The 57671-nt window shown below is 70.5% G+C and carries 51 protein-coding genes and 1 tRNA gene (1 of these 52 running past the window's edge); 26 read left to right on the top strand and 26 right to left on the bottom strand.

Annotated elements, in window-relative coordinates; all coding sequences use genetic code 11:
* Window positions 1-113: 113 nt before the first annotated feature.
* A complete protein-coding gene (locus DFJ64_RS05780) occupies window positions 114-947 on the top strand; it encodes an S-methyl-5'-thioadenosine phosphorylase (RefSeq protein ID WP_115849514.1) in 834 nt (277 codons plus the stop codon).
* A gap of 6 nt (window positions 948-953) precedes the next feature.
* Window positions 954-1700 (top strand): SAF domain-containing protein, encoded by a 747-nt coding sequence (locus DFJ64_RS05785; RefSeq protein ID WP_245940962.1) that lies wholly within the window; start codon window positions 954-956, stop codon window positions 1698-1700.
* A gap of 32 nt (window positions 1701-1732) precedes the next feature.
* Here the strand turns inward: DFJ64_RS05785 and DFJ64_RS05790 are convergent, their stop codons facing one another.
* On the bottom strand, window positions 1733-2140 hold the full coding sequence (locus tag DFJ64_RS05790; protein ID WP_147304610.1) for a hypothetical protein: 408 nt from the start codon (window positions 2138-2140) through the stop codon (window positions 1733-1735).
* 69 nt (window positions 2141-2209) lie between these two features.
* On the opposite strand from DFJ64_RS05790, the gene DFJ64_RS05795 reads away from it, so the two are divergent.
* From DFJ64_RS05795 to DFJ64_RS05810, 4 genes are all read left to right on the top strand, one after another.
* Window positions 2210-4969, top strand: a complete 2760-nt coding sequence (locus tag DFJ64_RS05795; protein ID WP_211310508.1) for an exo-rhamnogalacturonan lyase family protein — start codon at window positions 2210-2212, stop codon at window positions 4967-4969.
* A gap of 91 nt (window positions 4970-5060) precedes the next feature.
* Entirely contained in the window at window positions 5061-5891 is an 831-nt protein-coding gene (modA, locus tag DFJ64_RS05800) for a molybdate ABC transporter substrate-binding protein (RefSeq protein ID WP_115851854.1), read from the top strand.
* Window positions 5888-6697: an ABC transporter permease gene (locus DFJ64_RS05805; protein ID WP_115849516.1), complete on the top strand. Its 810-nt coding sequence runs from the start codon at window positions 5888-5890 to the stop codon at window positions 6695-6697. The genes modA and DFJ64_RS05805 overlap by 4 nt, the downstream gene beginning before the upstream one ends.
* Entirely contained in the window at window positions 6694-7746 is a 1053-nt protein-coding gene (locus tag DFJ64_RS05810) for a sulfate/molybdate ABC transporter ATP-binding protein (RefSeq protein WP_115849517.1), read from the top strand. The genes DFJ64_RS05805 and DFJ64_RS05810 overlap by 4 nt, the downstream gene beginning before the upstream one ends.
* Before the next feature lie 8 nt (window positions 7747-7754).
* On the opposite strand, the gene DFJ64_RS05815 is transcribed toward DFJ64_RS05810, so the two are convergent.
* The gene (locus DFJ64_RS05815) at window positions 7755-8396 is read right to left on the bottom strand and encodes an endonuclease (protein WP_115849518.1); all 642 of its coding nucleotides are present in this window, start codon (window positions 8394-8396) and stop codon (window positions 7755-7757) included.
* A gap of 280 nt (window positions 8397-8676) precedes the next feature.
* Entirely contained in the window at window positions 8677-9690 is a 1014-nt protein-coding gene (locus DFJ64_RS05820) for an LLM class flavin-dependent oxidoreductase (RefSeq protein ID WP_115849519.1), read from the bottom strand.
* Window positions 9691-9871: 181 nt separating this feature from the next.
* Here DFJ64_RS05820 and DFJ64_RS05825 point away from each other — a divergent pair, with 181 nt between their 5' ends.
* The 5 genes from DFJ64_RS05825 (at window position 9872) to DFJ64_RS05845 (ending at window position 14893) form a co-directional block, all read left to right on the top strand.
* A complete protein-coding gene (locus DFJ64_RS05825) occupies window positions 9872-10666 on the top strand; it encodes an aldo/keto reductase (protein WP_115849520.1) in 795 nt (264 codons plus the stop codon).
* Between the two features lie 141 nt (window positions 10667-10807).
* On the top strand, window positions 10808-12265 hold the full coding sequence (locus DFJ64_RS05830; protein WP_147304611.1) for a hypothetical protein: 1458 nt from the start codon (window positions 10808-10810) through the stop codon (window positions 12263-12265).
* A gap of 204 nt (window positions 12266-12469) precedes the next feature.
* Complete coding sequence (locus tag DFJ64_RS05835; protein WP_115849522.1) at window positions 12470-13390, top strand: D-isomer specific 2-hydroxyacid dehydrogenase family protein; 921 nt, start codon at window positions 12470-12472, stop codon at window positions 13388-13390.
* A 195-nt stretch (window positions 13391-13585) separates the two neighbouring features.
* Window positions 13586-14701 carry a mechanosensitive ion channel family protein gene (locus DFJ64_RS05840; RefSeq protein WP_115849523.1) on the top strand — a complete coding sequence of 372 codons (1116 nt, stop codon included), beginning with the start codon at window positions 13586-13588 and terminating at the stop codon, window positions 14699-14701.
* Window positions 14702-14817: 116 nt separating this feature from the next.
* Window positions 14818-14893 (top strand) — tRNA-Arg (locus tag DFJ64_RS05845).
* A 110-nt stretch (window positions 14894-15003) separates the two neighbouring features.
* Here the strand turns inward: DFJ64_RS05845 and DFJ64_RS05850 are convergent.
* On the bottom strand, window positions 15004-15609 hold the full coding sequence (locus DFJ64_RS05850) for a dihydrofolate reductase family protein (RefSeq protein ID WP_115849524.1): 606 nt from the start codon (window positions 15607-15609) through the stop codon (window positions 15004-15006).
* A gap of 416 nt (window positions 15610-16025) precedes the next feature.
* Window positions 16026-16850, bottom strand: a complete 825-nt coding sequence (locus tag DFJ64_RS05855) for an EI24 domain-containing protein (RefSeq protein WP_115849525.1) — start codon at window positions 16848-16850, stop codon at window positions 16026-16028.
* Between the two features lie 214 nt (window positions 16851-17064).
* On the opposite strand from DFJ64_RS05855, the gene DFJ64_RS05860 reads away from it, so the two are divergent.
* Window positions 17065-18576 carry a glycosyltransferase family 39 protein gene (locus DFJ64_RS05860; RefSeq protein ID WP_170152510.1) on the top strand — a complete coding sequence of 504 codons (1512 nt, stop codon included), beginning with the start codon at window positions 17065-17067 and terminating at the stop codon, window positions 18574-18576.
* Window positions 18577-18627: 51 nt separating this feature from the next.
* On the opposite strand, the gene DFJ64_RS05865 is transcribed toward DFJ64_RS05860, so the two are convergent.
* On the bottom strand, window positions 18628-19251 hold the full coding sequence (locus DFJ64_RS05865; protein WP_115849527.1) for an NADPH-dependent FMN reductase: 624 nt from the start codon (window positions 19249-19251) through the stop codon (window positions 18628-18630).
* Between the two features lie 316 nt (window positions 19252-19567).
* Between DFJ64_RS05865 and DFJ64_RS05870 the strand changes: the two genes are divergently transcribed.
* Window positions 19568-21541, top strand: a complete 1974-nt coding sequence (locus DFJ64_RS05870; protein WP_115849528.1) for an ABC transporter substrate-binding protein — start codon at window positions 19568-19570, stop codon at window positions 21539-21541.
* Window positions 21542-21595: 54 nt separating this feature from the next.
* Here DFJ64_RS05870 and aroD read toward each other — a convergent pair whose 3' ends face one another.
* The 3 genes from aroD to DFJ64_RS05885 are packed head-to-tail and all read right to left on the bottom strand — an operon-like array spanning window position 21596 to window position 24565.
* Window positions 21596-22384 carry a type I 3-dehydroquinate dehydratase gene (aroD, locus tag DFJ64_RS05875; protein ID WP_115851855.1) on the bottom strand — a complete coding sequence of 263 codons (789 nt, stop codon included), beginning with the start codon at window positions 22382-22384 and terminating at the stop codon, window positions 21596-21598.
* A 28-nt stretch (window positions 22385-22412) separates the two neighbouring features.
* Window positions 22413-23501 (bottom strand): magnesium/cobalt transporter CorA, encoded by a 1089-nt coding sequence (corA, locus tag DFJ64_RS05880; RefSeq protein WP_245940963.1) that lies wholly within the window; start codon window positions 23499-23501, stop codon window positions 22413-22415.
* 20 nt (window positions 23502-23521) lie between these two features.
* Window positions 23522-24565, bottom strand: coding sequence for a Gfo/Idh/MocA family protein (locus tag DFJ64_RS05885; RefSeq protein ID WP_115849529.1), 1044 nt, complete (start codon window positions 24563-24565; stop codon window positions 23522-23524).
* A 194-nt stretch (window positions 24566-24759) separates the two neighbouring features.
* Here DFJ64_RS05885 and DFJ64_RS05890 point away from each other — a divergent pair, with 194 nt between their 5' ends.
* Entirely contained in the window at window positions 24760-25509 is a 750-nt protein-coding gene (locus DFJ64_RS05890; protein WP_115851857.1) for a GntR family transcriptional regulator, read from the top strand.
* A gap of 42 nt (window positions 25510-25551) precedes the next feature.
* Here the strand turns inward: DFJ64_RS05890 and DFJ64_RS05895 are convergent, their stop codons facing one another.
* The 3 genes from DFJ64_RS05895 to DFJ64_RS05905 are packed head-to-tail and all read right to left on the bottom strand — an operon-like array spanning window position 25552 to window position 28679.
* Complete coding sequence (locus tag DFJ64_RS05895; protein WP_115849530.1) at window positions 25552-26436, bottom strand: carbohydrate ABC transporter permease; 885 nt, start codon at window positions 26434-26436, stop codon at window positions 25552-25554.
* Window positions 26437-26438: 2 nt separating this feature from the next.
* A complete protein-coding gene (locus DFJ64_RS05900; RefSeq protein ID WP_115849531.1) occupies window positions 26439-27395 on the bottom strand; it encodes a carbohydrate ABC transporter permease in 957 nt (318 codons plus the stop codon).
* A 24-nt stretch (window positions 27396-27419) separates the two neighbouring features.
* Window positions 27420-28679 (bottom strand): ABC transporter substrate-binding protein, encoded by a 1260-nt coding sequence (locus tag DFJ64_RS05905; RefSeq protein WP_147304612.1) that lies wholly within the window; start codon window positions 28677-28679, stop codon window positions 27420-27422.
* A 231-nt stretch (window positions 28680-28910) separates the two neighbouring features.
* On the opposite strand from DFJ64_RS05905, the gene DFJ64_RS05910 reads away from it, so the two are divergent.
* The 3 genes from DFJ64_RS05910 to DFJ64_RS05920 are packed head-to-tail and all read left to right on the top strand — an operon-like array spanning window position 28911 to window position 32221.
* Entirely contained in the window at window positions 28911-29711 is an 801-nt protein-coding gene (locus DFJ64_RS05910) for an N-acetylmannosamine-6-phosphate 2-epimerase (RefSeq protein ID WP_115849533.1), read from the top strand.
* Window positions 29712-29754: 43 nt separating this feature from the next.
* Window positions 29755-31257, top strand: a complete 1503-nt coding sequence (locus tag DFJ64_RS05915; RefSeq protein WP_170152511.1) for a DUF4127 family protein — start codon at window positions 29755-29757, stop codon at window positions 31255-31257.
* Window positions 31258-31297: 40 nt separating this feature from the next.
* Complete coding sequence (locus tag DFJ64_RS05920) at window positions 31298-32221, top strand: ROK family protein (RefSeq protein WP_115849535.1); 924 nt, start codon at window positions 31298-31300, stop codon at window positions 32219-32221.
* Window positions 32222-32231: 10 nt separating this feature from the next.
* Here the strand turns inward: DFJ64_RS05920 and DFJ64_RS05925 are convergent, their stop codons facing one another.
* The 3 genes from DFJ64_RS05925 to DFJ64_RS05935 all read right to left on the bottom strand — a co-directional run bounded on the left by DFJ64_RS05925 (window position 32232) and on the right by DFJ64_RS05935 (window position 34153).
* Window positions 32232-32690, bottom strand: a complete 459-nt coding sequence (locus tag DFJ64_RS05925; RefSeq protein WP_211310509.1) for a DoxX family protein — start codon at window positions 32688-32690, stop codon at window positions 32232-32234.
* On the bottom strand, window positions 32677-33096 hold the full coding sequence (locus tag DFJ64_RS05930) for a CBS domain-containing protein (protein ID WP_115849537.1): 420 nt from the start codon (window positions 33094-33096) through the stop codon (window positions 32677-32679). Before DFJ64_RS05930 ends, DFJ64_RS05925 begins: the two co-directional genes overlap by 14 nt.
* A gap of 157 nt (window positions 33097-33253) precedes the next feature.
* Complete coding sequence (locus DFJ64_RS05935) at window positions 33254-34153, bottom strand: SigB/SigF/SigG family RNA polymerase sigma factor (RefSeq protein ID WP_115849538.1); 900 nt, start codon at window positions 34151-34153, stop codon at window positions 33254-33256.
* 632 nt (window positions 34154-34785) lie between these two features.
* Here DFJ64_RS05935 and DFJ64_RS05945 point away from each other — a divergent pair.
* Both DFJ64_RS05945 and DFJ64_RS05950 read left to right on the top strand, forming a co-directional pair.
* Window positions 34786-36024, top strand: a complete 1239-nt coding sequence (locus DFJ64_RS05945) for an NAD(P)/FAD-dependent oxidoreductase (protein ID WP_115851858.1) — start codon at window positions 34786-34788, stop codon at window positions 36022-36024.
* Between the two features lie 404 nt (window positions 36025-36428).
* Window positions 36429-39413 (top strand): PASTA domain-containing protein, encoded by a 2985-nt coding sequence (locus DFJ64_RS05950; protein WP_211310510.1) that lies wholly within the window; start codon window positions 36429-36431, stop codon window positions 39411-39413.
* A 24-nt stretch (window positions 39414-39437) separates the two neighbouring features.
* Here the strand turns inward: DFJ64_RS05950 and DFJ64_RS05955 are convergent, their stop codons facing one another.
* Window positions 39438-40718: a sialidase family protein gene (locus DFJ64_RS05955; protein WP_115849541.1), complete on the bottom strand. Its 1281-nt coding sequence runs from the start codon at window positions 40716-40718 to the stop codon at window positions 39438-39440.
* A gap of 208 nt (window positions 40719-40926) precedes the next feature.
* Between DFJ64_RS05955 and DFJ64_RS05960 the strand changes: the two genes are divergently transcribed.
* From DFJ64_RS05960 to DFJ64_RS05970, 3 genes are all read left to right on the top strand, one after another.
* A complete protein-coding gene (locus DFJ64_RS05960) occupies window positions 40927-41163 on the top strand; it encodes a DUF6343 family protein (protein ID WP_115849542.1) in 237 nt (78 codons plus the stop codon).
* A gap of 143 nt (window positions 41164-41306) precedes the next feature.
* On the top strand, window positions 41307-42272 hold the full coding sequence (locus tag DFJ64_RS05965; protein ID WP_115849543.1) for an LLM class F420-dependent oxidoreductase: 966 nt from the start codon (window positions 41307-41309) through the stop codon (window positions 42270-42272).
* Window positions 42273-42341: 69 nt separating this feature from the next.
* Window positions 42342-42773, top strand: coding sequence for a DUF2267 domain-containing protein (locus tag DFJ64_RS05970; RefSeq protein ID WP_115851859.1), 432 nt, complete (start codon window positions 42342-42344; stop codon window positions 42771-42773).
* Window positions 42774-42789: 16 nt separating this feature from the next.
* Here the strand turns inward: DFJ64_RS05970 and DFJ64_RS05975 are convergent, their stop codons facing one another.
* Both DFJ64_RS05975 and DFJ64_RS05980 read right to left on the bottom strand, forming a co-directional pair.
* Complete coding sequence (locus DFJ64_RS05975; protein ID WP_115849544.1) at window positions 42790-43641, bottom strand: metallophosphoesterase family protein; 852 nt, start codon at window positions 43639-43641, stop codon at window positions 42790-42792.
* 61 nt (window positions 43642-43702) lie between these two features.
* Window positions 43703-44104, bottom strand: coding sequence for a hypothetical protein (locus tag DFJ64_RS05980; protein ID WP_115849545.1), 402 nt, complete (start codon window positions 44102-44104; stop codon window positions 43703-43705).
* A gap of 338 nt (window positions 44105-44442) precedes the next feature.
* On the opposite strand from DFJ64_RS05980, the gene DFJ64_RS05985 reads away from it, so the two are divergent.
* From DFJ64_RS05985 to DFJ64_RS06000, 4 genes are all read left to right on the top strand, one after another.
* A complete protein-coding gene (locus DFJ64_RS05985; RefSeq protein ID WP_115849546.1) occupies window positions 44443-44976 on the top strand; it encodes a DUF2231 domain-containing protein in 534 nt (177 codons plus the stop codon).
* Window positions 44977-45112: 136 nt separating this feature from the next.
* The gene (locus tag DFJ64_RS05990) at window positions 45113-45577 is read left to right on the top strand and encodes a hypothetical protein (protein WP_115849547.1); all 465 of its coding nucleotides are present in this window, start codon (window positions 45113-45115) and stop codon (window positions 45575-45577) included.
* Window positions 45578-45744: 167 nt separating this feature from the next.
* Entirely contained in the window at window positions 45745-48180 is a 2436-nt protein-coding gene (locus DFJ64_RS05995; RefSeq protein WP_281268489.1) for a Tex family protein, read from the top strand.
* Window positions 48181-48336: 156 nt separating this feature from the next.
* Window positions 48337-49245, top strand: coding sequence for an aldose 1-epimerase family protein (locus tag DFJ64_RS06000; RefSeq protein WP_115849548.1), 909 nt, complete (start codon window positions 48337-48339; stop codon window positions 49243-49245).
* A gap of 63 nt (window positions 49246-49308) precedes the next feature.
* Here DFJ64_RS06000 and DFJ64_RS06005 read toward each other — a convergent pair whose 3' ends face one another.
* The 8 genes from DFJ64_RS06005 to DFJ64_RS06040 form a co-directional block, all read right to left on the bottom strand.
* Window positions 49309-50112: an alpha/beta hydrolase gene (locus DFJ64_RS06005; RefSeq protein WP_115849549.1), complete on the bottom strand. Its 804-nt coding sequence runs from the start codon at window positions 50110-50112 to the stop codon at window positions 49309-49311.
* Between the two features lie 84 nt (window positions 50113-50196).
* On the bottom strand, window positions 50197-52272 hold the full coding sequence (locus tag DFJ64_RS06010) for a prolyl oligopeptidase family serine peptidase (protein WP_115851861.1): 2076 nt from the start codon (window positions 52270-52272) through the stop codon (window positions 50197-50199).
* A gap of 119 nt (window positions 52273-52391) precedes the next feature.
* Window positions 52392-53156, bottom strand: coding sequence for a VOC family protein (locus DFJ64_RS06015; RefSeq protein WP_115849550.1), 765 nt, complete (start codon window positions 53154-53156; stop codon window positions 52392-52394).
* A 110-nt stretch (window positions 53157-53266) separates the two neighbouring features.
* Entirely contained in the window at window positions 53267-54292 is a 1026-nt protein-coding gene (locus DFJ64_RS06020; protein ID WP_115849551.1) for an aspartate-semialdehyde dehydrogenase, read from the bottom strand.
* 37 nt (window positions 54293-54329) lie between these two features.
* Window positions 54330-54953: a hypothetical protein gene (locus DFJ64_RS06025; RefSeq protein ID WP_115849552.1), complete on the bottom strand. Its 624-nt coding sequence runs from the start codon at window positions 54951-54953 to the stop codon at window positions 54330-54332.
* A 109-nt stretch (window positions 54954-55062) separates the two neighbouring features.
* Complete coding sequence (locus DFJ64_RS06030) at window positions 55063-56388, bottom strand: DUF58 domain-containing protein (RefSeq protein ID WP_245940964.1); 1326 nt, start codon at window positions 56386-56388, stop codon at window positions 55063-55065.
* A 4-nt stretch (window positions 56389-56392) separates the two neighbouring features.
* A complete protein-coding gene (locus DFJ64_RS06035) occupies window positions 56393-57379 on the bottom strand; it encodes an AAA family ATPase (RefSeq protein ID WP_115849554.1) in 987 nt (328 codons plus the stop codon).
* A protein-coding gene (locus DFJ64_RS06040) for a hypothetical protein (protein WP_115849555.1) crosses the window boundary here: on the bottom strand, window positions 57361-57671 show its 3' portion. 271 nt of this gene lie beyond the right edge of the window; only the last 311 of its 582 coding nucleotides appear in the window; its start codon lies off the right edge, out of view; the stop codon is at window positions 57361-57363. The genes DFJ64_RS06035 and DFJ64_RS06040 overlap by 19 nt, the downstream gene beginning before the upstream one ends.

Genomic DNA, 57671 nt, shown 5'->3' on the forward strand with positions numbered 1-57671 from the left:
GCCCAGGTGGCGCGTATGCGGCAGGCCATCGAGCCGTCGTCCACAGATCCTCGAGCGGCGTCTCCCTGTGGACGACGCCGTTGACGGCGCGCTCGTTCTCTACGCTGTGGCGCATGACTGCGCCCCCAGCCTCCTCACCGAGCCCTCCCCGCGCGGAGATCGGGATCATCGGCGGCTCCGGCTTCTACGCGTTCTTCGACGACGCCACCGAGGTCTCGGTGACCACGCCGTTCGGCGAGCCATCCGATCCGCTCACGATGGGCGTCGTCAACGGTCGGCACGTCGCGTTCGTCCCCCGGCACGGGCGTGACCACCGCTTCCCGCCGCACCGCATCAACTACCGCGCCAACCTCTGGGCGCTGCGGTCCTGCGGCGTGCGGCAGGTCCTCGCCCCCTGTGCCGTCGGCTCGCTGCGTCCCGAGCTCAAGCCCGGCAGCCTCGTCGTCCCCGACCAGCTCGTCGATCGCACCTCGGGACGCCCGCAGACCTTCTACGACGACGCCGCGGTCCACGTCAGCTTCGCCGATCCCTACTGCCCTCGCGGACGCCGAACCGTCGTCGAGGTGGCCGCCCGGTCGGGCTGGCCGGCCCAGGACGGCGGGACGATGGTCGTCGTCGAAGGACCGCGCTTCTCCACCCGCGCGGAGTCGCGGTGGTACGCCGACCTCGGCTGGACCGTCGTGAACATGACGGGGCATCCCGAGGCCGTGCTGGCCCGGGAGCTCGGCCTGTGCTACACCGCGATCGCTCTCGTCACCGACCTCGACGCCGGTCTCGCCGAGGGCGAGGGCGTGTCACAGGAGGAGGTCTTCGCGGTCTTCCGCGAGCACGTCAGCCGACTCAGGGATCTGCTCCGCCTCGTCGTGGCCGAGCTCCCGGTCGAGCGAGACTGCCCGTGCGCGTTCGCGCTCGACGGCCTGTCCCTGCCCTTCGAGCTGCCCGGGTGAGCGGTCGTGACGGCTGGTCGTGGTGCTCTGCGACGTGTCGCCAGAGCGGTCTCCTGGCACCGCCGTCTCGTCGCCGCCGCACTCGCGGCAGCGGGCGTGGCATTGGCACTGCACGGACTCGAACCCGAGCCGGCAAGCACGACCGAGGTGCTGGTGGCGGCGCGCGACCTACCTGGCGGGAAACGTCTCGAGCCCTCCGACCTCCGCGTGGTGGCGCTGCCGACGGACACCGTGCCGGCCGGCGCGCTGCGTCCTGGTGACCCCCGCGCCGCTCGCGTGCTGGCAACGCCCGTCCGCGCGGGTGAACCCCTCACCGACGTCCGGGTGCTCGGTCCCAGCTTGCTCGACGCCTATGCCAACGGTCAGGAGTTGGTCGCCGCGACGGTCCGGCTGGCCGACCCCGGTGACCTGGCCGCGGTCCAGGTCGGTGATCGGATCGACGTCTTGGCCGTGCCCACCGACCCAGCCACGACTGACCCAGCCACGACCGACCCAGCCGCCACGAACCCAGCGCCAGCCAGAGTCGAGCTCGTGGCTCGCGCCGCACCGGTCATCGCCCTGCCGAGCACGGACCGGACGGGCGCCACCGGGCGCGCGGCGGAGACCTCTGCCGATCTCAGCGCGGTCGAGACGACCGTGGCCCAGAGCCCCGGCGACCTGGTCGTCCTCGCCGTCCCCGCCGACGTCGCGGCCGACCTCGCGCGAGCGGCGGTCACCGCACGGCTCTCGGCCGTGGTACGCGGCCGGTCCTGACCCGGCCCCGCCGCCGGTCCCGTCTGAACCGCTCACGTCCCGTGGTGCGGCGGCACCTCCCTGAGCAGACGCTCGTCGTCGTCGCCCGACCAGTCACCCCAGGCCTCGAGTCGGTCCTCGGTAGTGTGGCTCGGCAACAACGACCCGAGCCGCTGGACGCGCCACCGCGGCGACGTCGCGGATCCGTGAGCGTCGCGCGGGCTCGGCCGGCTTGCCGCGCCTGTCCAGCGCTCGTGCTCGGGGTCCCTCGTGGGCCGGTCGGGTGAGCGCTGCGTTCCGTCCTGCACACCCCGATCCTGCCCGGCGCCGTCCATGCGCACCACCTCGGTGGCCGTCTCGTCCGCACACCGGCTCGCGGCCCGCCCCGGCTGACCAGGCGGCCCGAGCTCGCCGCGAGTGCCGCCTCCGGTCAATGCGTTCGCCTTGACGGGAAGATCCACGCCCCTAGCATCCGAGAAAGCGCTTACCGAACGCGACGCTCCGCTCACTCGACGCCTTGGAGGTTCGCCGTGCCCAGGTACTCCCGACGGGGCTTCCTCAAGCAGGCCGTCATGGTGGGTGCCTCCGCTCACCTCGGAGCTGCCACCCAGGCCCGCGCGTCGACGCCCGCGGGCGTGCACCGAACCGACGCGCGCGGCCAGAGCACCACCCTGCACTGGCTGGAGGGCGACCCACCGCCTGAGCTGAGCGGGACGACGTGGGGAGTGCCTTGGCCCCGCGGCGCCTTCCCCGCGGACCAGCAGTTCACGCTGCGGACGGACACCGGCGTCGACGTGCCCATCCAGACGTGGCCGATCGGCTACTGGCCGGATGGGTCCTTGAAGTGGAGCGCCCACGCCATCGGGGCGACCCTGCCAGCCGCGAAGTCCTACGTCCTGAGCCCGGGCACCCCGACGGAGTCCTCGACGAAGGTCACCGTCCGCGACACCCGTGGCTACGTCGAGGTGGACACCGGGGTGATCGTCTGTCGGGTGATGAAGAGGGGCTCCACCCTCGTCCATTCGCTCACCCGGGACGGACGTGAGATCGCCCGGGCGGGCCAACTGGTGTGCGTTGCTCAGGACAGCGTGGTGGACGGGGACGAGGGCACCGAGCGTCGGCGACGGTACGTCGGTGTGAACGAGCGCGTCGAGGTCGAACAGGCCGGGCCGGTCCGCGCCGTCGTGCGGATCGAGGGGAAGCACCGCGGGCCGAACGGTGCGGCGTGGCTGCCGTTCACGGTCCGGCTGTACTTCTACGCCGGCGCGGAGAGCGTGCGAATGATGCACACGTTCATCGTCGACACCGAGCCCGAGGACCGGTTCATCCGCGGTCTCGGGGTGCGCTTCACAGTGCCGATGCGCGACGCGCTCCACGACCGACACATCCGGCTCGCCGGCGAGCAGCCGCCAGGCAAGCGCGTGGGCATGCTGGCCGAGGCGGTCAAGGGTCTCACCGGCCTGCGTCGCGACCCAGGCGCGGCGGTTCGCGCCGCCCAGGTCGCCGGCCAGCCGACCCCGCCCATGAGCGAGTGGGACACCCGGGTGAGCAGCCGGGTGCAGTACATCCCCGCCTGGGGCGACTACACGCTCAGCCAGCTCACCGCCGACGGCTTCCACATTCGCAAGCGCACCAAGGCCGGCCACGGCTGGATCGACGTCGGTGGGGGGCGACGAGCGCTCGGCTTCGGCTACGTCGGAGGCGTCAGCGGTGGTCTGGCCTTCGGGATGCGGCACTTCTGGCAGCTGTACCCCACGCAGCTCGACATCCGGCACGCCGCCAGCGACGAAGCCGAGGCGACGGTGTGGCTGTGGGCCCCGGAAGCGCCGCCCATGGACCTGCGCTTCTACCACGACGGGATGGGGCAGGACACGTACGCCGAGCAGCTCGAAGGCCTGGAGATCACCTACGAGGACTACGAGCCCGAGTTCGGGACGCCGGTCGGCATCGCCCGCACGACCGAGCTGACCTTCTGGGCGCTCGACGCGACACCCTCCACCGAGCGCCTGGCGGATCTCGCCGCCGCCGCGGCCGTCCCGCCGCTCCTCGCCGCGCCGCCCGCCCACCTGCGCGGCGCCGAGGTCTTCGGCGACTGGAGCCTGCCGGACCGATCGACTCCCGCCAAGGCCGAGATCGAGGACCGCCTGGACTTCCTCATCGACTACTACCAGAAGCAGATCGAGCAGCACCGCTGGTACGGCTTCTGGAACTTCGGGGACGTCATGCACGCCTACGACCCCGATCGTCACTGCTGGCGGTACGACGTGGGCGGCTACGCCTGGGACAACTCCGAGCTCTCCCCCGACCTGTGGCTGTGGTACAGCTACCTGCGCACCGGCCGCGCCGACATCTTCCGGATGGCCGAGGCGATGACGCGCCACACCGGGGAGGTGGACGTCTACCACCTCGGTCGGTTCGCCAAGCTCGGCACCCGGCACGGCGTCCAACACTGGGCGGACAGCGCGAAGCAGGTCCGGGTCAGTACGGCGGCGTACCGGCGGTTCTACTACTTCCTGACCGCCGACGAGCGGACCGGCGATCTGCTGCACGAGCTGATCGACGCTGACGAGACGTTCCTGACGCTGGATCCGATCCGCAAGATCCGCACCGAACCGTACGAGCCCGATCCGCACGCCCTGGCCATCGGCCTGGGAACCGACTGGGGGTCGCTGGCCGCGGCGTGGCTCACCGAGTGGGAGCGCAACGGCGACCCGATCGCCAAGACCAAGTTGCTCAACGGGATGGAGAGCATCGGGCGCCTGCGGTACGGGCACTTCACCGACGACGTCCTCTACGACATCGACACCGGACGATACGTGTCGCCCGGCGACAAGATCGGCGTCTCCCACCTGTCCGCCGTGTTCGGCAAGGTGGAGATCTGCAGCGAGCTCATCCAGCTCGTCGACGACCCGGCGTTCGAACGAGCGTGGCTGCAGTACTGCCGGCTCTACAACGCGCCCGCGGAGGAGCAGATCGCCGAGCTCGGCCAGTCCCTTGGCAACCTGAACCTGCGCCAAGCCCACTGCCGGCTCACCGCCTACGCGGCGGCGAAGACCGGCGACCCGGCCCTCGCCCGCCGCGCGTGGGAGGAGTTCTACCGCGGTGACGCCGGCTACGGTCCCGACATCGTCTGGGAGACCCAGCGGGTCGAGGGCCCGGACGCGCTCAACCCGTTGGACGAGGCGACCTGGGTGTCGACCAACGCGACGGCGCAGTACGCGCTGGCGGCCATCCAGACCCTCGCGCTCGTCGGCGATCACCTGCCGCCGAACGGCATCGAGGTGCGCTGAGGCCTCACCGGCGTCGCGGCGGCCGGGTCGAGAGCGGGTGACCCTGGCTCGACGGTGCCGGAGACCGGAGCCACGCCGTACGATCGGCGGCGTGCGCCCCCGTCTTCCCACCACGCGGCGGCCTTCTCGTTGGCGTCCGCTCCTGTTGGTAGCGGTGACGCTCGTCCTCGCGGGCTGCGGATCCGCCAGTCCCGCGGACGCACCGTCGAACCGTGCGGACGGCAGCACAGCACGACCGAACGGGACGGTCACCGTCCTGGCGGCCGCGTCCCTCACCGAGGCGTTCGACAAGATCGCCCGGGACTTCGAGCGATCCCACCCGGGCACCACGGTTCGCCTCAGCTTCGGCGGCAGCTCCGCCCTCGCCACGCAGGTGATCAACGGGGCCCCCGCCGACGTCCTGGCCACGGCCGACCTCGCGACGATGCGACGGGTGGCGGAGGCCGACGGTGGGACGAGGCTCGCCCAGCAGCCCACGATCTTCGCCACCAACCGACTGCAGATCGCCGTCCCACCCGACAACCCGGGGCGGGTCGCCGGTCTCGCGCACTTCGCTCGACCGGAGCTGCGGCTCGCGGTCTGTGCCCCGCAGGTGCCGTGTGGCAGAGCGGCGGCGGAGGCGTTCCGGCGGGCAGGCGTCATCCCCCGACCCGACACCTACGGGCCTGACGTCAAGGCCGTCCTGACATTGGTCCGCACCGGCGAGGTGGACGCCGGACTCGTCTACCTCACGGACGTGTGCGCGGCCGGCGACGCCGTCCGAGGGCTGGACCTCCCCGAGGCCACGAGCCCAGTGCACGACTACCCCATCGCCGTGCTCGCCGACGCGCCCAACCCGACCGCGGCGCGCGCGTTCGTCGACCACGTCCACTCCGCCGCCGGCCGACAGCGACTCACCGAGGCCTGCTTCGAGGTGCCATGACCCGGTTCACCGTGGCACACGGTCGCGTCACCCGCCCACCGCTCGCGCTCGCCACACCAGCCCTCCTCGGCCTGGCGTTCCTCGTCGTCCCCCTGGTCGGCCTCCTCCTTCGCGCGCCCTGGGGGAGCTTCCTCGCCGAGCTGCGGGCACCGGCCGTGTGGGCGGCGCTTCGGCTGTCCCTCGTCTGTGCGACGCTCGCCACCGGTCTGTCTCTCGTCGTCGGAGTGCCGCTCGCCTGGCTGCTCGCTCGCGCCGCCGTCCCCGGCAAGGCTTTGGTGCGAGCCTTGGTCACCGTGCCCCTCGTCCTCCCCCCGGTCGTCGGCGGCGTCGCCCTGCTGCTCGTGTTGGGGCGCCGGGGTCTGGTGGGTCAGTGGCTGGACCAGTGGTTCGGCATCTCCCTGCCGTTCACCACATCCGCGGTCGTGCTCGCCGAGACGTTCGTCGCGATGCCGTTCCTGGTGCTGAGCGTCGAGGGAGCGCTGCGCGCCGTGGACCGCCGCTACGAGGAGGCCGCGGCGACGCTCGGCGCCTCGGCCTGGACGACCTTCCGCCGCGTGACGTTCCCGATGGTGGCCCCCAGTGTCGGCGCCGGGGCGGTGCTGGCCTGGGCCCGAGCCATCGGCGAGTTCGGAGCCACGATCACGTTCGCGGGGAACTTCCCAGGGACGACCCAGACCATGCCGCTCGCCGTCTACATCGCGCTCGAGACGAACCCGGACGCGGCGATCGTGCTCAGCCTGCTGCTGCTCGCCGTGTCGGTCGCCGTCCTCGTCGGCCTGCGAGACCGTTGGATGCTCGCACCATGAGCCTGCGCGCGCACCTCGTCGTCACCCGGGCACGGTTCACCCTCGACGTCCGCCTCGACATCGAGCCCGGTGAGGTGGTGGCGCTTCTCGGCCCGAACGGAGCGGGAAAGTCGACCGCCCTGCGGGCCCTGGCGGGTCTCGAGCCGCTCGCGGCCGGCTCGGTCCACCTCGACGGTGCTCCGCTCGACGACGTCGCGGCCGGCGTCCACGTCCCGCCTCAGCAGCGAGCGCTGGGCGTGGTGTTCCAGGACTACCTGCTCTTCCCGCACCTCTCCGCGCTCGACAACGTGGCGTTCGGGCTGCGCGCTCGCGGCATCGACAAGGCGGCCGCTCGCGCCCACGCCCTCGACCTGCTGCGCCGCATGGGTCTGGCCGACCTGGCCGACGTTCGACCGAGACAGCTCTCCGGCGGCCAGGCCCAGCGCGTGGCGCTCGCCCGAGCGCTCGCGGTCGCCCCGCGTCTGCTGCTCCTCGACGAGCCGCTCGCCGCCCTCGACGCCGCCACTCGCGTGAACGTCCGCGCGGACTTGCGCCACCACCTGTCCGCGTACGGCGGGTGCTGCCTCCTGGTCACGCACGACCCGCTCGACGCGATGGTGCTCGCCGACCGGCTCGTCATCCTCGAGAACGGTCGCGTCACCCAGGAGGGCACCCCGGTCGAGGTCGCGCGGACGCCGCGCACCGACTACGTCGCCCGACTGGTCGGGCTCAACCTGTACCGGGGAGTGGCGGACGGCACACGCGTCCGTCTGCCCGGCGGCCACGAGATCACGCTCGCCCACGCCGGCGAGGGCGAGGTGTTCGTCGCGTTTCCGCCGACCGCCGTCGCGCTCTATCGAACCCGACCCGACGGCAGCCCGCGCAACTGTTGGGAGGTCGGGGTGGCGAGTGTCGAACGGCACGGCGACCTCGTGCGAATCCGGCTCGAGGGCGATCCAGCGCTCCTGGCGGACGTCACCCCAAGCGCGGTCGCCGAGCTGGGACTGACGCCCGGCGTGCGTGTGTGGGCGGCGGTCAAGGCCACCGAGATTCGCTCGTATCCGGCTTGAGGGTCCGGTCACACCCCAGTTTGGACGTCCTCCACGACGTCCTTGGACAACGAGGCGCGCACGCAGCCCGCGACGAGGCGAGGGAGGTCCTCCGTGGGCACGAGCCGAGCCAGCGCGGTGGGTGAGGCGGGCAAGCCGAGCCGCTCAGCGCCACGCGCGGCCCGAGTGTCGACGTAGGGAGCGAGATCTGGCCAGACGCCTTGCACCTCGCGGCAGAAGATCGCGGCACCGGTGGGGCCGATACCGGGAACGCTCTGGAGGAGCCTGCTCACGCCGTCGACGTCTCCCCCTTCGGCGTGGAGACGACGCAGATCTCCCCTCCACTGCTCGAGGACCACCTCCGCGGCTCTGCCGAGCATCGTGGCGGTGCGTTCGTCGTAACGGCGGTAGTGCCCCCGACCCAGCGTGTCAACGCGGTCCTGCCAGCTGGCGTCGCGCATCGTGGCCGCCGAGCGATACCCGGCGCGGAACAGCTCGCGCGCGGCGGCGACAGCGATGCCGGCGCTGATCCGAGCCGACAGCAACGTCGCCAGGACCAGCAGCTGGTAGAGCGGGCCTGGCGTGTCCCTGAGCCGGATGTCGGCCTCGTCGGCGTAAGTTCGGCCGTGGCGGTCGAGCAGGGCGTGCGCGGTTCGCGTGGCGGTCGCCATACCTCACGCCCTACCCAGCTGCACCGTGACCTGCCCCCGCCACCGTCCGCACGCCGGACCCTGCCGACGTTCGGCCCAGGTGGGGCGTGCCTTCCGCACGGCCGCCCCGGGGGCAGAGGTCGCACTCGTCCCACGGCGCGCTCGAGTGGTCCCACATGTGGCTGGGATCAGTGGCTGGAAGGGCCGTCCCCCACGCCCCGCAGTGCGTCTGCACCCGCCATGGGCCCCCGCCATGGGCCCCCGCAATGAGCCCACGCCTGGACCCTGCGCCGACGAAGACCTACGTCCACGCCTTCGCCAGCAGTTCGTAGCTGTACAGGCGTTCCTCGATGCCGTGGACCTGGGTGGTGACCATGAGCTCGTCAGCACCCGTGGACTCGACCAGCTCGATCAGTTCGGCGCGGACCTTCTCCGGCGTCCCGATCGCCGGCCGGCTCGGCCAGCTGGCCACCAGCTCCCGTTCGGCGTCGGTCCACGGGTACCTCGCCGCCTCCTCGGGTGTGGGGAGAGCCCTCGGACGACCGGTCCGGAGCGAGAGCTGGACCAGGCGACCCGGCAGCGCCTGTCTCTCCGCCTCCTCCTGGGTGTCGGCGACGATGACCGACTGCGCCACCATCGTGTACGGCCGGTCGAGCACCGCGGACGGCCGGAAGTGACTCCGGTACAGCTCGAGGGCGCCCACGGTGTTGTGCGCGCTGAAGTGGTGGGCGAACGAGAACGGCAGCCCCAGCATGCCGGCGAGCTGGGCACTGTAGCCGCTCGAGCCGAGCAGCCAGATCTGAGGCGTCGACGTCGCGGCGGGCGTGGCGCGCAGCTTGACCGGCCTCGGCTCGTGCCGCGTCGGATCACCGAGCATGGCGAGCACGGCGTCCAGGTCACGCGGGAAGTCCTCGGCGGCATGGTTGTGTCCGCGACGGAGCGCGGCCGCCGTCACCGGATCCGTTCCAGGCGCACGGCCGATCCCGAGATCGACTCGACCTGGTGCGAGCGCCTCCAGCATGGCGAACTGCTCGGCGACGACAAGGGGCGGGTGGTTGGGCAGCATGACGCCGCCGGAGCCGACCCGAATGGTGGAGGTCCGTGCGAGCAGGTGGGCGATGAGGACCGGCGGACTCGTGGACGCCACCCCTGGCATGTTGTGGTGTTCGGCGACCCAGAACCGGTGGTACCCCCACTCCTCGGCACGGATCGCGAGCGTGATGGTCGCCTGGAGGGCTTGCGCACTGGTCTGACCCTCGCCGACCCAAGCCAGGTCGAGGATGGACAGCGGGACTCTCGTCGTTGCGTTGGGCACGCTTCCTTCAACCCCACGCGCATGGCTGGCCTTCCCGTCGGGCGATTTCCCGGTCGGCGGTCATGTCTCGCCCGGTCCGTTCGGCCCTCACGTGCCGCCGTAGCGCCGTTCGTCCTGCTGCGCATCCGGCGCAATCGCCTCACGGGCTGGCATCGCTCGTCGACCCGGGTAGGACGGTCCCATGACGAGCATCGGCCTCCGCTCTGACCTCGTGGTACCGCTCGGTGACGGCGGACGCATTCCCCTGCTCGGCTTCGGGACCTGGCAGCTGCGCGGTCGCGAGGCGTACGAAGCCACGCGCTGGGCTCTCGAGGCCGGGTACCGACACATCGACACGGCGACCGGGTACGGCAACGAGGCCGAGGTCGGCGCGGCCCTCCGAGACAGCGGCGTCCCGCGCGAGGAGGTCTTCATCACCACGAAGATGCCGCCGGACCATGTCGGTCGGGAGCGGCGCACGCTGGAGGAGAGCCTCGCCAAGCTCGGAACTGACGACGTGGACTTGTGGCTCGTCCACTGGCCACCCGGCGGCACGGCCGGCGTGGACTCATGGCGGGCGTTCATCGAGATGCGGGAGCGAGGGCTGGCCCGCGCCATCGGGGTGAGCAACTACTCGCTGGCGCAGATCGACGAGCTCACCCAGGCCACAGGCGCCACACCCGCCGTCAACCAGATCAAGTGGAGTCCGTTCCAGTTCGACCGAGCCATGCTCGACGGCTGTCGGAGCCGCGGGGTCGTGGTCGAGGGCTACAGCCCGTTCCGCGCCGCCCGACTCGACCATCCCGTGCTCCGACGGATCGCTGAGGAGCACGGGAAGACGCCGGCGCAGATCATCGTGCGCTGGCACATCCAGCACCGCGTCGTGGTCATCCCCAAGTCGGCCCGCCGTGACCGCATCGTCGCCAACATCGACGTTCTCGACTTCGCGTTGGCACCCGACGAGATGGCCGCGCTCGACGACCTCGGCCACGGTTAGATTTCTCCCATTTCGCACTCTTCGCCCTAAGGGCGTAACTCGTCCGTTCTCTGGTTCGTTCTGCCCGGCGACGCGGGTAACGCCGAGGCCACAGGAGCGCCTTTCGGGGGGCGACGCGTTTCCGCACGTCCAAGGAGGGATGTGACTGCGGCCATGGAGCTGGCGTCCATGGAGACCAGGGACCCCGCCCCGAGAGGTCGTCCAGAATCGTGGGTCCGACGCACGGCCGTCGCCGGGATCGGTGCCGTCGTCATCACGGCGCTCACCGCGTCGCCGGTCGCGGCGGACCCCAACGACGTGACCGACGAGACCTGGGCGAGCCGGGCGGCAGCCCACTCGCTGTACCTCACCGCAGGTGGAGAGATCGCTGGTGCCGAGGGGTACGTCGCGGTCCACGACGGCGCGACCGAGATCGTCCGTGGGGTGACCACCCCCGAGCTCCCGTTGATCAGTCAGCAGCCGTTCGCGATGGTGGGTGTCCTCGGGCAACACGCCTTCGCGTCGGAGACCGGGATCGCCGCCGCCTGCGCAGGTGTCGTCAGCCGAGGCGGCACCGTCCGGGTCGGCGCCGACAGCGGCTGCCTGGCGTCCGGTGAGGGCACGATACGGATCTCGCTCGGCACGCTCGATCACCTCGGTCTCGGGGCCCTCGTGGGTGGCGAGCGTCCTGAGCTTCCCGACCTTCCCGTTCCGGTGCCGGGCTCGCCGGAGGCTCCCGTCGCGGAGATCCCCGACATCCCTGTGCCGCGATTCGCGACGTCCGAGGACTCCGATCTCCAGCGTCCACGTGACGACGGCACCCTGCCCGATCTCGAGCTTCCAGACCTCACGGAGCTTGCCCTGCCGAAGCTCCCGAGCGTGGAGCTCGCCGTCGTCGGCAGCGCGATCACGGCACGCTGCCTGGCCACCCCGACCAAGGTCGACGGCGCGACCGACATCGCGCACGCTCGCGTCGTCGCGATCGTGGGCGACCACCAGATTCCACTCGCCGACCTGCCCCCGGAGGGCCTGACGCTGAGCCTGGACCAGCTCCTCGTCGCGCTGCAGAACCATCTGCCCGGCGAGGTGAGCGTCGTCCTCGACCAGATCCTGCTGGCTCTGCCCACCGAGAAGCTGGACGACGTTCGGCTGCTGACCATCCAGGTCGACGCCCGGGCCCAGGCCACCGGGCAGATCACGGTGACCGCTCTGGGCGTCGAGACGGCCTACCCCGGCCTGTTCGACCTCGCGCTCGGGACCGTGACCTGCGCCACCAACCGACTGGCACCGCCTCGAAAGTTCCCCGAGGCCGGGCCGCGGACGTTCGCCGGTGCGAACGGTTCGGACGAGGCCGCGGTGACGAGCGACGAGCGGGCCGAGCCCTCGGCGGCTCGCCACGAATCCGTGGCGAAGGGGGCGACCGGTGGGCACAGCACCGCCATGCGCCGGACCGCGGAAGGTGACACCGCGGAACGTGACGCCATCGCGTCCGCCGAGCTGGCGCCCGCGGCGAGCGGCAGCCCGGTGGTCCCCGTGGGCGCTGGACTCGTCCTCGCGGTCGTCCTGGCCGGCGCGGGCGTGGCGTTCGCCAAGCTGCGGCCTCGCCGCGACCAGAGCTGACGGGGCTGTTCGTCACACAGTCACGCGGCGCAGCGGCCGCGTCTCGGCCGGCCCGGGAGACCTTGCTCCTCCCGGGGCTCCTTCCCGGGGCTCCTTCCCGGGCCGGCCGATCCACGTCTTTCACCCCACCACCTGGGCGGTGTTGGCCACAGCGCCGGCGTACTCCGGCGCCGAGGCCTCGACGTCTCGGCCGATAATGTTGCGGTGAGTCGCGCACGCACGCTCAAGGTCTACGTCGGTCCGCAGCAGGCTCCCGAGCTGATCGACGCCGTCAAGGGCGCCGGTGGGCAGGTGTGCGAGACGAGCGAGGCCGCTGAGGCGATCGTGTGGTGGGGCGGCTCACCGCAGGAATACGACTCCCTCCACCACGACGGCATTCGCTGGGTTCAGCTGCCCTCGGCGGGTGTCGAGGGGTGGTTCGCCGCCGGGGTGCTGCGCCCCGGCACCACCTACACCTCGGCGGCCGGCAGCTACGCCGAGACAGTGGCCGAGCACGCTCTGGCGCTCATGCTGGCCGGCGTACGTCAGCTGCACACCGCGGCCCGGGAGCGGAGCTGGAGCCAGCCCACCGTCGGCGCGCTCTTCGACAGCACGGTCGGGATCGTCGGCTGCGGCGGGATCGGCCAGGCGCTCGTCCGGCTGCTCAAGCCCTTCCGCGCCCGGGTCCTCGCCGTCACCCGCTCCGGCTTTCCTGTGCCGGGCGCGAGTCGGACAGCCCGTCCGGACGAGCTGGACAGCGTCCTCATGGCGAGCGACATCGTGGTCCTTGGCGCGCCCGCCACACCACAGACTCATCACCTGATCGGCGCTCGCGAGCTCGCGCTGATGCGGCCGCACACCTGGCTGGTCAACATCGCGCGCGGATCGCTCGTGGACACCGACGCCTTGGTGGAGGCCCTGGAGAAGGGGACGATCGGCGGCGCGGCGTTGGACGTGACCGACCCTGAGCCGCTGCCCGACGATCACCCGCTGTGGACCCAACCCCGAGCCTTGATCACGCCCCACTCGGCGAATCCCCAACGGCTGATGATGCGGCGTCTGGCGGAGCGAGTCGCCGAGAACGTCAACCGGTACCTGCATGGCGAGGAGCTGCTTGGCCTCATCGACCTGGAACGGGGCTACTGAACCGGCTTATCCTCGTCGGCCAGTTTGACGCGCGACCTCTCCCTGGCGACAGTGACGTCCTTCCGCTGGTGACCTGGGCGGTCCCGCCCGGGCAGTCATATCGTCGAAGACGGCGCTGCGGCGTCTGGGACGCGGCGTCCGAACCGCCTCCCGACGGCACGCCGTGGGTTGTCGCCTGCGGAGGGGGGACGCGCCATGCCCGACAACCCCGTCATTCGCGGACTCCTCGGCGAGGTCATCGTCGTCGCCGCCGCGTTCGCGTTCGCCTGGTTTGTCCACGTCATCCTGCGGCGACTCGCGATTCGCCGGCAGTCCATCTTCCTCAGTCGGCTCACCCGGGTGTCCCACCGCGCCTGGATCGTCACGTTGGTGGTCGTCGCGATGTTCGTCTGGACCACGCGGTGGTTCGGTCTCCGGGGCGCCGCCGCGGAGGTCATTCCCCACATCCTGTTGATCGCGACGCTCATCTCGGTGGCCTGGCTCGTCCTGAAGGTGCTGTTCGTCGCCGAGGACGCGGCGTTCCAGTGGCTTCGCGTCGACGTCGCCAACAACCGCCGTGTTCGCCGCATCCGGACCCAAGTGGCGGTCTTGCGACGCTTCACCACGGCTGTCGTCGTGCTGGTCGCCCTCGCCGCCATCCTCATGACGTTCGACCAGCTCCGGACCTTGGGCGCTTCGATCCTCGCCTCTGCAGGCGTGTTCGGCGCGGTCGCCGGCTTCGCCGCGCATGCCACCCTGGGCAACGTGTTCGCCGGTCTCCAGCTGGCGATCACCGACCAGCTCCGGTACGACGACGTGGTCGTCGTCCAGGACGAGTGGGGTCGCATCGAGGAGCTCACGCTCACCCACGTCGTCCTGCGGTTGTGGGACGAACGGCGCCTGGTGCTGCCGACGACGTACTTCACCACGACCCCGTTCCAGAACTGGACCAGGAACGAGGCTCGGGTGCTGGGCTCGGTCATCCTGCACCTGGCCTACAACGCCCCCGTGGCGGAGCTCCGAGCTGAGGCGAGACGGATCATCGAGGCGTCACCGTTGTGGGATGGACGGGAGTGGGTCCTCCAGGTCGTCGACTCCACGCCGTTGACGATGGTGGTGCGGGTGCTCGCGTCCGCTCACGACGCGCCCAGTTCGTGGGACCTACGGTGCGAGATCCGGGAGAAGCTGCTCACCTTCCTGCAGACGCACTATCCCTGGGCACTTCCCCACCCGGTCCCGACAGTGGAGGAGGTTCTGGCGGGGTCAGACGGCAGGTCACCGCTCGCGACTCCGCCCGGCACGAGGTCGTCCCCGCTTCACCGGCGAGCGTGACCTCGTCCGCACCATCCTCAGGACCGGGCTCGCGCGCCGCGCTACGGCGACGCGGCACGCTGCGACCGATCCCTGGCGCCGGGCGACCCGCGCGGCCCGGTACCCTCAGGACTCGCGCCCTCGTAGCTCAGGGGATAGAGCAGCGGTTTCCTAAACCGCGTGTCGCAGGTTCGAATCCTGCCGGGGGCACCAGGTCACAGTCGGTGGCCAACGATCCGGGTCTGGTTCAACGCTTCGGACCTGTTTCCGGGGCGTTCGTGCTCACGTGCCCCTCCCCGGCCGTCCGACCGCCGCCTTCGCCCTCACGCCGCATCGACGGACGTACGGGTGTAGGTGAGGATCGCCGAGCCACTGTCGAAGACGGTGTGGTCGGTGAGCTCCCACGTGCGGGGGTCGAACACGGCGCTCCGGCCGAACAGCGGGACGCCGGCGCCGATGGTCAGCGGTGCGAGCTTGAGGATGAGCTGATCGATCTCCGGATAGAGGGTGCCCGCCAGCTCACCGCCGCCGATGAGCCAGAGATCCTTGCCCTCCTGCCGCTTGAGCTCGCGCACCGTGGCGACGGGGTCACCGGACACGATCTCCACGGCCGGGTCCGGGCTGTCGGCCAAGGTACGAGAGAACACCAGGTGACGCAGGTGGGGGAAGGCGTCCGTGACACCGACCTTCAGGCCGACCTCGTAGGAGCGCCGTCCCTCGAGGACCGTGTCGAAGTGCCGTCCCGTGGCGGTGATGCCGAGAGCGTGTCGGGCCGCTCCCGGCAGGGTTTCCGGATACTCCGCGACCAGGTAGCGCGAGTAGTCCTCGGGGATGGGCCAGAAGCCTCCCGGGCCGGTGGGGTCGGCGCCGTCGGGTCCGGCGATGTAGCCGTCCAACGTCGAGGCGATGAAGTACACAAGCTTGCGCATCGAGCGGTTCCTCACGTGTCGGGTCGGGGAGGGACGGCTCAGGTGTCTCACCGGCCGGTGGCGACGCTCCTGGCCGGGAGCACCCTACGGGATCGCCGACAGCTGCCCGCCATCCGCCGGCGCGGACGCCCGTTCGGTTCTCGTCGAAGGTCTCGTCGAAGGTTCTCGTCGGAAAGCTGTCAGCCAGCGACGGTGCCCCGACACGTCCTCCATGGAATGGATCTTGATCGCGCTCGTCGTCGCGCTGGTTCTCCTCGGCGTGACCCACTGGTTCCGCGGCAGGGAGGCGCTGGAGCGGGCCCGGCGCGACCGAGTGACAGGGCGTGCGAAGGGAACCGAGGACACGCGGACTTCACCGACCTGTCCGGGTAGGCACCGGGCCCCCGGGGCACCGGCAGGGCGCCGCGCCAGCGCCGTCACCCCTCGTCGGCCGGCTCACCCAGCTCGTCGGTGGGCTCACCCAGCGCGTGGCGGGTGAGCAGGGTGGCACCAGCGACCGCCGCCGGGGTGAAGAGGATCGCACCGAGCGGCACCAGGAACGCCAGGAAGGCGGTCACCCCGAAGCCGAGCGTGGCCATCCGCACCCCGCGAAGCGCCTGACGCCGGTCAGCCAGCCGGCGCCCCCGGCGCCCGAACGGTCCAGCAGTCAGCTTCAGCGCCAGCAGCCAACCCCCCAGCGCCGCGCCCAGAGCCGGCACCACGGTCTGTCCCACCACCGGCAGGAACCCGGCGATGAAGAGCGGGACTCCCACAGCCGCTGAGAGGACGTCCGTCCGGATCGAGTCGCTGATGCTCCACCGCAGCGATCGGAGCCACGAGACCTCGGCGGGGTTCACGACACCGCCGCACCGGTCCTCGACCCACTCCGAGATCCGCTCGTAGAAGGGCTCGCCGATCGCCAGTGTGACGCCGGTGAACACCAGCACTCCCACGAGTGCGGTGATTCCCAGGAGCGCCAGGATCACCGACGCCCGAACCAGGGTCTGGAGCCAGCCCGTCCACTCATCGGCGAACGGGGTGAGCGCGTCCGCCAGCTGAGGGCTCGCGACTGCCAAGGCCACCAGAGCGGCGAGGAACAGCGCCCCGGTCACGGCCGCAGGTAGCAGACCGAGCAACATGAGCCGCGGGTTCCTCACGTAGATCACGAAGCCGCGCAGCCACAGGCCGACGCCGAAGACGAACTGTCCGACACTGTTCGCGACACCGGAGACGGGTGACGGGGTGATCGTGCGCGTACTCACGAAGCGGTGATCCTAGCGATCCGCCACGATCCGCCACGAGAACGATGATCGGCGACGGGCCCGGGAAGCGAACGACGGGAGGCAGGCCGAAGCGGCTGGGAAGAACCCGGTCATGGTCCGAGGAGACGACACGGGCAGCAGACCTCACCCGACGTCCTCAGCGACCGGGCCTTTCGACGCGCACGTCCTCTCGTCGCCACACCGCCGGCGGCCCATGGCCTGGGCGCCGGTCCTCGCGGTTGCCGCCGTGGTGACCGTCGTCCTGGTGCTCGTGAGTCCGTGGTACGGCTACTACCGAGACGAGCTCTACTTCCGCCTCCTCGCCGACGAGCCTCGCTGGGGTTACGTCGACCAACCGCCCTTCACGCCGTTCTTGGCGAAGGTGGGGATGTCGCTGTTGGGCGACACGGTCACCGCGCTCCGGGTCCCCGCGGCGCTCTGCACGGCGGCCACGGTCATCCTCGCGGCGTTGACGGCGGCCGAGCTCGGTGGCACGGGTCGCGCACAGCTCCTCGCCGCCGCCGCGACGGCGTCGAGCCTGTTTCCCCTGCTCGTCGGCCACACCCTGCTCACGTCCAGCGCGGACCTCGTCGCGTGGTGCGCGGTGTGGCTCCTCGCCGCCCGCGCGCTCCTGCGTGACCCACGGTGGTGGCTGGTCACCGGAGCCGTCTTCGGGCTCGCCCTCGTCAACAAGCACCTCATCCTCATCCTCGGCGCGGCCATCGGTGTGGGGCTCGTGACCAGTTGGCTGACGTCGACGCCGGCGAGGCGCCCGGTGACCGGTGGAGCACCACGCGATCGACCGCCGGGGGCGCCGAGCGCGCGTCACGATGGGCGCTGGCTGGCCGCGGGCGCTACGCTCGCCCTCCTGCTCGGTCTGCCGAGCCTGATCTACCAGGCTTCCCACGGCTGGCCCCAGCTTCGCATGGCCGCTGCGCTCGTCGAGCACAGCGTGGTCCCGAACAGGCTGCTCGTCCTGCCCGGGCAGCTCGTGCTCGTCGGCCTGCCGCTCGTGCCGGTCTGGTGGGCAGGGCTCGTCGGACTTCTTCGCGTCCCGTCGTGGCGGTCGATCCGATGCCTCGGCATCGCCCACCTCGCGGTCGTGGGGATCGTGCTCGTCGCCGACGGGCGGATGGACTACGCGGCCGCCACCCTCATCCCCATGCTGGCGGCCGGGTGCGTTCGGCTCGACGCGTGGTCACGGACGCCGCGCGGTGCTCGGGCCCTCCTGGCCGCGCTCACCGTCAACGCCGCCATCTCCGCCGTCGTCGCACTGCCGCTGCTGCCCGTGGACCTCGTCCAACGAACGCCGCTGCCCGCGCTGAACCCGCTCATGCGCGGCAGTGTCGGCTGGCGGCAGTTCGCGTCCGAGGTGGCCCTCGCCTACGGCCGGCTCGCGCCGGACGAGAGGCGCGACGCCATCCTCCTGGCCCACGACTTCGCCCAGGCCGGCGCACTCGACCGCTTCGGACCGTCGCTCGACCTCCCGCCCGTCTACAGCGGCCACAACGAACTCGCCCGGAAACGACCTCCCGAGCGGTCCGGAACCGTGCTGGCGGTCGGTGTCGACCCGTCGATCCTCCGCCGTGTCTTCGATCGCTGCGACGTGATCGGGTACGTCGACGCCGGCGACGTCCCAGGCCAATCGAGAAGCCCGCTCACCCTCTGTCAGGGGCGGAGGATCTCCTGGCGTACCGCGTGGCCCGCGTTCGTCCACGTGCGGTGAGGACGCTGCGCAGCGCGAGACCGCGACGCGGCGAAAAGGCAGGAGCGGGCCTCAGCCCTTCAACGGCACCGACGACGACACCAGGTCCCGCACGAGGCGAACGTTGTCCTCCAGCCATCGGTCGATGACCGACGCGAGGTTGTCCAGGTCCGGTTCCTCGATGGTGAACGCCCGCGTCGGGACACTCGCGCCCAGCTCGACGAGGAGCGGCCGTAGATGCACGTCCGCCACGAGCCGATGGATCGGCGAGCCCGCGACCGTGAAGGGAATGGCGACGACGCCGGCGAGAGCACCGCCGGCCAGTCGGTCGAGGAACGCCTTGAGAAGACCGGTGTAGCTGGCCTTGTAGACCGGTGTGGCGACGACGAGCACGGGCGCGTCGCGAACGGTCGCCAGCGCCGCGTCCACGTCGGGAGAGCCCTCGATGACCGCTCCACCGAGCTTCGCCACGTCGACGACCGCGACCGCGTCGTTCCCCCACGCGTGAGACGAGCCGTCGAGCGTGGTGTCCCCCCGGAGCCGAGCGACCAACGCGGAGGCGAACGTCTCCGCGGCGGCGAGCGTTCGGGATCGCGGTCGCGGGTTCCCGCAGAGGACGACGACGCGTGGCTTACCGTTCCGGGTGTCCGGGCGAGCTGTGGAAGCGCCGTCGCGGGTGGTCTCTGGCACTGTCATCGGCTGTCTCCTCCGTCGACGTCTCCGGCCGCAAGCATTGATAAATCCTACCGGATTAATAGGTATTCAGCTTTGGGGCGAGGCCTAGTGGCGAGAACAGGCCAGGGCACCCGTTCACACGCAAAGGCCGGTTGACGACGCCACCTTTTCGCGACCGTCAGCGCGGCCAGATTCGGCCACCTTTCTCACGCACCGGAGTCCGATCCGTCCGCGCCCGTGCTATCAACCATTTCCCAGGGTTGACATGAACTACCCCGACCGTACGATGACCACCACTGAGCGGGAAAGCGCTCTCTGAACGAAGTGGAGTGAGCCCATGGGTCGGGATTGGACGCGCCGGGACTTGCTGCGCGCCGGCGGCGGAAGCCTCGTCGCCATGTCCATCGCGGGGTCCATCGCGGGTTGCAGCTTCCTTGAGACCGATCCGGCCAATACAAGAAGGGAGTCGGAGGGCGACCGCTCCAACGCGAAAGAGGCGCCGTCGCTCGCCGCCCAGGTCAAGGCAGGAGAGCTTCCTCCGCTCGAGGAGCGTCTTCCTGAGGAGCCACTCGTCGTCGAACCCGTCGAACGGGCGGGCGTGTACGGCGGCACCTGGAACTCCGTCATGGTGGGGCCAAGCGACACCGCCGTCATCCACCGGACGATTGGCTACGACCAGCTCGTGCACTTCAGTCCGGACTGGTCGGAGATCGTGCCGAACGTCGCGAGGTCGTTCGACGTCGAGGACGACGGCCGGGTTTACACGTTCCACCTGCGTCGGGGCATGAAGTGGTCCGACGGCGAGCCGTTCACCGCTGACGACATCGTCTTCGCGTGCGTGGACGTCCTCTTCAACCAGGAGATCTTCCCGGTCCCGCCCGGCTGGCTCCTCGTCGAGGACAAGCTCCCGACCGTCGAGAAGGTCGACGACTACACCGTGCGCTTCACCTTCAGCGCGCCGCACGGTCTTTTCCTCCAGCTGCTGGCGACGCCGAGCGGCACCGACCTCACCTGCATGCCGAAGCACTACCTGCAGCAGTTCCACAAGAAGTACAACCCCGACGTCGAGAACCTCGCCAAGGAGCAGAAGTACGACAGCTGGATCGACCTGCTCGGCGCCAAGCGCGCGATCTTTGACAACCCCGAGTTGCCGACGCTGTGGGGATGGAAGCTCACCCAGCACCTGAGCGAGACCCAACGCGTCGTCGCGAAGCGCAACCCCTACTACTGGAAGGTCGACCCGGACGGACGCCAGCTTCCCTACATCGACCAAGTCGCCTACGACCTGGTGAACGACAACCAGGTGATCCTGCTGAAGATCTCCAACGGGGAGATCAACATGCACGCGCGCCACGTCAACTCGCTGCACAACAAGCCGACGCTGGCGCGGAACCGGGAGAAGGGCAACTACGACTTCTTCACGCTTCTCCCGGCGATCATGAACGAGATGGTCATCGCGTTCAACCTGACGCACGAAGACCCGGTCCTGCGGGAGATCTTCCAGAACAAGAACTTCCGGATCGCGATGTCGCACGCCATCAACCGCGACGAGCTGATCACGGTCGTCTTCCAGCGTCAGGGGGAAGCGTGGCAGCTGGCGCCCCGACGGGAGTCGGAGTTCTTCGACGAGGAGTTCGCCAAGCAGTACACCGAGCACGACGTCGACAAGGCCAACCAGCTGCTCGACCAGATCGGCCTCGACCAGCGTGACAGCGAGGGTTACCGGCTCCGCCCGGACGGCAAGCGTCTCCGCTTCCAGGTGGAGATTCCGACGCCAACGGTCAAGGACTTCTGGGTGAGCGGGATGGAGCTCATCCGCGAGCACTGGAAGGCCGTCGGTGTCGACGCGGAGATCAAGGCCGAGGACCGGACGCTGTTCTACGAGCGCAAGGAAGCCAACAAGCACGACGTGGCCATCTGGCAGGGCGACGGCGGACTGCAGGACGCGATCATCGAGCCGCGGTGGTACTTCCCGTACAGCAACGAGTCCAACTACGCCACGCCCTGGGCGCGTTGGTACAGCACCAAGGGCAAGGAAGGCCAGGAGCCTCCCGAGCCGGCGAAGCGTCAGATGGACCTGTACAACGAGCTGAGGCTCACCGCGGACAGGGACGAGCAGGCGCGTCTATTCCGGGAGATCCTCGCGATCGCGAAGGAGCAGTTCTGGGCGATCGGCACCGTGCTCCAGCCGGAGAACTACGGGATCAAGGCGAACAACTTCCACAACGTCCCGGAGCCGATCCCCGAGGCGTACCTCTACCTCACTCCGGCGCCCGCGCGTCCTGAGCAGTTCTTCATCGAGCAGGAGTAGGCGGTCACCAGCCGCGCCAACCGCCCGAGGGCCCCTGGGACTCTCCAGGGGCCCTCACTCATTCCCGGCGTTCGTCTCGTAGTCCAAAAGGCGCAGGGCGGCGTCGAGCGCGTCGACGGGAACCTGGCCCGGAGCTGATGCTCTGCCCACCGTCCCGAACGTGGCAGCCGATCCCACGAGCTGGCCGGCGATCCTCGACACCACCCCCAGCGGCCCCATCGCCATCGTGATGAGCGGCCGGTCGACGTACCGCTCGTGCGCGATCCGAGTGGCCTCCAGGAGCGTCAGCACGTCAGCAGGGCCGTGGGGCATGACGGCGATCTTGCAGATGTCCGCGCCACGGTCCTGCATCGCGCGCAGCCGATCGACGATCTGGTCACGGCCCGGCGTACCCGTGAAGTCGTGGTACGAGGCGACCACCGGAACGTCGCGCTCACGCGCGGCCGTCAGCACCCCGTCCACCACGGCTCGGTCGCGTTCGTACTCCACGTCGACGAGGTCGACCGCGCCCGACTCGACGACAGCGAGGATGAGCTGGCCGTACCGCTCGTCCCCCAACGACGCCCGGCCACCCTCGGCGGTGGTGCGACACGTGAACAGCAAAGGCCGCCCCGCGAGGTCGTCGGCGAGCAGGCGCGCCGTCGACACCACCCGCGAGACGTCGGTCAACTCGGCGAAGTGGTCGGCCCGCCACTCCACCACGTCCACGGGGTGACCGGCCAGTGCCGCGACCTCGACACGCAGCTCCTCCACGGTCCTGCCGGTCAGCGGCACCACGATCTTCGGACGTCCTTCGCCGAGGACCACGTCGCGCACGACGACGGGTTGGACTCTGCTGGTCACCTCGCCCCCTTCGTCCCGTCGCTGCACCTCACAACCAGCCCCGCACCTTGAAGAAGACGTACAACCCCACGGCCACGACGACCATGAGGACAAGCGCGAAAGGGTAGCCGTACCGCCAGTCCAGCTCCGGCATGAAGACGAAGTTCATGCCGTAGACGGTTCCGACGAGGGTGGGGGCGAACAGGATCGCCGCCCAACCCGAGATGCGCCTGACATGCTCGTTCTGCTGGTAGCTCGCCTCCGTCAGCCGCTTGATCTCCTCGTTCTGACGCTGGGCCACGAGCGCGGCGTTGACGCGCAGCATGCTCTCGAGCACCTGACGGAACGAGTCGATCTGGTCGGCGGTCCGGATCGCGTGGTCACGCACGTCACGCAGGAGTCGCCGCAGCTCGACGTCGACGTCCAACTCCTCGTACCAGGTGTTCAGCACGTCGAGGATCCCCAGGAGCGGCCGGCACGCCCGATCGAGCTCGATGACCTCGCGGGAGAGCTGGTAGATCCGACGCGACACGGTGGCCTCGCCGCCGAAGACCTCGGTCTCCACCTCGTCGATGTCGTCCCGCAGCCCCGCCAGCACCGGTTGGTAGTCGTCGATGATCTTGTCGAGGATCGCGTACAGCACCGCCGCCGGACCCATGCGCAGGAGATCGGGCTGGCCCTCGAGCCGCTGACGCACCGGAGCCAACGTCGGGGCGAGCCCGTGCCGGATGGTGACGACGAACTGCGGGCCGAGGAAGATGTGCAGCTCCCCGATCTGGACGACCTCGGTCGACTCGAGGTACCGCGCCGGGCGCAAGACGAGGAAGAGCATGTCGCCGTAGCGTTCGAGCTTGGGCCGCTGGTGCGCGTGGACGGCGTCCTCGACCGCCAGCTCGTGCAGCCGGAACTCGGCCGCGACAGACTGGATCTCCTGCTCGTCGGGCTCGTACAGCCCGATCCACCCAAGACCGCCGCGCTCGCGTAGCAGCTCGTAGGTCTGGTCGAGGGACGCGGGCTCGATGCGACGTCCCTCCACGTAGATCGCGTTGTCGACGACCGCCATTCCGGCATTCTCGCCGCCGAGCGACGCCGGACACACCATCGCGGACGCGTGCCGCGGCGCGATCTCGGCCGCCACGCGTCCTCTCGACCGACGTCTCAGCCGACGGCGACCTCACGCTGCTCCCGCGCCGACTGGTAGGCGGCGTCCAGGATGCGGAGGACGGTGAGCGTCTCCTCCTCCCGAACGAGAGGTTCCACCTCACCCCGTACGACGGCCGCCCAGTGCGCCATCTCCAGCTCGAACCGCCGGTCCGGTGGGAGGTCGTCACGCACCTCTTCGTAGACGGCGCCGTTCGCGATCCCGGAGACCACGAACGGAACCGTCGTCAGCGCGGCGTCGGTGCCCAGCAGCTTGGTTCGCAACGGCGCGACGTCGTCCAGGTGGGCGGCCCAGGCGGCCCGGAGCGTGAGCGAGCAGCCACCCTCCAGGCGGACGAACGCGACACCGAAGTCCTCGACGTCGAACTCCCCTGGGTCCCACTCCCCCGGCGCCACCTCCACGATCTCGGGTCGGTGACCGAAGTAGCGGCCCGTCACGGCCGTCACCCGAGCCGCTTTCGGCCCGCCCAGGAGCCACAGCGCCTGGTCGAGGACGTGGACGCCGTTGTCGAGCAGGACGCCGCCACCGGACAGCGCGCGGCGGTGGAAGACCCCTCGACCCGGCAGGCCGAGCCGGGACCAGACGATCGCCTCGGCGTCGTAGACGTGACCGAGACGACCGGAGTCGACGACCTGCTTCGCCGCCATCGCCTCGGGAGTGAAGCGATGGGACTGGGCGGCCATGAGCCGCCGCCCAGCCCGACGTGCCGCGGCGAACATCCGCTCCGCGGCTTCGGCGCTCGTGGCGAGCGGCTTCTCGCACAAGACGTGGGCGCCGTGCTCCAGGGCGCCGATCACCTGCTCCTCGTGCAGGGCGTTCGGCGTGCAGACGCTGACGACGTCCGGCCGCTCGGCCTCCAGCATCCGACGCCAGTCGGTGTAGACGCGCTCAACCGGGAACTTCGCCGCGAGCTTCTCCGCCTTGACGCGGTCGACGTCGCAGAGCCCGACCACCCGGAAGCCCTCACGGACGTATCCGGGCACGTGACAGATCTCGCTGATGACCCCCGCGCCGATGACCGCGGCAGTGGGTGCGCTCACGACAAACCTCCCTCAGGTCGACGCGGCCCGTCGATGGCTTGGACCGCGTAGGCGTGCTGGTGGTGGCTTGACGATTCCGGCGAAGTGGATGAACACGCTGTTTCGGTGAGGTGTCCACGCCGCTGGCATAATGGCGGGCGTCCGGCAGCTGTCGCTGGCACGCCGAGGTGACGCCGAGGCAGGTGGACTCCGAGATGAGCACAAACCCCGCACCCGATTCCCTGGAGTCGGACGCTCCCGTGCGGCGCAAGCACGAGATGGTGCGGGAACACCTGCTGGAGGCCATGCGAGAGCGGCTGGGTCCGCACCAGCGACTCCCGACCGAGCGGGAGCTGTCCGAGGAGCTGGGGGTCAGCCGCCTGACCGTCCGCCGCGCGTTGGAGCAGCTGGCCGCGGAGGGCCGCGTCTACCGCATCCAAGGCGCCGGCACGTTCGTCGCCGACCAGTCCATCCGTAAAGGCGACAGCCTCAGCTCCTTCACCGAGGACATGCTGGCACGAGGGTTGGTGCCCTCGGCCCGGCTGCTGGAGGCCACGGAGGTCGCCGCTGGCGCGCACCACTCCTGGCGCCTGGGAATCAGCCCCGGTGAGCCGCTCCTGCGGATCGTGCGGCTGCGGTTGGCCAACAACAAGCCCATGTGCCTGGAGCACGTCCACGTCGTCAAGAAGTTCGCGCCCACCTTGCTGGAGCACGACCTCAGCGGCTCCCTCTACGAGCTGCTGACCACGCACTACCGCATCCGGATGGACCAAGCGGACCAGTCGATCACGGCGACCGTGCTGGACCCGAGTGACGCCGAGCTGCTCGACGTCCCACCCCTGTCGCCCGCTCTGCTGGTGGAACGCGTCACCTGCGACCAACAGGGACGTCGGGTGGAGCTGGCGCGCTCCCTCTATCGCGGCGACCGCTACGCCTTCGAGATCAGGCTGCGTCGCCGCTCGTGACGCCACTGCTGACGAGAACGCCACCGCGAGCACCAGGCACGCTCACTTCAGCCCGGTCACCGAGATACCGCTGACGAAGTACTTCTGCGCCACCATGAAGATGGCGATGGCCGGCAGGGTGAACATCAAGCACGCGGCCATGAGCGGTCCCCAGTCAACACCGTGCTGACCGAAGAAGGCGTACAGCCCGATGGAGAGGGTGTACTTGTCCGGGTCCTGCAGGTACAGCAGCGGCAGCATGAAGTCGGTCCAGGTCCACATGAACTGGAAGATCGCGACCGTGGCGAGCGCGGGCCGAGCCAGCGGCAGCACGATCTGCGCGTAGATGCGGAACTCCGATGCCCCGTCGATCCGCGCTGCCTCCACCAGCTCGTCGGGGACACCCGCGAAGAACTGCCGCAGCAAGAAGATGAAGAACGCGGTTCCCAGGAACGGCGGGACGACGAGTGGCCAGAAGGTCCCGACCGCGCCCAGGTCGTTCCACAGCTTGTAGACCGGGATCATGGTGACCTGGGGCGGGAGCATCATCGTCGACAGCACCACGAACAGCAGCGGGTTGCGCCCACGCCAGGGGATCTTCGTCAGCGAGTACGCCACCAACGGACACGACAGCAGCGTTCCGGTGACGTTGGCGACGACGAGGAAGACCGTGTTGACGAGGTAGCGGCCCAGCGGCATCGACTCAACGGCGATGTCGAAGTTCTCCAGCGTCGGTGCCGTCGGAAGGAGGCGCGGCGGCGTCGAGAAGATCTGGTCCGGCGTCTTCAGCGCCGTGGTGAGCATGATGACGAACGGCAGCGCGAACGCCGCGCAGATCGCCACCAGCACCAGGTGGTACACGAGCGAGCTGCCACGACGTGGGCCACGTCGGTAGGACCTGACCGCGCGAGCGCGGGCCGGGGTGACGGGAGTGTCGAGACCGACCATGCTCACCTCGATCCGTAGTGAACCCAGCGCTTGGACGTGGCCAGCACCAGCGCGGTGAGGACGACGGTGATGAGGAACAAGATCCAGGCCATCGCCGCGGCGTAGCCCATCTTCAGGTGGACGAAGGCGTTCTGGAACAGGTAGAGGCTGTAGGTGAGCAGAGAGTTCTCCGGACCGCCCGAGGCCTGGTTGAGACGTTGCTGCGCGAGCAGGTAGGGCTGGGTGAAGACCTGCAGGCTGTTGATGATGCCCACGATCAGCTGGAACAACGTGACCGGCGTGATGAGCGGCCAGGTGACGTGCCGGAACCGCTGCCAGGCGTTCGCGCCGTCGACCTCCGCCGCCTCGTACAGGTGAGCCGGCACCTCCTTCAAGGCGGCGAGGTAGATGATGGTCGTCGTCCCGATCCCCCAGAACGAGATGAGCAGGACAGCCGGCTTCGTCCAGGCCGGGTCCCCGATCCAGTCCGGCTGTGGCAGGTGGAGCAGCTCCAGGAGGCGGTTGATCATGCCGTACTGGGCGTTCAACAACCACCGCCACACGTACGTCGCGGTGACGACCGGGACGATCGCCGGAAGGTAGAGCACCGCGCGGTAGATGGGCTGACCGCGGACCGGAAAGTTCAGCGCCATCGCGGTGAGCAGCCCGAGGAGGAGGCCGAGCGGCACGCCGAGGACCGTGAGGTAGGCGGTGTTCCACAAAGCTGTGCGGAACCGGTCGTCGCCGAACAAGGCCGTGTAGTTCTCCAGCCCCACCCACGTGGGTGGCTGGAAGATGTTGAAGTCGGTGAAGCTGTAGTACGCCGACGCGGCGATCGGTCCGAGCGTGAACACCAACGCTCCGACGATCCACGGGCTCGCGAACGCGAGCCCCAGCAGGGTCCGGCGGCGAGCCCGGCGCGCGGCGGCCCCGCGACGAGCCGTGGCCGTCGCGCGCCGGAGGGATGTCGACTCAGCCATCGTTCGACCCAGCCATCGTTCGACTCAGCCGTAGTTCTTCGCTTGTCGCGCGACCTCCGCGAGCGCCTGCTCCGGCGTCGCCTTCAACCGGGTGATCGAGTCGAACGCCGTCTCGAGGTCCGCGACGTACTCGGCGGTGGTCGGCAGGCTGGCCAGGACTTTCGCGTTCTCACTCTTCGCCGCCTGCAGCCAGGCGTCGAAGTTCGGGAGGTCGTCGTAGCGGTCGCTGTCGAGGAGCGACGTCCTGGTCGGAAGGTTGGCCAGCGTGTGGGTGAACTCCAGCATCGGCTCCTTGCTGAGCATGAACTTCATGAACTCCCACGCGGCTTCCTTGTTCTGGGAGTTGCGCGGGATGAACAGCGTGCTGGTGCTGAGCTGGGTCGTCCCGGCGAGGTCGTCCCGTCCCGGCGGGTGGGGGATCGGGGCGACTCCCCAGTTCAGGTCGGGCGCGTACTGCTTGATGAACGCCGACATCCACTCGCCGTCGGTCACCATGGCGACCTTGCCCTGAAAGAAGGGGTTTTGCGGCGAGGCGTATTCCCCGAACCCGGAGGTGAACCGCTGCACGTTCTCCGCGCCGTAGGGTTTGGCCACGGTGTCGACGTAGAACTGGGCCGCCTCGACGTTGCCGGGCTCGGTCGGGGTGGGCTCGCCGGACTCGTCGTACCAGCGCCCGCCGAAGGCGAAGGCGAGGGTGGTGAGGTCGGGGTTCGCCCAGCCGATCTGGACGATCTTGCCGTCGTCGACGACGGTGGTGGCCTTGATGGCCTCGGCCCACTCGTCCGTCGTGGTGGGTGGCTCGGTGATCCCGGCCTCGGCGAGCAGGTCCTTGTTGTAGAGCAGCTGGATGCTGTGCATCGCGATGGGCAAGGCGTAGATCTTGCCGTCGTACCGCATCTGCTCCATCGCCTGCGGCACGAAGTCGGACAGGTCGTAGCCGTCCTTCTCGATGAAGGAGTCGAGGGGCTCGATGATCCCCTTGTCGGCCCAGGACCCCACCGTGCTGCCGAAGTTGTCGGAGATGTCGAACGTGCCCTTCGCGCTCGACATCGCGGCCAGCTGCGCCTGGGTGTCGGGGTTGGAGACGCCCTTGACGACGATCTCGTCCTGACTGGCGTTGAACTCCTGGATCAGGCGCTCGATCGCCTCCCCCTCCTTGCCCGTCCACAGGTAGGAGAAGGTGATCGTGGTCTTGTCGCCTTCGGCGGAGCCCTCACCACCACCGCCGCATGCCGCGAGGGTGAGCGCTCCCGCCGCTATCGCCGCTGAGAGCCGAACGGCCATCGATCGGGTCTGGCGCACAACGCCCTCCCGGAAGCTGGGTCTGCCGAAAGAATGGCCCCAATGGTCTTGTCCAATCCTTGACCATGTCAAGGCCTATCTGCTGCTTTCGTCCTCGTCCGCCGCCGGTATCGGACATCGGAGCGTGTGCGATCCCAGCCAGACCAGGCGCGTAGACAAGGAAAGAATCAGATTGGTACTGTCCAGAACCCACACACGAGATGGAGGAGCTTCATGGCGGTGCGTGTCGGTGACGAGGTGCTCAACCGCCTCCACGGCGGCCTGGTCGTGTCCTGTCAGGCCGACCCGGGGCATCCACTCGCCGCACCAGACCGCATCGCCGCGCTCGCCCGCTGCGCGGAGGCGGGTGGTGCGGTCGCGGTGCGCATCGAGGGCACCGCGAACGTGCGAGCCGTCGCGGCCGCCACGTCACTGCCGATCATCGGAATCGCCAAGGTGCGCCAAGGGACGGGTCGGCCCTTCATCACGCCCACCTACGAGCACTGTGAGGCCCTCGTCGCCGCCGGCGCGCACCTCGTCGCCGTGGAGGCGACGCCCGACTACCGCCCCGACCCTCAGGACTTCGCCATGATCTGCGAACGCGTCCACACCGAGCTCGGCGTTCCGGTCATGGCCGACGTCTCCACGACCGCGGAGGGCGTCCTTGCCTGGGAGGCCGGTGCCGACCTCGTGGGCACCACGCTGTCGGGCTACACCTCCACCTCCCGTCCTCGCACCACACCCGACATCGAGATGGTCCGGGAGCTTTCGGCCCGCGGCATTCGGGCGGTCCTCGAAGGCTTCGTCAGCCATCCCGACGAGGTGGCGGAGGCCTTCGCCGCGGGTGCCTGGGCGGTGGTCGTCGGCAAGGCCATCACGGCCCCAGAGTTCCTGACGGAGCGATTCGCAGCGGTCGCCCCCGCGACGAGCGGACGAGACGTCGCCACGCTCGCGGATGCTGGCTTCTCCTCGACTGACCGAGGGCTCGCGTCCCCGGACGGGTTCCCTGGCCGAGGGCTCGCGCCAGCGGATTGAGGCCGCACACCGACCCGCCACCACGCCAGGAGGAGAGAACCTCGTGCGAATCGGCCTGCTCCCCCTCGACGAACGTCCCGTCAACCTGACCCTGCCGGGAATGGTCGCCGCCATCGCGGGCGCCCGGGTCGTCACCCCACCCCGTGAGCTCCTGCCGAGGATGCGAGCGGCCGGGGACGCCGACGGGCTGGCCCGCTGGCTGACCGAGCAAGCGCACGACGTCGACGCGTTGGTGCTCTCCCTCGACATGCTCGGCTACGGCGGCCTCATCGCCTCGCGAACGTCGTCCGATTCGCTCACCGACGTCGTGCGACGTCTCGCCACGGTCGGCGAGGTGCGCGCCGCTCGGCCCCAGCTGCCCATCAGCGCGGTGACGACGGTCATGCGGGCGTCCCGCTCCTACAGCGCGGCCGAAGAGCCCGCGTATTGGAGCGAGTACGGCGTCGAGCTGCACCGTCTGGGCGGCGCTCTGCATCAGCAGTTCCTCGGCGAACCGCACGACCGTTCGGCCCTCGAGGCGGCAGTGCCCGCGGACGTGCGACGGGACTTCCTCGCCCGGCGACTCCGCAACCACGCGGCAGACCTTTACGCGCTGAGCTTGGCCAGCACGGGCGTGGTGTCGCCTCTCCTGGTCACAGCCGACGACACGGCGCCGCGCTCGGCCGGGTCCCTGGAGCAGCTCTGGCTGGACCACTGGGCCGACGCGCTGGGGCTGGGCGAGCACGTCCAGTCCTTCCCAGGCGCGGACGAGGTGTGCTCGGTCCTGGTGGCGCGCACGCTCGTCGGCACGCTCGACCGGCCCCCTCGCATCGCAGTGCGAGTGCCGGAGCCAGGAGGCGAGGAACGGGTCGCGCCGTACGAGAACGTCCCGGTCGGCGTCACGGTGCGCCGCCAACTTCGAGCTTCCGGAGCCGACGTCCTCGACGAAGCGGACACCGCGGACGACACGGCCGACGCCGTCCTCGTCCTCCACGCGCCCGACCCACACCGCGGCGACTGGTGTGGCCGACGTCCCACACCCGCGCCTGAGACGGTCGAGGCGACGGTCGCTGCTGTCATGCGGGAGCTCGAGCGGGGTCGCGTGGTCGGGCTGGCCGACGTTCGCTACACCAACGGCGGCGACGACACGCTCGTGGAGGCGCTCGCGCGCGCCGGCGTCCTCGGCGCGCTTGCCGCCTACGGCGGCTGGAACACCGCCGGCAACACCATCGGCTCGGTCGCGGCGGCGCTCGTGAGTCGGATCGTCGCCACGAAACGGGACACCCACGACGAGTTCGCCGAACAGCGGCTCTTGCTGCACCGGCTGCTCGAGGACGTCGCCTACCAGGCGGTCGTACGCACCGAGTTGGCCGCCCACGACGTCTATCGGGCGCACGTGTCCATGCCGTTCGACGATCCCGCCGTAGCGGAGACCTACCGCCGTGAGGTCGACCGCCGCCTCAGCGACCACCTGCGCGCGCTCCCCGGCGGTGCTCAGTGGCGGCTCACCGGCGTCCGGCTGCCGTGGGGACGTACGTTCGAGGTCGACTTCAGCCTGGAGCGTTGACGCGGGCTCCGGCTCGGCGGGAGGTGAGGAGTTCCCAGCCATGGAATCGTCGGCCGACGGGTGCCTGGTGGGTGTCGACCTAGGCGGAACCAAGACCGTCGCCGCAGTCGTCGCGCCGAACGGCACGGTCGACGCCCACGCCGTCGCGCCGACCCCGGCGAACGACGGGCCGGACGCGATCCTCGCCACGGTGATCGACCTGGTCCGCCGGGTGACATCTGGACGATCCCTCGCCGCCGTCGGCGTGGGAAGCGCGGGGGTCGTCGACGCGAACCGAGGAACCATCGTCTCCTCCACCGACGCTCTCCGCGACTGGGCCGGCACGCCCGTCGCGGATCGCTTGACGACGGCGCTGCGCGCCCCCGTGGTCGTCGACAACGACGTCAACGCTTTCGCCTACGGCGAGCTCGTGGCTGGAGCGGCCGCTGGTCACGCGGACGTGGTCGCGGTCACGGTCGGCACCGGTGTGGGCGCGGGCCTCGTCCTGGCAGGCGAGCTGCGCCACGGTGCCCACCACACCGCGGGTGAGATCGGCCATCTGCCAGCGTTGGGAGCCGACGACCTGCCGTGTCCATGTGGGGCGACAGGTCACGTGGAGGCGATCGCCTCAGGCGTGGCGATGGAGCGCCGCTATGCCGACGCGACCGGTGACGCACTTCGGCTGCCCGCCATCGCCACGCGAGCCCGCCAGGGCGACTCCGTGGCGGCGCGCGTCATCGCCGACGGCGCGAGGGCGTTGGGCGCCAGCCTGGCCGGCGTGGTGAACCTGCTCGACCCGGAGGTCGTCGTGCTCGGTGGCGGCGTACCCGCCATCGGTGACAGCTACCTCGCCGTCGTGCGTGAGGCGTTCCGCGCGCACCTGTTACCGGGTGTGGCGAACGTCCCGATCCTTCCGGCCGCACTCGGAGAGCACGCCGTCGCGGTCGGCGCGGCCGCGCTAGCCCGGCTCCGCCTCGGCAGCTAGCCCACCGGCGTCACTCGGGCCCCTCGACCGGCTCCGCCTGGCGCCGCCGTCGACGCCGGAACAGCAGGGCGTCGAGACCGACGCGGCCGGACCCGAAGGCGGCGAGCGTCAGGGCGAGCAGGCCCGTGAGCAGCGCGAGCTCCCATCCGCCCTCGGTGACGAACACGCCATAGGGCGCGTGGACGAACGCGATCGCCCCGGCCATCTCGAGCGCCACGAGGACGCCGACCACGGGCACCAACAGCCCGAGGATGAGCAGCGCACCGCCGACCAGCTCAAGGTACGTGACGACAGACGCGGCAAGGGTGGGCAGCGGGATGCCCACCTGGGCGAACCCCGCGGCCGTCTGGTCGATGCCCAGGTCGTGATACTTCTGCCAGCCGTGGGCGAGCAAGACGACGCCCAACCCCACCCTCGCCAACAGCAGGACCACATCCCGGACGGCAACCACCGACCTACGAGCTGCCACAGATCGCCTCGACGAAGTGCCCGACTTCCTCGTCCGAGAGGTGACGGCCCAAGTCGGCCTCGCTGATCATGCCGACGAGCCGGCGGTTCTCGATCACCGGGAGCCGGCGGATCTTGTGCTCCTCCATCATGGTGAGCACCTCGCGCACGTCGGCGCCCGCGTCGACGTAGTGGGGCTTACCCTGCGCGAGCTCGCCAGCGGTCACGCTCGCAGGGTCCTTCCCCTCCGCGACACATTTCACGACGATGTCGCGGTCGGTGAGGATTCCATGCAGCTTGTCGTCGTCACCGCAGATCGGCAGTGCTCCGACGTCGAGATCCTTCATGCGTCGGGCGGCGTCTTGCAGCGACTCGTGCTCACCCACGCAGTGCGCGCCAGCGGTCATGATGTCCCGCGCCACGGTCATGGTCGTCTCCCATTTCCTCGCCGATGTGGCCCTCGGTATCAGCCGACCCAATCCGCGGGCGGTGGTGCAGGGGCGCGAGGGGAGGTCCTGCGGGACCTTCGCCATCGCCTCGTGGGGACCACCGAGGGACGCCCCAAGGGCTCAAGCGCCGCTCCGGCTAGCTGGCCTCCTCCAGGTGCGCGCGGCCAGCACGCGGGCGGGTCCTCGGCTTCGGCCACGTCATGGGAGCGGCCTCGTCGCTCAGGATCGCCGACCGAATGTTGCGCAGTGTCTTCGACAGCAGGCGGGACACCTGCATCTGGGAGATACCGAACTCCTCGGCGATCTGCGACTGGGTGCGCCCCTTGTAGAAGCGCAGGTAGAGGATGCGCCGCTCGCGAGGCGGAACGTGGGGAAGGATCCGCCGCACCGCCTCGCGGTTCTCGATGTACTCGTAGGTGTCGTCGTCGTCACCGACGAGCTCGCCCAGGGTCGCCGAGTCCTCCTCACCCACCGGGCAGTCCAACGACAAGGCCGAGTACGCACGTCCGATCTCCTGCGACTCGAGGATCTCCTCCTCGGTGACGTCGAGCGCGTCCGCGAGCTCGCGGATGGTGGGAGCGCGCTTGAGTCTGGCCGAGAGCACCTCGCTCGCCCGGTTCATGGCCAGGTGCACGTCGTGGAGACGACGAGGCACGCGGACAGACCAGCAGTGGTCTCGGAAATGCCGGCGGAGCTCACCGAGGATGGTTGGAACGGCGAACGAGGAGAAGGGCGACCCTCGTTCCGGGTCGAACCGGGCGGCGGCCTGGACCAGCCCCACCATCGCGACCTGAACGAGCTCCTCCAAAGGTTCGCCCCGTCCCGCGTACCGCCGAGCGAGTTGTCGCGCGAGCCCGATGTGCTCGACGATGAGCCGACGCGCCCGCTCCTGACCACTGACCTCCCCCTCCGGGCCGTCCTCGCCACCGAGGCCCGGCTCCAGGCCTGGGACGTCGACGTCGACGACCTCGGGGGACGGGACTCTTCCGGCGCCGTCGATGGTCTCGATGTCGTCGACTGCGATGGGTGCTGTCATCGGCGGTCACCTCGTTCTCGCGAAGTCCAGGCTTGAACGCTCTCGTTTCCTCTGCCCGATCTTGATCAGGACAAAACCCTGGACTCGTGGCTGAGCAGCGTCCGAGCCGACGCTGACCGACTTGTCCGCGTCCTGTCGTCGACGTCCGTCATGCCGGGCCGCCTGTCTCCTTCGCCCGGCTGCGCACCCCCTGCCCTCTCCCTGCATCCGTCCTCCCGGCGCTCGTCCTTCTTGCGCGCGTCCTCCTGCACTCGTCCTGCTCGCTCGTCCCCGCCGCGCGGCGGGAGGTGCCCCTCGACAAGTCGGCCCGACCGCCGCCCAGCAACACACTCGACGGGACCTGATGCGACGACGCGAACGCGGAACCATGTCAATGAGACGTTGACACCAGGCAAGCGCTGGGCCGACGTGAGCACAGACCTCGAGCACCGGGAAGACATGGACACGACTCGCCACGACGCCGGCGTCTCGCAAGCGACACCACGAGTGGCCCCACGTGGACGGCGTCCGGCGGCGTCATCCGGGGTTAGGTTACGGAGGAGCGGCCGATGGCGCGGACTCTCGCGGATGAACCAGCCGCCCCAGGCGAGCCGTGGTCACCCCGGTCACCGGAGGGCCTCGAGGAGGAACGCATGTCTCAGCGAACGGACGAGCGGTTCGTCATCGTCGGTGCCAGCATGGCCGGAGCGCGAGCTGCCGAGACTCTGCGAGACGAGGGCTTCAGCGGACATCTCGTGCTGGTGGGCGCCGAGCCGCACCTGCCCTATGAACGACCTCCGCTCAGCAAGGGTGTGCTCACCGGCGACGCTGAGCCGGAGACGGCGGTCCTCCACGAGCACCAGTGGTACGTCGACCACGACATCGACGTGAGACTCGGCGTGGCGGCGACGCGGCTCGACCTGTCCGCGCACGAGGTGCACCTCGCCGACGGCGCCACGTTGCGGTACGACCGCCTGCTGCTGGCGACCGGCTCGACCGTGCGGCGTCTCGAGGTTCCCGGCGGGAACCTGGCCGGTGTCCACTACCTGCGCACCATGGCGGACGCGACGGCGCTCCGTGACCGCCTCCGCGAGGCCCGACAGGTGGTCGTCGTCGGCGCGGGGTGGATCGGGCTCGAGGTGGCGGCCGCAGCGCGGACCCGCGGCGCCGACGTCACTGTCGTGGAGGCGCAGCCGACCCCGCTGTACGGCGTCCTCGGGCCACAGGTCGGTGGCCTCCTCGCCGACCTCCACGTCAGGCACGGGGTGACGTTCCGGTTCGGCGAGAGCGTGACCGCGTTCCGCGGGGAAGGTTCGGTCGCGTCCGTGGTCACGAGCGCGGGCGTGGAGCTTCCCGCCGACGTCGTCGTCGTGGGGATCGGCGTCCGGCCGGCGACCGAGCTCGCCGAGTCCGCCGGGCTGGAGGTCGACGACGGGATCGTCTGCGACGAGTCGCTGCGCACCTCCGACCCGGACGTCTTCGCCGCCGGCGACGTGGCCAGGTGGCAGCACCCGCTCCTCCGACGCAGGCTTCGTGTGGAGCACTGGGCGAACGCCCACGACAGCGGGCCGGTCGCCGCGCGCGCCATGCTGGGCCAGCAGGTCATCCACGACGTGCTTCCGTTCTTCTTCTCCGACCAGTACGACGCCGGCCTGGAGTACAGCGGCTACGTCCCGCCGGAGCTCGCCCCCGAGGTGGTCACCCGTGGCGACCTCAGCTCCGGGCAGCTCATGGCCTTCTGGCTCGACGGCAAGACGTTGCTCGCCGGGCTGCACGTCAACGTCTGGGGAAGCATGGACATCGTCCAGGACCTCGTGCGGTCACGGCGTCCGGTCGACCCCGCCAAGCTGGCCAACGCCGAGATCCCGCTCGACCAGGTGGGCCTCAGCTGACCGTCGCTCGCCGCCACGGCCTGGCGGCGAGGACCGTGGGCGCGGTGGCGGTGCCTCGGACGTGGGGCCACGGGATTCCCGCTGTCAAGGCTTCCTTGACGCGATCTCCGCCGGCTGAGCGGGACGACGGAGCCCTCGACCACTCCTTGCGGGCCCCTCCACCCCGAGGCGTCCGGGACCCCGACGGGCGACCGTGCCACGACCACTCGGCTTTGCGTCGGTCCCCGCTGCCCTCGACCGTGACCCCCGACTGTGGCCCTCGACTGGGACGCCGGGGCGGCGCCGACGGGCCTCGACGGCGTGACACGAGCGCGAGCCACCGCACAACCCGCCAAACCATGGTCACGCTCCGTGACATGCACGGTGACATTGATGGTGGTTCGCGTGGAGAAGATCCCATTTGCTTGTTAAAGACGTATCTGACCGGGTACAAACGCCGGGTGCTACGTCGCGAAGTACCCGGGCCTGGCTCCTCGCCCCACTCCGACGTCGTCGTTCTCGGAGACCGGTACGTCCTGCGAGAGCGGCTCGGATCAGGCAGAAGCGCCGTCCTCTACGCCGCCCACGACCGGCGGCTGAGCCGCCGGGTCGCCGTGCGTGTCCTCCACCCGCGACTGCTCACCGACAAGCAGCACGTCGTCTCCTTCGTCCAGGAGGCGTGGGCCGCTGCGAGCCTCGAGCACCCCGGCATCGTGGCCGTCCACGACGTCGGGCAGACGACGGTGCACGGCCAGCTCGTGCCGTGGGTGGTGCACGAGTACGTCGACGGCGTCTCGCTCACGGAGGTCCTCGCCAAGGAAGGCCCCTTCTCGCCGCTGCGTGCCGTGGCTGTCGCGTGCGACGTGCTCGACGCGCTGGAACACGCCCACAACAAGGGTGTCCTCCACCGCGCCCTCACCCCGTGGAACGTCATGGTCACCCGAGGCGGCCACATCAAGGTCACCGACTTCGGTATCGCCGCCATCGCCGCGTCGGCGCGCCTGGCCGCGTCCGACGGACGGGGCGACGACGTCACCGCAGCGGTGGCGTACCAGGCGCCCGAACAAGCCCGTGGCGAGGCCGACTCCCGAAGCGACGTCTACGCGGTGGGGTGCCTCCTCGTCCACCTCCTCACCGGGCGGCCGCCGTTCGAGGCGGACAGCGTCGCCGAGCTCGTGCGCGCTCACGCCAAGACGAACCCACCAGCGCCGTCGACCAGCAACCCGGACGTGCCGGCGTTCCTCGACATCCCGATCCTGCGCGCGTTGGCCAAGTATCCGGCTCGCCGGTATCCCCATGCGCCCGCGATGCGGACGGCCCTCCTGGAGGTCGGCGAACGGCTCGCGCGGATCCAGCAGATCCTCGATGACGCGGCCTCCGCACTCAGCTCCCTGCCCACGTCGGACCCCGCCGGGAGCGACACCGAGCCGTCCGGCACCGAGCCGACCGGCACCGAGCCGACCGGCACCGAGCCGTCCGACACCGAGCCGACCGCCGGTCCGCCCGCACCCGACGTGGGAGGCCCCACACCACCTGGTCCACCGGCGGTGCCCACCCCCACACCCGCCGGCGGGCCGCTCCCGTCGTCGGCGTCGGAGGAGACATCCTCCGACGAGCAGACTGGCGGAGCCCCACCCACGGCGAGTACGCCAGAGACGTCCTCCGCCGCCGAGCCCGCACCGGCCGAGTCGTCTTCCGCCGCGCCGGCCGAGACGAGCGAGGCCGACTCGTCGCCGGAGAGCGCGTCGACCGAGGCGTCCGACGAGCCCGCGACAGCGGACACCGCGGCCTCCGAGGAGACGACGACCGCCAGCGGCGCGTCGTCCTCGGACGCCCCCGGCTCGGCGAACGCTCCGACCATCCTGCTGCCCACAGTGGGTCGGTCAGCTGAGCCGGCACCCGACCCCGACGGCCCACCCACGGACCTGCCACGTGTCTCGCCGCTTGACGCCGAACCGGCGGGGCAGCGAACCACTCCAGGTGAGGACGGTCCGCCCACGGACCTCCCACGCGTCCCGGCGCCGGCCGCTCCGTCGGTGGACGGCGGGCCAGGCGCGGCCAGGTCCACATCGGCGCGGTCGACCGACGACCCGTTCGCCCTCACCCCGTCGTCTGTCTCGTTCTCGGGATCTTCGTTCTCGGGATCGCCGGCCGCACCCGACGTCCTCGACACTGCCCTCGACGACGGCTCGAGCACGCGTCGGTCGCCACGCGGGGTTCTTCTCGCCGTGTGCATCGTCATCCTGCTGGGCCTCGTCGGGGCCGTCGCCGTCTGGCGGATGAGCGACAAGCCGCAGGACATGGCGGTCGCCGCCGCGAACCCGCGAGTCGTGGTGCCACGCCTCGCGGGCATGCCGCTCGACGAGGCGGTCCAGCAGCTGCGCGCGCGAGGACTGCGCGTCGGCGCCCAGCGCACGGAGGCGAGCGACACCGTGCCCGTCGGGTACGTGACCCGTACCGACCCCACCGCTGGCGCGACGGTCACCAAAGCGACGGTGGTCGACGTGTTCATCTCGGCCGGACCGAACCCGACGACGGTTCCCCCGATCGTCGGGCACCCGGTCGAGGAGGTCCGAGAGGTGCTGGCCGAGTCCGACCTGCGACTGGGCACGGTCGAAGAGCGAGACTCCCCCCACGAGAAGGGCATCGTGCTGGCCGCGACGCCAAAGCCGGGTACGCAGGTGCCGCCAGGCTCGACCGTGTCGCTCGTCGTGGCGAGCGGGTGGTCCGTCGTCCCCGACGTTCGCGGCCTCGACATCCGGGATGCGCGCCAGAAGGTGACGGACGCGGGCCTCGTGGTGGGACGCGTCCGCCGACCATCGTCCTCGGCGGCTGGCCACCTCGTCGTCGCGAGGACGCGGCCAGCGGCTGGAACCCGTGTGCCGGTCGGGACCCGGGTCCACGTCGTGCTCACTCGATCGGCGGACCCCGCGCCGAGGCCGTCGCGGACGTCCTCGGACAGCCCTGCTCCGCCCGCTCCGTCGAGACCGCCGTCGGAGCCGCCCGACCCGCGCCCGACCACGTCGCCACCGGACGAGCCGGAGCCCACGCCGACGTCGGAGCCGACACCCACGCCGGAACCCAGTACGCCGACACCCACGCCGACTCCGACACCCACGACGCCCTCGCCGGAGCCGACGCCCACCCCGACGTCCGAGCCGACCGAGCCCGAGCCGACGACGCCGACGCCACAACCGGGTCCGAGCGAGTCGCCAGAGCCGACGGGGACTCCGGAGCCCACCGACACGCCAGGGCCGACGGACAGTCCGGAACCCACCGACACGCCGACGCCCACGGAGACTCCGTCGCCGACGCTCCCTCCATCGACGTCGCCGACGCCGAGAGAGCTCTCGAGCGCGATCACGGGCCGGCCGCGGACGTGCCCTCGCCGCAACGGTCAGCTGCTGTGACCGTGACCGGCTGCCGAGGATGATTCAGCGGCTCGTGGGGCCGGGAAGCCGACCGGTGGCGTAGTACGCCTTGCACACGCCGTCCTCGGCGTAGTCGGTGGCGATCTCGAGAATGCTCCTACCGTCGGTCGAGGGCACCAGCGTGGAGCTGTAGTTCGGGCAGTAGTTGTTGTAGGCCCCGGGGACCGCCACCGGTGCGGGTACCTCCCGCCACGGGCCGTACCCGTCACGCTCGTTCACCATGAGCGTGGCCCCGTTGCCCGCCGCGATGGACCCGTCCGGGTCCTGCAGCAGCTGCCCCACCAGCACCAGCCGGGCACCGCCGTCACTCCGCGGCACGACGGCGAGGTTCGGGGTGTGCGTGAAGTACCGACCGGACGCCGCGACCAGCATGCTGCCGGGATCGGAGGGATCACCCCAGTCCCATCCGTCCGCCGACCTGCGAAGGTACAGGGCGCAGTCGTACTGCCCGGGCGCCGCGCAGATCTCGTAGACCATCACGTAGGAGCCGTCGGGCAGGCGGCGCACGATCGGCATCCCCGGCCGGCCGAGCCCCGGTCGACTCGCCACGGTCTCGTGCACGGGACTCCACGTCACGCCGTCCGTCGACACCGTGCGCGCCAGCCGCTGGCTCCCCTCCGGCCCCTCGGTCTCATCCGCGAAGTGGCAGACGAGCCGGCCGTACCTGTCGACGGACAGCTCCGGCTCCCACATGCCGCGAGCGTTCGGTGACGCCGCGCACGTCGACAGGTAGGTCCAGGTCCGACCGAGATCGTGGCTCCGCCACACGCGCTGCGTCATCCGCCGATCGGAACCAGCGTCCTGGCCCACGCTCCCGGCCCACAAGAGGGTGCCGGCGGGCAGGTCCCCCACCTGGGTGGGCAGTTCGTAGATGCTCGCGCAGCACAGCCCTTGGGTCCCCGCCTGCTGGGCGGCGGGAATGCTGCCGACCTGCTGGAACGTGCGGCCATCGTCGACGCTCTCGAGGATCGCGCCCTCGCCACCCCGCTCGGTGAAGGTGACGACGCTGGCGATGATGCGACCGTTCGCCGCGCCCGAGTGACGCAACCGGATGGCGCGCGGATAGAGCGAGACCTTTCCGGTGAGGAGCGTGCCCGTCGCGAGAGCGCCCACTCCCGTCGCGGAGACCGCCTGCCGTTCCTCGACCGTCCCGAGCGACTCGTGCCCTCGGGACGCTCCGGCGCTCGCGGCCGGCGCGCCCGAGGCGGGTGAGGCGAACACCGCGCCGGCGCAGAGGAGCACCACCAGACCCAGGACGCATGCCGGAGCCAGACGACGCGTCATGACGCCACCTTCCCGCTCGACCAGCCGGTGATCACGCTAGGAATCCCGGACACACGTCGTCAACGGATCGTCACCGCTTCAATACGGGACACGCCGGCGCGGTCCGGATCCGGTCGAAGCGGCAACCCACAGCCACCCGGGCCGACGGGAGACCACGCCGCGGCATGACACCGTGTGAAGCACCAGGACGCGGGTACCAAGCGACGCCATGCCAGAGCGCACAGGCACCGAGCCGACCACGGCGCGCAGTGCCTACCGCTTGCGTCGGGTCCTCGCGGTCGCCGCCCTCCTCGGCGGGACCGCGGGCGCCATCGCGTTCGCGCTCGCGGCCGGTCGACCCGACGGAACGGCCACGGGCGAATGGGTCGCCGCCGGCATCTGTGGCGTCGTCGCGCTGACCGGACTCGTCGACCTCCTCGTGCTCGCCCGGCGACCGCGGACGTGACGCTCCGCCCCTGAACCGAGACGCCGGAGACCGGCGATCACACGGACTCGGGTGAGTCGTCCCGCTCCCGGGCCGGGCGACGATTGTCCCCGCGCCAGCCGGGTACCGGTGGTCGAGGACAACGGCCGTCCCGCGGAGGCGCCATGGTCGAGATCGGCTACACGATGCTGTGCGAACAGGCCGGCCCTTCGCAGCTCGTCGAGGACGTCCGGAACGCGGAGGACGCCGGATTCGACTTCGCCGTCATCAGCGACCACTACTTCCCGTGGCTGGACGCGCAGGGCCATTCGCCCTACGCCTGGTCGGTGTTGGGCGCCGCCGCCCAGGCCACGACACGCATCCCGCTCATGACCTACGTCACCTGTCCTCTCCTCCGCTACCACCCGGCCGTGGTGGCCCAGAAGGCGGCGACGGTGTCACTGCTCAGCGACGGGCGATTCACGCTCGGCCTCGGCGCGGGAGAGAACCTCAACGAGCACGTCGTCGGTCGCGGATGGCCACCGGTGGACGTCCGCCACGAGATGCTCGCCGAGGCGGTCGACATCATCCGATCCCTGCTGCGCGGCGGCTACGTCCGCTACACCGGACGGCACTTCACCGTCGAGTCCGCGAAGCTCTGGGACGTTCCCGACCCTCCGCCGAGAATCGGCATCGCCGTGTCGGGCCGACGATCCATCGAGCTCGCGGGCGCACGTGCCGACGCGCTCATCGCGACGGAGCCCAACCCCGACTTCTCGACCGCGTTCGACGAGGTTGGCGGTGCCGGCAAGCCTCGCATCGGACAGCTCGCGATCTGCTACGACACCGACGAGGACGCGGCCCGCCGACGCGCGCACGAGCAGTTCCGATGGTTCGGCCTGGGCTGGAAGGTCATGTCCGAGCTTCCCGGCCCGGCCTCCTTCGAGCAGGCCACGACGTTCGTCACCACAGCGGACGTCGCCCGAGCCATCCCCTGTGGCGCGAACGTCGAGGCGGTCGTCAGCGCGGTCCGGTCATTCGCGGACGCGGGATTCACCCACGTCGCTCTCGTGCAGGTGGGAGGAGACCAGCAGAGCCCGTTCCTGCGCTGGGCGGAGAGCGACCTGCTCCCGGCCTTGCGCTCGACCTGACCGTTCCAGCCACGTGCCGACGTGGCCGACCGACGTGACGTTCCAGCACGAAAGGAAGGAGGTCCGACGGTGGCGGAGACCGGATACGCGGCCTTCAACAAGACGGTCGACAAGACGAACCACATCCTGCGGAAGATCGAGGAGACGTACGGCTGGCCCAAGGAACGTCGCAACCAGTCGTACGCCGCGTTGCGGACGGTCCTCCAAGCCCTGCGGGATCGGCTCACCGTCGAGGAGATCCCGCAGCTCGGCGCACAGCTCCCCATGCTGGTCAAGGGGATCTACTACGAGGGCTGGGACCCGACGAAGACCCCCATGAAGATGAACGCCGACGAGTTCCTGGGTCGGGTTCGGGAGGAGTTCCGGTTCGAGCTCCCAAACGGTGTCGACCACCTGGTCCGCACGGTCCTGTCGGCGATCCGCGACCAGGTCTCCCAGGGCGAGTGGGAGGACGTTCGCTCCATCGTCCCCAAGGACGTCCGCCACCTGCTCCCGGCCTGACCGACCGCGAGCCGAGTCACGACAGGTCGATGTCGACCACTCGGAGGCCGTGTGGGCCGTCCCAGACACCGGCACCGTGGTTGCGGAAACGCACCTCGGCACGGTCGCCCAACCAGGTCAGGTAGAGCGTGATCAGTGGCGCTGTCCAGGTGATTCGCTTGCCGACGTAGTAGAGCGCCGAGGTGTTGATCGCCGCGAGCTTGTGCCCACCGACAACCTTGGTGGTGATCAGCCCGGGCACCTCGATCGGCGAGTGCGTGTGTCCGGAGATCCACGCCTTGGCGTTGGGGTGAGCGGCGAGCACCTCGAGGATCGCCTCGTTGTCGTGGATCTGGAACTCCGGCATCCGCGACGTGTAGTGGATGTCGTCGTCACCGAGAACCGTCTCCGCGAGCGGAGCGTGGCAGGCGATGATGCAGTCCGTCCCGTGCGCCGCCGTGAGCTCGTGGTCGAGCCACCGCAACGTCTCCTCCGACAGACGCAGCAGCTTGCCCCAGGACGGCTCCCCTGGGCCGACCGCGATGAGCTTGGCGAAACCGAGGTCGGCGGTGTAGTTCTGCGAGGGCCAGCCGTAGACGGCGGCCCACTCCGACGCGTCACGCCAGAAGTTGTCGTGGTTGCCGAGCACGTTGTACCACGGCGCGTCCAGCTGCTTCAGCCACTCGAGTGCGAGCGCGTCCTGCTCTGGAGTGCCCAGATCGGTCATGTCCCCGAGCTGGATGTGGGCGACGGTCGTGGGGACCATCTCCTTGTCCAGGTCGTCAAGGACGATTTGACAACGGTGTGGTGAGATCCCGCCGATGTGGACGTCGCCGATCAGGTGAACCGTCGACTCCGGCGGTGGCAGGTACGGTCTTCTCCGTGACACGGGTGGCTCCTTTCACATCGGAGTATCACGTCACATCGAAGTGTCGGGGCACACCGACGTGTCAGGTCGGCTCGTAGCGAACCACGACGAGGACGCCGCGCAAGCCGGTCACCGGGCCTGTTCCCTCGACAGACAGCGACACCACCGATCCGGTTGGGAGTTCTCGCGCCTCGGAGTCCCACTCGCACACGTCGAAGTGCCAGTAGGTGTTGGCCTGGATCCCCTCGCCGCTTTCCGGCAAGGTCGTCTTGCGCACCATCACACGTGTCTCGCCATATCGCTGCCGCGACAGGGCGACCGTCAGATACGCCTTCGCCGACTCCGGCACGTCGTTCGTCGTGACCAACCCCGCGCCAGCGATGCGACACGGGAACGGCGCGACGAACACGTGCGCGCGCGCCGGCGCGCGGACCTCACCGAGGTGACAGGTCGCGACGAGATGCTCGACGCTCGGAACCTCCACACGTCCCTCCGATGCTCATACGTGGCTCGCTCACCGAGGGGTCACCACACGCCCTCCACCGTAGGCCTCCCCAAGGCCCGTTCCGATCGTCCCGAAGAATCACCGCGGTCCGGTAGCCACCCATCGGACCGACAGCGGCCACTGTCCGCCGATCGACGGAAGGCCCATGGTGGCGGGAGAGGACCACGTCAACGGACCATCGTCCATGCGCTCCCGGGACATCGCCCCCTGTCGATCCCAAGCTTTCACCCGGTAAGGGTGAGGCGCGGTTAGGACCGACGCAATCGGTAAGACTGCTGGGAGGCGTCGGGCAGCGTCCCGGCAGGAGGGAGCCAGCGATGGCGGAAGCCCAGTCCCAGCCGCGCCTGGCCAAGCGGCCGGTCACGAGGCTCGCGGGACCCTACGGACATCCGGTCCATCCCGCCCTCATCACCGTGCCGATCGGCGCGTGGCTCGCGGCGCTCATCTTCGACCTGGCCTCGCACGTCGTCGCGACACCAGCGTTCCTGACCCAAGGGGCCAGGTGGCTGATCGCGATCGGCATCCTCGGTGCCCTCGCCGCGGCGGTGTTCGGGTTGCTCGACCTCTTCGCCATCCCCGGCCGCACTCCGGCGTTCCGCACCGGGCTGGTCCACATGTCCATCAACATCGTGGTCGTCGCCGCGTACGTGATCAACCTGCTCCTGCGCGTCGGAGACCCCGTGACCGGACCCGTGAGCTGGGGACTCGTCGTCTTCTCCGCGGTCAGCCTGGCGTTGCTCGGATGGTCGGGCTACCTCGGGGGGAAGCTCGCGTACGGGTACGGCGTGCGGGTCGCCGACGAGACCCGGCAAGCCGAGGGCTTCCGGACCGTGCCCGCCAAGGCGCATTGAGGTCTGACATGGGCTCGCTGAGGCGGACCGAGGCTTCGCGGGTCCGGTGAGGGCTCCTGGGGGGCCGGCCGTGGCTCCCCGGGTCCTGCCACGTGCGTGGGGTGACACCCCAGCAAAGGCGAGAAGGAGGCTTCTCATGGCAACCGCCGCACTCGTGACCTGGTTGGTCACCGCCGTCTTCGGTGCCGCCATGCTGACTCTGTGGGCACGCGCGGGCGGTCTCCGCGCGGCCGGCGTGGGCGCGGGAGGGACCGCCACCACGACGGTCCCGGGACGGCGCGAGGCGCCTCGCGAGGCCCGTGGGACGGCGTTCCCGCCCGCCCTGGTCTTCGGCCACTTCCTGCTCGCGGTCGCGGGCTTGGTCCTGTGGATCGTGTTCCTGGCCACGGGTGTCGGCCCGCTCACCTGGGTGTCGTTCGCCCTGCTGCTGCTCGTCGTGGGCGGCGGAGCGGTGCTGTTCGGCCGGTGGGTCGGCGAGCACCCCGGGGACCAGGCGGAGTCGCGTCTGCCCAAGCCGGTGGTCTACCTGCACGGCGTGTTCGCCGTCGTCACGCTGCTGCTGGTCCTGCTCGCCGCACTCGGTATCGGCGGACGGGCCTAGCGCACGAGAGTCCGGGCACCGACCCCAGCGCTGGGGCCAGGCGACGTCGGGTGTCCTCGCCGTCGTCGCCTGGTCCTATGCTGCCGTTCCGCACCGAGCCACCCGAACGTCGGTGTCCCAGGCCGGCGATCGGGGGCGTCCACTCGACGACGAAGGCGGATCGCAGCGTGACGACGACAACGGGGTCGCAGCTTCCTCCCGCGCCAGCCAGCGCCTCGCACGCGACCGTCGGCGGCACCGCGACGGGCGGCCGCGTGCTCGCGCCGCACCAGCGCATCGCCGAGGAGCTCGGCGTCGGCGAGGCCCAGGTCAAGGCCGCGGTGGAGCTGCTCGACGCGGGTGCCACCGTGCCGTTCATCGCCCGCTACCGCAAGGAAGCCACCGGCGGACTGGACGACACCCAGCTGCGCTGGCTGGAGGAACGGCTCCGCTACCTGCGGGAGCTGGAGGAGCGCCGGCAGGCGATCCTCACCTCGATCCGTGAGCAGGGCAAGCTCACCGCCGAGCTCGAGGCACGGATCCTGGCCGCCGACTCCAAGGCTCGCCTCGAGGACATCTACCTGCCCTACAAGCCGAAGCGGCGGACCAAGGCGCAGGTCGCGCGAGAGGCCGGGCTCGAACCACTCGCGGACGCGTTGCTCGCGGATCCCACGCTCGACCCGCACGCGACCGCCACGGCGTATGTCGCCCCCGACAAGGGCGTCGCCGACCCGGCCGCGGCCCTCGACGGCGCTCGGGCCATCCTCGTCGAGCGCTTCGCCGAGGACGCCGACCTCATCGGCGAGCTGCGCGAGCTCCTGTGGAGCCGCGGCTGGCTGGTGTCGAAAGTCCGTGCTGGTAAGGAGGAGGTCGGCGCGAAGTTCGCCGACTACTTCGACTTCGCCGAGCCGGTCACCGCGATGCCCTCGCACCGGGTGCTCGCGGTCTTCCGCGGCGAGAAGGAGGAGGTGCTCGAGCTCACCCTCCTACCTCACGAGCCGCCCGCTGACCCGGCGAGCGCCCCAACTGGCCCGAGCGAGTACGAGCGCCGCATCGCCGAGCGGTTCGGCATCGAGGACCGCGGGCGTCCCGCCGACCGGTGGCTGGCCGACACCGTTCGGTGGGCGTGGCGGACCCGCATCCTCGTCCACCTCACCATCGACGTGCGGATGCGCCTGCGGCAGTCGGCCGAAGACGAGGCCGTCCGCATCTTTGCGGCGAACCTGCGGGACCTGCTGCTCGCCGCGCCCGCCGGCAGCCGACCGACCATGGGCCTCGACCCCGGCTACCGGACCGGTGTGAAGGTCGCCGTGGTGGACGCCACCGGCAAGGTGGTGGCCACCGACACGATCTACCCCCACGAGCCGGCCCGCCGCTGGGACGAGTCGATCGCCACGCTTCGCCAGCTCGCCGAGAAGCACGCGGTCGAGCTCGTCGCGATCGGCAACGGCACCGCCTCCCGCGAGACCGACCGGCTCGTCGCCGACCTGATCCGCCGGCATCCCGAGCTGGGCCTGACCAAGGTGATGGTCTCCGAGGCTGGCGCGTCGGTCTACTCTGCCTCGGCCTACGCCGCCGCCGAGCTGCCCGACCTCGACGTCTCCCTGCGCGGCGCGGTCTCGATCGCCCGTCGGCTGCAGGACCCGCTCGCGGAGCTGGTCAAGATCGACCCGAAGTCGATCGGCGTGGGGCAGTACCAGCACGACGTGTCCCAGACCAAGCTCGCCCGGTCCCTCGACGCGGTCGTGGAGGACTGCGTCAACGCGGTCGGCGTCGACGTCAACACCGCCTCGGTGCCACTGCTCACCCGGGTGTCGGGCATCACCGAGAGCCTCGCGGCGAACATCGTGGCCTACCGGGACGCCCACGGGCCGTTCCGCTCCCGCATGGAGCTCACCAAGGTTCCGCGGCTGGGACCGAAGGCCTTCGAGCAGTGCGCCGGGTTCCTCCGAATCCGGGACGGGGACGATCCGCTCGACTCGTCCGCCGTCCACCCCGAGGCCTACCCCGTCGTCCGCCGGATCCTCGACCGAACCGGCGGTGACATCCGCAGCCTGATCGGCAACCTGCCGGTGCTGCGTTCCCTCCGGCCGGAGGACTTCGTCGACGACACCTTCGGCCTGCCCACCGTCACCGACATTCTCGCCGAGCTGGAGAAGCCGGGTCGCGACCCGCGACCGGAGTTCACCACCGCGACGTTCGCAGAGGGCGTGGAGGACCTGAGCGACCTCGTGCCCGGCATGGTGCTGGAAGGAGTGGTGACGAACGTCGCGGCCTTCGGCGCGTTCGTCGACGTGGGCGTCCACCACGACGGGCTGGTCCACGTCTCGGCGATGTCGAAGAGCTTCGTCAAGGACCCCCGGGACGTCGTCAAGCCGGGCGACATCGTCCGGGTCAAGGTGCTCGACGTCGACCTCGACCGCAAGCGGATCTCTCTCACGCTGCGGCTCGACGACGAGGTCGGAGGGGGCACCGCCGAGGGCGGAGAGGGTCGAAGCGGTGGACGTGGGACACGGCGCGCCACAGCGCGCGGCGGCCGCCGCGACGGCTCGCGGGGCACGGCCGTACCCGACACCGCCCTGGCCGACGCCCTTCGCCGCGCTGGCCTGCTCAACGGTCGCTGACCGCCCCGTCGCTGCCGTCGCGGCTGATGTCGCTGCGGTCGCGGCCGCTCTCCCCGACGCCACGGCGATCATCCCGTCGGGGTTCGGTACCGTCCGTTGGGCACCTGCTCGTGGCCATGACGTCGACCCGTCGATCCGAAGTGGAGGCAACGCCTCGTGCAGCCAAGCGGAGATCAGTACTCCATCGCAGCTCTCGGCTACACCGCGACGATCAGTGAGGTCGGTGCGACCCTCCGCACCCTCCATTACCAAGGGCGGCCCCTTGTCGCCGGGTTCGCCGTCGACCAGATCCGCCCTGTGTATCGAGGCGCTCTCCTCGCCCCGTGGCCCAACCGGATCGCCGACGGGGCGTACGAGTTCGGTGGCGTCCGCCACCAGCTCCCGCTCAACGAGCCGACCCGTCACAACGCCCTCCACGGCCTGGTCAGCTGGGCCCCGTGGACGCTGCTCGAGCGGTCCGCGGACCAGGTCGTCCTCGGCTACCGCTTGTTCCCGCAGGACGGCTACCCGTTCCGGCTCGACTTCACCGTGACCTACGTCTTGTCCGTCGATGGGCTGACCATCCGGCTGCACGCGCACAACGCGGGCACGACCGAGGCCCCGTACGGCTGCGCCCCGCATCCCTACCTGGTGGCCGGCGACGGCAAGGTCGACGACTGGACGCTCCAGCTCCCCGCGCGGGAGTACCTCGAGGTGACCCCGGACCGTCTCCTGCCGGTGCGCGTGCGCTCCGTCGAGGGAACCAGCTTCGACTTCCGCGAGCCCCGTCCCATCGGGACCACCTTCATCGACCACGCGTTCACCGGCCTGGAGCCCGACCAGGACGGGCGGACGCGAGCCCGGGTGGTGGCCGGTGACGGTCATGGCGTCGAGATCTCGTGGGACAGCACCTGCTCGTGGGTGCAGGTGCACACCGCTGACCGCCCTGAACCCGAGCTGCACCGGTCCGGCCTGGCGGTCGAGCCGATGACCTGCCCTCCGGACGCGTTCAACTCCCACATCGACCTGGTCGTCCTCGCCCCCGGGGAGAGCCACCAGGCGACCTGGACGATCACGGCGATCTGAGCGTCCGGCGGCGGTCCGCCACCGTGACCGGGGACCCGAGCGTGTGACCGGGGACCTGAGCGTTCAGCCAGGCAGGTGCTGGTCGATGAACGCGGTGACGTCGGCCAGCACCTCGTCCTTGTTGGTCTCGTTGAAGATTTCGTGCCGGGCGCCGGGGTAGATCCGCTCGGTGAACCGCGAGCCGCGGATGTGGTCGATGCCGACCTGGGTCTCGGCGAGTGGGACGAGCTGGTCGTCACCGCCGTGCGCCCACAGCGTGGGCAGCTCGAGCCGCGGCCCCGCGTTGATCGTCTCCAGGCAGGTCGCCAGCGCCTGCAGGGTTGGGCGCTTGAACGGGCCATGCCACACGAGTGGATCCGCGGCGTAGCGCTGCCCCACGGCTGGGTCGCGCGAGAGCGTCGTGATGTCGAGCGGCGTGTCCGGGATCTCGTCCAGCTGGAGCAGCTTCGTCGGGGACCACACCCCGAGCACCGGCCCGGACAGCACGACACAGCACAAGGTGTCGGCGTACCGCTGGGCGTACCGCGTCGCGATCATCCCACCCATGGAGTGGCCGATCAGGACGACCGGCAGCCCGGGCCGCGCCGACCGCGCGCGCTCGTCGACGGTGTGCAGGTCGTCAACGACCTCCTCGTAGTCGGTGATGAGAACCCGCTCGCCGGCTGAGCGTCCGTGCCCCATGTGGTCGGCGCCCACCACCTCGGCGCCGTGGCGCACCAACGTGTCCGCGACGTGCTCGTAGCGGCCGATGTGCTCGCCATAACCGTGGACGAGCAAGGCCAGGTACCGCGCTGAGTCGTTCGGCCAGGTGCGCCCGACGATACGTCCGCGCGTGCCGTCGAAGCTCCACTCCTGCCACGCTGCCATCGTGTTCCTTTCGCTCCGGCGGATTGACGACATTCTCGCCACGGCACGCCGGACCGTGCCGAAGCGATGCCAGGCCGGGCCCGGTCAGTCCGTGAGGCGACGCCAGAGGAACTCCATCGCGAGCGCGTTCTTGAACGCCAGCTGCTCGTTGTCGGCCGCGGACCCGTGGCCGCCCTCGATGTTCTCGTAGTACGCGACGTCGTAGCCGAGGTCACGAAGCTTCGCCACCATCTTGCGCGCGTGGCCCGGATGCACCCGGTCGTCGCGGGTCGAGGTGATGAACAGCACCGGCGGGTAGGGCCGACCGGGGCGCACGTTGTGGTACGGCGAGTACTCGCGAAGGAAAGCCCAGTCGTTCTCATCGTCGGGGTCGCCGTACTCGGCCATCCACGACGCACCCGCCAGCAGCCGGTGGTAGCGCTTCATGTCGAGCAACGGCACCTGAGCCACGACCGCGCCGAACAGCTCCGGATAGCGGGTGAGCATGACACCCATGAGCAATCCACCGTTGCTGCCACCCTGGATACCCAGCCGCTTCGGCGTCGTGATGCCCTGGCGCACCAGGTCGCGCGCGACAGCGGCGAAGTCCTCGTACGCTCGCAGGCGGTGCTCCCGCATCGCCGCCTGGTGCCACGTGGGCCCGTACTCCCCACCGCCGCGAATGTTGGCGACCACGTACGTGCCGCCGCGTTCCAGCCAGGCACGTCCGATGACCCCGCTGTAGCTGGGGGTCAGGGACAGCTCGAAGCCGCCGTAGCCGGTGAGCAGAGTCGGCCCGGCGTTGTTCACCTCCGGCCCGACCACGAAGTACGGAACACGCGTGCCATCGTCGGAGGTCGCGAAGAACTGCCGCACGCGCAGTCCGCTGGCGTCGAAAAACGCCGGCGCCCGCTTGAGCACCTGCAAGGGCCGGCCGACGTGGCCGTACCGGAGCGTCGCCGGCTCGGTGAAGCCGCTGGAGTTGACGAAGACCTCGTCGCTGTGGTCGGGGTCGGTGCTGACGATGTCGGCGTGCCCGATCTCAGGCATGTCCGGCATGCGGGCGCGCGTCCAGTCCGGCCCTGCGCCGTCACCGGGTGGCGTCAGCACCTCGAGTCGACTCTTGACATCGGTGAGCGTGTTGAGGATGAGGTGGTTGCGGGTCCAGGCGTAGTAGCTCAGCGACGTGCGCGGGTCCGGCTCGAACAGCACGGTGAGGTCGACGTCCCCCGCGAGGAAGTCGTCGAAGCGGGCGGCGAGCAAGGCACCGCCCGGGTAGGTGACGCCGTTGACGGTCCACGGTGTGCGGGTTCGGACGATCAGCCACTCCCGGTGGACGCCGGCGGAGGCGTCGAGCGGGACCCCGATCCGGCGCAGCTCGTCACCGACACGGAGATACAGCTCGCCGGTGAAGAAGTCGATGGCTCGCCGGACGAAGTCGCGTTCGTAGCCCTCGGTGGGGTCGTGCACCGCGTACACCGACACGTCGTCCGGCTTGCCCTCGAAGACCGTCTCCGCCTCCGACACCGGCGTGCCACGCCGCCACCGCTTCGCGATGCGCGGGTATCCGGACGCGGTCAGCGAACCAGGACCGAGGTCGGTGCCGACGTAGAGGTGGTCGATGTCGATCCAGCTGACGTAGGTCTTGGCCTCCGGCAGGTTGAAGCCGTCCTCGACGAAGGTCCGGGTCGTCAGGTCGAACTCGCGGATCACGGTCGCGTCGGAGCCGCCCCGCGACAGGTGCACCAGAGCGCGCGCGTAGCTCGGGCGAAGCATCGTCGCGCCCTTCCACACCCAGCTCTCGCCGTCGGCGCTGGCGAGGGCGTCGATGTCGATGAGTACCTCCCACTCCGGCTGGTCCGTGCGGTACGACTCCAACGTGGTGCGCCGCCACAGGCCTCGGGGGTGCTCCGCGTCCTGCCAGAAGTTGTAGAGGTAGTCGCCCCGGCGACGGACATAGGGGATGCGCTCGTCGGAGTCGAGCACGTCGCGAGCGGCGTCTCGAAGCTCGCGGAAGCGCGCGCCGGTGGTGAACCGAGCGAACGTCTCCTCATTACGCTCACGCACCCACGCCAACGCCGTCGGATCGGTGACCTCTTCGAGCCACAGGTACGGGTCGTCCGATCCGTCCAGGTGCGGCTCCGGTTTCGACCCCTCACCGGGGCCTGCGGCGGCATTCATGGCCGCCATTCTGACGCAGGACGACGACCGTCCGCCGACCGCAGCGGCCGGCCGGTGCCAAAGGTCGCCACGACGCGACGTCACACCCACCGCGGCCCGGAGGCCTCGCCGCGTCGCTCTCAGGCCTGCGAGACCGGGCCGAGGACGGAGAACGGCGTTCCCCACGGGTCGAGAAGTGAGGCCATCCGGCCGTACGGGGTGTCCCACGGCTGGCGCTCCACGTGGCCCGACATGGCGGCGGCCCTGCCGACCGCCTCGTCGGTGTCCGGAACCGCGAAGTAGGTCACCCACTGCGGCGGCAGCTCCTCGGTCTGCCAGCGACCGCAGACCTGGTCGCCGCCGGCCTTCCAGACGCTGTAGTCGAAGTCGCCGCCGCCGATCTGCACCTGGTGGTCGTAGCCGAAGACGGCCTGGTAGAAGGCGTCAGCGGTCGGGCCGTCCGGCGTGACGAGCTCACTCCACCCCACCGCGCCGGGCTCCCGCCACAGCCCGAAGCCGGGTCGGACTCCGCCCTGCCAGAGGCAGAACTGGGCGCCGGTGGGGTCGACGGCGTGCGCCATCCGCCCCGCGTCGAGGATCTCCCGCGGGCCGACGAGCAGCTCCCCGCCGCGCTGGACCAGCCGTCGAGCGGCCGCGTCCAGGTTGCGAATGGCGAGGTAGGTGTGCCACCGAGGCTCGACGGTGGAACCCGGCCGTCGTCGCGCCAGGCCCGCGACCGGGATGTCGTTGGCCAGGCACAAGGTGTAGTGGCCGAGATCGGGGCCCAAGTCGGTGAACGTCCAGCCGAACAGGTCACCGTAGAAGCGCCGGGCTTCGTCGAGGTCGGGCACCACCGTGTCCACCCAGCACGGGGCGCCGTCGGGAAACTCCGTCCGCTCGACCATCGGCTCCGCTTCTTCGCCTCCTCGCGCCCAAGGCACGGATCGGAGCTCCAGCCTTCCACGAGATCGGGAGGCTTCGGAGCCGATCCCGTGAACCCGGACGAGCGGTCGGCTCAGCCGCGTCGCGCGACGAGGAGCTCCGCGATCTGGACCGCGTTGAGCGCGGCCCCCTTCCGCAGGTTGTCGTTGGACACGAACATCGCCAGACCGTGGGGGACACCGGGGTCCCGGCGCACCCGCCCCACGTACGACGGATCGGTGCCGGCCGCGCGCAAGGGCGTCGGAACGTCGGTCACCACGACCCCGGGCGCGGAGGCGAGCAGCTCGAGCGCGCGAGCCGGCGAGAGGTCCCGCTCGAACTCGACGTTGATCGACAGCGAGTGGCCGGTGAAGACGGGAACGCGGACGCACGTGCCCGACACGGCCAAGTCGGGGATCTCGAGGATCTTGCGGCTCTCGTCGCGCAGCTTGCGCTCCTCGCTGGTCTCGTCGCTGCCGTCGGCGAGGATCGAACCGGCGAGCGGCACCACGTTGTACGCGACCGGAGCGGCGAAGACGGCGGGGTCACCGAACTGCACCGCGGCGCCGTCGAAGGTGAGCGCGGCCGCGTCCGCGCCCGCCTTGGCGACCTGCTCCTCCAGCTCCCGGACGCCCGCGCCGCCCGCCCCCGAGACCGCCTGGTAGGTGCTGACCACGAGGCGCCGCAGCCCCGCCTCGCGGTGCAGCGGAGCGAGGACCGGCATCGCGGCCATGGTCGTGCAGTTGGGGTTGGCGACGATGCCCTTCGGGATGGCGTCGAGGGCGTGTGGGTTGACCTCGGACACCACGAGCGGGACGTCAGGATCCATCCGCCACGCGGAGGAGTTGTCGATCACCACCGCACCGGCCGCCGCGATCCGCGGCGCCAAGCGACGAGAGGCGTCCGCCCCGGCCGAGCTGAGCACGAGGTCGAGCCCGGAGTAGTCGGCGGTCTCGGCGTCCTCGACGACCACCGTGGTGTCCCGCCACGGCAGCGTTCGACCCGCCGACCGCGCCGAGGCGAAGAACCTGATCTCGTCAACGGGGAAGGCGCGCTCGACCAGCAGCTGGCGCATGACACTGCCCACCTGGCCGGTGGCCCCGAGAACTCCGATCCGCATGGTGGCCAGGGTACGGGTTCTGGTCCGGAGCCGCCTCTCATGGCGGGTCCCGCCGCCAGACCAGCGCCAGGTACCCGGCCACCACGACCGCCAGCACGATGCCGATGACGGGGACGGCGACCGTGGAGGCCCGGTCGATCCGCTCCTGCACCGTGAGGGCGAGCGCTCCGAGGACGCCGGTCACCGTGAGGACGCCGGTCGCGCGCGCGATCGGTCGGCGCAGTGCTCCCGCGCCGACCCTGGCGTCGCCAGGGAGCGCCGCCGCGAACGCGGCGCTGACGTGGTGGAGGTAGAGCGCAGCCGCCAACCCGAGCAGCGGCGGCCACGGGACCGACGCGTCCCACGTCCGAAGCAGCCAGCCGCCGGCCGCCACGAGCTCGAGCGCGAGGACCGTCCAGCTCCCCGGCGCGGCCGCCGGCACGACCGCCGCCACCACGACCGCGAGGAGAGTCGTGGACCGGCCGGCCCAGCTCGGTGGCACGGCGAGGAGCAACGCCACACACCCGGTGGCCCACACCCCGACGCGGAGAAGAGCCGGCGTCGGCGCCAGATTCCCTGCCGCGCGACCCCCCGCCACGCGGCGAGCGAACGGCGCCACGACGGCTGTCGCGGCCGCGCGCACGGGACGCCCCACGCGCCGACGCTCGCCGTTCGCGCTCATCACCCTCCCGGCATCCTTTCGACGTCCCTCGCCTGTCGTGGTGCCGTCGTCCGCTCCACCGGTCCGTTCATCGTGGCCCGTTCGGTGTGGTCCGTTCACTGTGGCCCGTTCATCGGCGACCTGCCGCCATCCGGGTGATGTCCCGCAACACCAGGTCGAGACTGCCGGCGCCGGACCACCGCACGACCGGCACACCGTGCGCGAGGAGCTGGGCCACGGTGTTCTGCCGCTGGAGCCGCCAGAGCCCGAAGGCCGCGTCCGACCACGCGCTCGTGCGCGGCGGCCGGGCGCCGGTGGGGAGGGTGTCCACCGCCACGACGGACCGCCCGCTGCGCGCCAGGCGAGCGAGCAGGGCGACGCTGCGTCGGTCCACCAGGGGGGTGAGCACGACGATGAGCGCCGCGTGCGGCAGGGTGTGGCGCCGGAGGAAGTTGTCGGACGGGTCGTGCGGCCCCTCCCCGGGACTCACCGCGAGCAGCCACTCCAACACGGTGAGGACGTGCCGGCGGCCGGTTCCCGCCCGCAAGGCCCGGTTGCGCCCGCCGTACTCCAGCAATCGGACCCGGTCCCCGCGTTCGGCGTAGTGCTGGGTGATCCCAGCCGCGGCTCGCACCGTGGTGTCGGTGACGCTGGCCGAGCCGCCTGACTGGCCGACGTCCCGGTGGCCGCCGCTCCACGGCCTCGAGCTCGGGCCGTCCAGCGCGACCTCGTGGAGGACGTCGAGAATCAGCACCAGCTCCGCGTCGCGGTCGGAGAAGGTCTGGGCGACGTGCAGCTGCCGCGTCCGCAGCGACGCCCGCCAGTCGATCCGGCGGAGCCGGTCACCGGGTGCGAACTGTCGGATGCCCGCCAGCTCGCCTCCGTCGCCGTACCGCCGCGACCGGTGCACGCCGACCAGACCGGCGGCCGTGGGCATCGTCTCGTCCGCCTCGAACGGCTCGCTTCGCGGAAAGACCGCGACCGGCACCGGCTCGGAGGCGACGGGCTGGCCCTCCAGCAACGCGTCGCACGTGAACGCGAGAGCACGGACGGGGGCGATCGTGTGGCGGCCCCAGCGCAGCGCCTCCCCCTCGAAGGTGAGCTCGGCGCGTCCGCGGACGCTGGTGGCGACGCTCGTGCGCTGCTGGCCTGCCCACCAGGCCTCCGGCTCCCGGCGCACCACCACGAGGTCGAGCGGGGCCGCGTGGTCGATGGCGTCGATCGCGACATGCGCCGTCAGGCGCTCCCCCTCGGTGAGTCGCGACCGCTCGACGACGAGGGTCACCGTCGGACGCCCGCGCGGTCGGCTCCCCAGGGCGGTCGCCGTGCCCAGGACGAACGGGGCGGCGAGCACAGCGAGATCGACTCGCCCCGTGACCACCGCGCCGACGCACAGGACGAGCACGACGATCAGAGCCCGGCGCAGGGCTGGTGTGGGAGTCCAGTCGGGTGCCACGGCGTCAGCGGGAGTACGACGGGAGGGCGTCACTCGCGGGTGTCGGGACGGCCGCGAGCACGTCCCTGACCACGCGCTCCGGCTCCACCCGTTGCAACCACATCTCGGGGCGCAAGGTGAGGCGGTGGGCGAGGGCGGGCACCGCGAGCTCCTTGACGTCCTCGGGGAGGACGTAGTCGCGGCCGGCGAGGACGGCTTTGGCCCGGGCCAGCATGAGGAGCGCCACCGACCCACGCGGCGACGCACCGACGAGCACGCGCTCGTCCGCACGGGTCGCCCGCACCACGGCGACGAGGTAGCGGCCGACGGAGTCCTCCACCGCGACCTCCTCCACAGCCGCTTGCATACGCAGCAGCGTCGGACCGTCGACGACGCGCGGGACCTCGGCTTCCTCGCGACGCCGCGCCATCCTCCGACGCAGGACGTCGAACTCCTCGTCGGAGTCGGGGTAGCCGAACGAGACCCGGAGCAGGAACCGGTCGAGCTGCGCCTCGGGAAGCGGATAGGTGCCTTCGTACTCGATCGGGTTGGCGGTGGCCAGCACGTGGAAAGGCGTCGGCAGACGGTACGTGGTTCCCTCCACCGACACTTGTCGTTCCTGCATGGCCTCCAGCAGGGCGGCTTGGGTCTTCGGCGGTGTGCGGTTGATCTCGTCCGCCAGCAGCAGGTTGGTGAAGACCGGACCGGGGCGGAACGTGAAGTCGTGGCTGCGCTGGTCGTACAGGAGGGAGCCGGTCACGTCCGCGGGAAGCAGGTCGGGAGTGAACTGGATCCGGCGGAACTCGACGCCGAGGGCCTGGGCGAACGACCGGGCGGTCAACGTCTTGCCGAGCCCGGGCAAGTCCTCCAGCAGGATGTGCCCGCCGGCCAGCACGCCGGCGAGGACCAGCTCGAGAGCATCCCGCTTGCCGACGACCACCTGCCCCACGGCGTCGAGCACCTCACGACACAGTCGGCTGACCTCTGGGACGCTCAAGGTCGAGGTTTCCACACGTCCTCCTCCAGGTGACGTCGCCGCTGCCCTATCCGTCGCTCGATCTCGCCGACCAGCGCGGCCAGCTCCGCCGGGGACGGCGGCCTGTCCCCTCCCACGCCGATCCGCTGGCCCGATCCGGCGCGGCGGGACGCCCGCACCCGGGTCGGGACAACCCCAGTCTCGAGGAATGTCCAGACCCGGTGCCCGAGGATGTCGCGGGCGCGCTCCGGATCGCTCGCCCGCGTGATCCCGTGGGCGGTCCGCAGCCGCTCGTCGACGAGGTCGCCGATCGCCGGGAGGACGGATC

Source organism: Thermasporomyces composti (genome assembly GCF_003386795.1).
Classification (GTDB): Bacteria; Actinomycetota; Actinomycetes; order Propionibacteriales; family Actinopolymorphaceae; genus Thermasporomyces; species Thermasporomyces composti.

Coding starts and splice junctions, on each gene's coding strand:
- DFJ64_RS05825 (WP_115849520.1), top strand. CDS start 9,872: ATGACGAGCATCGGCCTCCGCTCTGACCTCGTGGTACCGCTCGGTGAC.
- DFJ64_RS06020 (WP_115849551.1), bottom strand. CDS start 54,292: ATGCGGATCGGAGTTCTCGGGGCCACCGGCCAGGTGGGCAGTGTCATG.
- DFJ64_RS05890 (WP_115851857.1), top strand. CDS start 24,760: ATGAGCACAAACCCCGCACCCGATTCCCTGGAGTCGGACGCTCCCGTG.
- DFJ64_RS05900 (WP_115849531.1), bottom strand. CDS start 27,395: ATGGCTGAGTCGACATCCCTCCGGCGCGCGACGGCCACGGCTCGTCGC.
- DFJ64_RS05815 (WP_115849518.1), bottom strand. CDS start 8,396: ATGGCGACCGCCACGCGAACCGCGCACGCCCTGCTCGACCGCCACGGC.
- DFJ64_RS05860 (WP_170152510.1), top strand. CDS start 17,065: ATGGCCTGGGCGCCGGTCCTCGCGGTTGCCGCCGTGGTGACCGTCGTC.
- DFJ64_RS05810 (WP_115849517.1), top strand. CDS start 6,694: ATGAGCCTGCGCGCGCACCTCGTCGTCACCCGGGCACGGTTCACCCTC.
- DFJ64_RS05990 (WP_115849547.1), top strand. CDS start 45,113: ATGGCAACCGCCGCACTCGTGACCTGGTTGGTCACCGCCGTCTTCGGT.
- DFJ64_RS05865 (WP_115849527.1), bottom strand. CDS start 19,251: ATGACAGTGCCAGAGACCACCCGCGACGGCGCTTCCACAGCTCGCCCG.
- DFJ64_RS06005 (WP_115849549.1), bottom strand. CDS start 50,112: ATGGCAGCGTGGCAGGAGTGGAGCTTCGACGGCACGCGCGGACGTATC.
- DFJ64_RS06015 (WP_115849550.1), bottom strand. CDS start 53,156: ATGGTCGAGCGGACGGAGTTTCCCGACGGCGCCCCGTGCTGGGTGGAC.
- DFJ64_RS05895 (WP_115849530.1), bottom strand. CDS start 26,436: ATGGTCGGTCTCGACACTCCCGTCACCCCGGCCCGCGCTCGCGCGGTC.
- DFJ64_RS06010 (WP_115851861.1), bottom strand. CDS start 52,272: ATGAATGCCGCCGCAGGCCCCGGTGAGGGGTCGAAACCGGAGCCGCAC.
- DFJ64_RS05905 (WP_147304612.1), bottom strand. CDS start 28,679: ATGGCCGTTCGGCTCTCAGCGGCGATAGCGGCGGGAGCGCTCACCCTC.
- DFJ64_RS05965 (WP_115849543.1), top strand. CDS start 41,307: ATGGTCGAGATCGGCTACACGATGCTGTGCGAACAGGCCGGCCCTTCG.
- DFJ64_RS05985 (WP_115849546.1), top strand. CDS start 44,443: ATGGCGGAAGCCCAGTCCCAGCCGCGCCTGGCCAAGCGGCCGGTCACG.
- DFJ64_RS05960 (WP_115849542.1), top strand. CDS start 40,927: ATGCCAGAGCGCACAGGCACCGAGCCGACCACGGCGCGCAGTGCCTAC.
- DFJ64_RS05955 (WP_115849541.1), bottom strand. CDS start 40,718: ATGACGCGTCGTCTGGCTCCGGCATGCGTCCTGGGTCTGGTGGTGCTC.
- DFJ64_RS05840 (WP_115849523.1), top strand. CDS start 13,586: ATGCCCGACAACCCCGTCATTCGCGGACTCCTCGGCGAGGTCATCGTC.
- DFJ64_RS05780 (WP_115849514.1), top strand. CDS start 114: ATGACTGCGCCCCCAGCCTCCTCACCGAGCCCTCCCCGCGCGGAGATC.
- DFJ64_RS05870 (WP_115849528.1), top strand. CDS start 19,568: ATGGGTCGGGATTGGACGCGCCGGGACTTGCTGCGCGCCGGCGGCGGA.
- DFJ64_RS05850 (WP_115849524.1), bottom strand. CDS start 15,609: ATGCGCAAGCTTGTGTACTTCATCGCCTCGACGTTGGACGGCTACATC.
- DFJ64_RS05945 (WP_115851858.1), top strand. CDS start 34,786: ATGTCTCAGCGAACGGACGAGCGGTTCGTCATCGTCGGTGCCAGCATG.
- DFJ64_RS05910 (WP_115849533.1), top strand. CDS start 28,911: ATGGCGGTGCGTGTCGGTGACGAGGTGCTCAACCGCCTCCACGGCGGC.
- DFJ64_RS05920 (WP_115849535.1), top strand. CDS start 31,298: ATGGAATCGTCGGCCGACGGGTGCCTGGTGGGTGTCGACCTAGGCGGA.
- DFJ64_RS05935 (WP_115849538.1), bottom strand. CDS start 34,153: ATGACAGCACCCATCGCAGTCGACGACATCGAGACCATCGACGGCGCC.
- DFJ64_RS05930 (WP_115849537.1), bottom strand. CDS start 33,096: ATGACCGTGGCGCGGGACATCATGACCGCTGGCGCGCACTGCGTGGGT.
- DFJ64_RS05805 (WP_115849516.1), top strand. CDS start 5,888: ATGACCCGGTTCACCGTGGCACACGGTCGCGTCACCCGCCCACCGCTC.
- DFJ64_RS06025 (WP_115849552.1), bottom strand. CDS start 54,953: ATGAGCGCGAACGGCGAGCGTCGGCGCGTGGGGCGTCCCGTGCGCGCG.